53 protein-coding genes and 1 tRNA gene (2 of these 54 running past the window's edge) are annotated in these 57,038 nt (G+C 71.2%); 13 read left to right on the top strand and 41 right to left on the bottom strand.

The annotated features are described in order from the left end of the window. From KZC56_RS15645 to KZC56_RS15635, 3 genes are all read left to right on the top strand, one after another. Window positions 1–1,123, top strand: partial view of an ABC transporter ATP-binding protein gene (locus KZC56_RS15645; RefSeq protein WP_136030533.1) — the 3' portion only. It extends 806 nt beyond the left edge of the window; 1,123 of the gene's 1,929 nt are visible here — the last part of the coding sequence; its start codon lies beyond the left edge, outside the window; it ends in the stop codon at window positions 1,121–1,123. Between the two features lie 130 nt (window positions 1,124–1,253). Next, window positions 1,254–2,969: an ABC transporter family substrate-binding protein gene (locus tag KZC56_RS15640; RefSeq protein ID WP_247638969.1), complete on the top strand. Its 1,716-nt coding sequence runs from the start codon at window positions 1,254–1,256 to the stop codon at window positions 2,967–2,969. A gap of 73 nt (window positions 2,970–3,042) precedes the next feature. After that, window positions 3,043–3,774 carry an alpha/beta fold hydrolase gene (locus KZC56_RS15635; RefSeq protein ID WP_247638968.1) on the top strand — a complete coding sequence of 244 codons (732 nt, stop codon included), beginning with the start codon at window positions 3,043–3,045 and terminating at the stop codon, window positions 3,772–3,774. On the opposite strand, the gene KZC56_RS15630 is transcribed toward KZC56_RS15635, so the two are convergent. Both KZC56_RS15630 and KZC56_RS15625 read right to left on the bottom strand, forming a co-directional pair. After that, a complete protein-coding gene (locus tag KZC56_RS15630) occupies window positions 3,769–5,004 on the bottom strand; it encodes an MFS transporter (protein WP_206251123.1) in 1,236 nt (411 codons plus the stop codon). The genes KZC56_RS15635 and KZC56_RS15630 overlap by 6 nt on opposite strands. Beyond that, window positions 5,001–6,374, bottom strand: coding sequence for a glycoside hydrolase family 1 protein (locus KZC56_RS15625; protein ID WP_247638967.1), 1,374 nt, complete (start codon window positions 6,372–6,374; stop codon window positions 5,001–5,003). Before KZC56_RS15625 ends, KZC56_RS15630 begins: the two co-directional genes overlap by 4 nt. A 221-nt stretch (window positions 6,375–6,595) precedes the next feature. Here KZC56_RS15625 and rpsT point away from each other — a divergent pair, with 221 nt between their 5' ends. Continuing rightward, entirely contained in the window at window positions 6,596–6,856 is a 261-nt protein-coding gene (gene rpsT, locus KZC56_RS15620) for a 30S ribosomal protein S20 (RefSeq protein WP_136030523.1), read from the top strand. A gap of 214 nt (window positions 6,857–7,070) precedes the next feature. Here rpsT and holA read toward each other — a convergent pair whose 3' ends face one another. Genes holA through KZC56_RS15600 form a run of 4 tightly spaced genes read right to left on the bottom strand, consistent with a single transcriptional unit; the run spans window position 7,071 to window position 11,113 of the window. Further along, complete coding sequence (holA, locus tag KZC56_RS15615) at window positions 7,071–8,108, bottom strand: DNA polymerase III subunit delta (protein WP_247638966.1); 1,038 nt, start codon at window positions 8,106–8,108, stop codon at window positions 7,071–7,073. A gap of 9 nt (window positions 8,109–8,117) precedes the next feature. Further along, complete coding sequence (locus tag KZC56_RS15610) at window positions 8,118–9,077, bottom strand: ComEC/Rec2 family competence protein (RefSeq protein WP_247638965.1); 960 nt, start codon at window positions 9,075–9,077, stop codon at window positions 8,118–8,120. Window positions 9,078–9,080: 3 nt separating this feature from the next. Beyond that, entirely contained in the window at window positions 9,081–10,517 is a 1,437-nt protein-coding gene (locus KZC56_RS15605; RefSeq protein ID WP_247638964.1) for a ComEC/Rec2 family competence protein, read from the bottom strand. After that, the gene (locus tag KZC56_RS15600; protein ID WP_247638963.1) at window positions 10,514–11,113 is read right to left on the bottom strand and encodes a helix-hairpin-helix domain-containing protein; all 600 of its coding nucleotides are present in this window, start codon (window positions 11,111–11,113) and stop codon (window positions 10,514–10,516) included. Before KZC56_RS15600 ends, KZC56_RS15605 begins: the two co-directional genes overlap by 4 nt. 214 nt (window positions 11,114–11,327) lie before the next feature. Here KZC56_RS15600 and KZC56_RS15595 point away from each other — a divergent pair, with 214 nt between their 5' ends. After that, window positions 11,328–12,005, top strand: coding sequence for a hypothetical protein (locus tag KZC56_RS15595; RefSeq protein ID WP_247638962.1), 678 nt, complete (start codon window positions 11,328–11,330; stop codon window positions 12,003–12,005). Window positions 12,006–12,030: 25 nt separating this feature from the next. Here the strand turns inward: KZC56_RS15595 and leuS are convergent, their stop codons facing one another. After that, the gene (gene leuS / locus KZC56_RS15590) at window positions 12,031–14,568 is read right to left on the bottom strand and encodes a leucine--tRNA ligase (RefSeq protein WP_136037320.1); all 2,538 of its coding nucleotides are present in this window, start codon (window positions 14,566–14,568) and stop codon (window positions 12,031–12,033) included. A gap of 73 nt (window positions 14,569–14,641) precedes the next feature. Continuing rightward, on the bottom strand, window positions 14,642–15,952 hold the full coding sequence (locus KZC56_RS15585) for an anthranilate synthase component I family protein (RefSeq protein ID WP_136033587.1): 1,311 nt from the start codon (window positions 15,950–15,952) through the stop codon (window positions 14,642–14,644). Between the two features lie 41 nt (window positions 15,953–15,993). Here KZC56_RS15585 and KZC56_RS15580 point away from each other — a divergent pair, with 41 nt between their 5' ends. From KZC56_RS15580 to KZC56_RS15570, 3 genes are read left to right on the top strand one after another with little or no spacing between them, the layout of a single operon-like run. After that, complete coding sequence (locus KZC56_RS15580) at window positions 15,994–16,665, top strand: DedA family protein (RefSeq protein WP_136033589.1); 672 nt, start codon at window positions 15,994–15,996, stop codon at window positions 16,663–16,665. A 4-nt stretch (window positions 16,666–16,669) separates the two neighbouring features. Further along, window positions 16,670–17,695, top strand: coding sequence for an App1 family protein phosphatidate phosphatase (locus KZC56_RS15575; protein WP_247638961.1), 1,026 nt, complete (start codon window positions 16,670–16,672; stop codon window positions 17,693–17,695). Between the two features lies 1 nt (window position 17,696). After that, window positions 17,697–18,560, top strand: coding sequence for a 3-methyladenine DNA glycosylase (locus KZC56_RS15570; RefSeq protein WP_247638960.1), 864 nt, complete (start codon window positions 17,697–17,699; stop codon window positions 18,558–18,560). 15 nt (window positions 18,561–18,575) lie between these two features. On the opposite strand, the gene KZC56_RS15565 is transcribed toward KZC56_RS15570, so the two are convergent. The 5 genes from KZC56_RS15565 to KZC56_RS15545 are packed head-to-tail and all read right to left on the bottom strand — an operon-like array spanning window position 18,576 to window position 22,986. Then, window positions 18,576–19,847 carry a glycoside hydrolase family 3 N-terminal domain-containing protein gene (locus tag KZC56_RS15565; protein WP_247638959.1) on the bottom strand — a complete coding sequence of 424 codons (1,272 nt, stop codon included), beginning with the start codon at window positions 19,845–19,847 and terminating at the stop codon, window positions 18,576–18,578. A gap of 19 nt (window positions 19,848–19,866) precedes the next feature. Next, a complete protein-coding gene (locus KZC56_RS15560) occupies window positions 19,867–20,523 on the bottom strand; it encodes an SDR family oxidoreductase (protein ID WP_136030705.1) in 657 nt (218 codons plus the stop codon). A gap of 28 nt (window positions 20,524–20,551) precedes the next feature. After that, window positions 20,552–21,079: a DUF3592 domain-containing protein gene (locus KZC56_RS15555; protein WP_136030703.1), complete on the bottom strand. Its 528-nt coding sequence runs from the start codon at window positions 21,077–21,079 to the stop codon at window positions 20,552–20,554. Next, a complete protein-coding gene (locus KZC56_RS15550) occupies window positions 21,076–21,867 on the bottom strand; it encodes a hypothetical protein (protein WP_247638958.1) in 792 nt (263 codons plus the stop codon). The genes KZC56_RS15555 and KZC56_RS15550 overlap by 4 nt, the downstream gene beginning before the upstream one ends. 48 nt (window positions 21,868–21,915) lie before the next feature. Next, window positions 21,916–22,986 carry an NAD(P)-binding domain-containing protein gene (locus KZC56_RS15545; protein ID WP_136035914.1) on the bottom strand — a complete coding sequence of 357 codons (1,071 nt, stop codon included), beginning with the start codon at window positions 22,984–22,986 and terminating at the stop codon, window positions 21,916–21,918. Between the two features lie 134 nt (window positions 22,987–23,120). Here KZC56_RS15545 and KZC56_RS15540 point away from each other — a divergent pair. Both KZC56_RS15540 and KZC56_RS15535 read left to right on the top strand, forming a co-directional pair. Further along, window positions 23,121–23,196 (top strand) — tRNA-Ala (locus tag KZC56_RS15540). A gap of 144 nt (window positions 23,197–23,340) precedes the next feature. After that, on the top strand, window positions 23,341–23,526 hold the full coding sequence (locus KZC56_RS15535) for a hypothetical protein (RefSeq protein ID WP_136030696.1): 186 nt from the start codon (window positions 23,341–23,343) through the stop codon (window positions 23,524–23,526). A 64-nt stretch (window positions 23,527–23,590) separates the two neighbouring features. Here the strand turns inward: KZC56_RS15535 and KZC56_RS15530 are convergent, their stop codons facing one another. The 8 genes from KZC56_RS15530 to KZC56_RS15495 all read right to left on the bottom strand — a co-directional run bounded on the left by KZC56_RS15530 (window position 23,591) and on the right by KZC56_RS15495 (window position 31,820). Further along, window positions 23,591–23,875, bottom strand: a complete 285-nt coding sequence (locus KZC56_RS15530; protein ID WP_136030694.1) for a hypothetical protein — start codon at window positions 23,873–23,875, stop codon at window positions 23,591–23,593. A 91-nt stretch (window positions 23,876–23,966) separates the two neighbouring features. Continuing rightward, on the bottom strand, window positions 23,967–24,968 hold the full coding sequence (locus KZC56_RS15525; RefSeq protein WP_240744543.1) for an Lrp/AsnC family transcriptional regulator: 1,002 nt from the start codon (window positions 24,966–24,968) through the stop codon (window positions 23,967–23,969). 23 nt (window positions 24,969–24,991) lie between these two features. After that, a complete protein-coding gene (locus KZC56_RS15520) occupies window positions 24,992–25,891 on the bottom strand; it encodes an alpha/beta fold hydrolase (protein WP_136035915.1) in 900 nt (299 codons plus the stop codon). Between the two features lie 25 nt (window positions 25,892–25,916). Next, window positions 25,917–27,095 carry a M24 family metallopeptidase gene (locus KZC56_RS15515; protein WP_206251110.1) on the bottom strand — a complete coding sequence of 393 codons (1,179 nt, stop codon included), beginning with the start codon at window positions 27,093–27,095 and terminating at the stop codon, window positions 25,917–25,919. A gap of 9 nt (window positions 27,096–27,104) precedes the next feature. Further along, window positions 27,105–28,004 carry an ABC transporter permease gene (locus KZC56_RS15510; RefSeq protein WP_136030686.1) on the bottom strand — a complete coding sequence of 300 codons (900 nt, stop codon included), beginning with the start codon at window positions 28,002–28,004 and terminating at the stop codon, window positions 27,105–27,107. Further along, window positions 28,001–28,963 (bottom strand): ABC transporter permease, encoded by a 963-nt coding sequence (locus tag KZC56_RS15505; protein WP_136035917.1) that lies wholly within the window; start codon window positions 28,961–28,963, stop codon window positions 28,001–28,003. The genes KZC56_RS15510 and KZC56_RS15505 overlap by 4 nt, the downstream gene beginning before the upstream one ends. A gap of 32 nt (window positions 28,964–28,995) precedes the next feature. After that, the gene (locus KZC56_RS15500) at window positions 28,996–30,615 is read right to left on the bottom strand and encodes an ABC transporter substrate-binding protein (protein ID WP_136045768.1); all 1,620 of its coding nucleotides are present in this window, start codon (window positions 30,613–30,615) and stop codon (window positions 28,996–28,998) included. Then, window positions 30,615–31,820, bottom strand: coding sequence for a dipeptidase (locus tag KZC56_RS15495; RefSeq protein ID WP_136030679.1), 1,206 nt, complete (start codon window positions 31,818–31,820; stop codon window positions 30,615–30,617). The genes KZC56_RS15500 and KZC56_RS15495 overlap by 1 nt, the downstream gene beginning before the upstream one ends. A 156-nt stretch (window positions 31,821–31,976) precedes the next feature. On the opposite strand from KZC56_RS15495, the gene KZC56_RS15490 reads away from it, so the two are divergent. Further along, on the top strand, window positions 31,977–33,644 hold the full coding sequence (locus KZC56_RS15490) for a dipeptide ABC transporter ATP-binding protein (protein WP_247638957.1): 1,668 nt from the start codon (window positions 31,977–31,979) through the stop codon (window positions 33,642–33,644). A 10-nt stretch (window positions 33,645–33,654) separates the two neighbouring features. Here KZC56_RS15490 and KZC56_RS15485 read toward each other — a convergent pair whose 3' ends face one another. The 10 genes from KZC56_RS15485 to rplU all read right to left on the bottom strand — a co-directional run bounded on the left by KZC56_RS15485 (window position 33,655) and on the right by rplU (window position 41,007). Next, on the bottom strand, window positions 33,655–34,344 hold the full coding sequence (locus KZC56_RS15485) for an SDR family oxidoreductase (protein ID WP_136030677.1): 690 nt from the start codon (window positions 34,342–34,344) through the stop codon (window positions 33,655–33,657). A gap of 1 nt (window position 34,345) precedes the next feature. Then, complete coding sequence (gene rsfS / locus KZC56_RS15480; protein WP_136030675.1) at window positions 34,346–34,726, bottom strand: ribosome silencing factor; 381 nt, start codon at window positions 34,724–34,726, stop codon at window positions 34,346–34,348. Then, window positions 34,726–35,877, bottom strand: a complete 1,152-nt coding sequence (locus tag KZC56_RS15475) for a hypothetical protein (RefSeq protein WP_247638956.1) — start codon at window positions 35,875–35,877, stop codon at window positions 34,726–34,728. The genes rsfS and KZC56_RS15475 overlap by 1 nt, the downstream gene beginning before the upstream one ends. Then, window positions 35,874–36,476 carry a nicotinate-nucleotide adenylyltransferase gene (gene nadD, locus KZC56_RS15470; protein WP_136035386.1) on the bottom strand — a complete coding sequence of 201 codons (603 nt, stop codon included), beginning with the start codon at window positions 36,474–36,476 and terminating at the stop codon, window positions 35,874–35,876. Before nadD ends, KZC56_RS15475 begins: the two co-directional genes overlap by 4 nt. Before the next feature lie 7 nt (window positions 36,477–36,483). Beyond that, complete coding sequence (locus tag KZC56_RS15465) at window positions 36,484–36,708, bottom strand: hypothetical protein (protein ID WP_136030670.1); 225 nt, start codon at window positions 36,706–36,708, stop codon at window positions 36,484–36,486. A gap of 64 nt (window positions 36,709–36,772) precedes the next feature. Then, on the bottom strand, window positions 36,773–38,026 hold the full coding sequence (locus KZC56_RS15460; RefSeq protein ID WP_247638955.1) for a glutamate-5-semialdehyde dehydrogenase: 1,254 nt from the start codon (window positions 38,024–38,026) through the stop codon (window positions 36,773–36,775). Between the two features lie 9 nt (window positions 38,027–38,035). Beyond that, window positions 38,036–38,821, bottom strand: a complete 786-nt coding sequence (proB, locus tag KZC56_RS15455; protein WP_136030666.1) for a glutamate 5-kinase — start codon at window positions 38,819–38,821, stop codon at window positions 38,036–38,038. After that, on the bottom strand, window positions 38,818–40,320 hold the full coding sequence (obgE, locus tag KZC56_RS15450) for a GTPase ObgE (protein ID WP_136030664.1): 1,503 nt from the start codon (window positions 40,318–40,320) through the stop codon (window positions 38,818–38,820). The genes proB and obgE overlap by 4 nt, the downstream gene beginning before the upstream one ends. A gap of 101 nt (window positions 40,321–40,421) precedes the next feature. After that, on the bottom strand, window positions 40,422–40,679 hold the full coding sequence (gene rpmA, locus KZC56_RS15445) for a 50S ribosomal protein L27 (protein WP_017202370.1): 258 nt from the start codon (window positions 40,677–40,679) through the stop codon (window positions 40,422–40,424). A 19-nt stretch (window positions 40,680–40,698) separates the two neighbouring features. Then, a complete protein-coding gene (rplU, locus tag KZC56_RS15440; protein WP_168387232.1) occupies window positions 40,699–41,007 on the bottom strand; it encodes a 50S ribosomal protein L21 in 309 nt (102 codons plus the stop codon). 213 nt (window positions 41,008–41,220) lie between these two features. Here rplU and KZC56_RS15435 point away from each other — a divergent pair, with 213 nt between their 5' ends. Further along, the gene (locus tag KZC56_RS15435; protein WP_136030663.1) at window positions 41,221–41,490 is read left to right on the top strand and encodes a DUF4031 domain-containing protein; all 270 of its coding nucleotides are present in this window, start codon (window positions 41,221–41,223) and stop codon (window positions 41,488–41,490) included. Here KZC56_RS15435 and KZC56_RS15430 read toward each other — a convergent pair. Beyond that, window positions 41,452–44,127 (bottom strand): Rne/Rng family ribonuclease, encoded by a 2,676-nt coding sequence (locus tag KZC56_RS15430; protein ID WP_247638954.1) that lies wholly within the window; start codon window positions 44,125–44,127, stop codon window positions 41,452–41,454. The two genes, KZC56_RS15435 and KZC56_RS15430, sit on opposite strands and share 39 nt — an antisense overlap. A gap of 280 nt (window positions 44,128–44,407) precedes the next feature. Here KZC56_RS15430 and KZC56_RS15425 point away from each other — a divergent pair, with 280 nt between their 5' ends. Next, window positions 44,408–45,025 (top strand): vitamin K epoxide reductase family protein, encoded by a 618-nt coding sequence (locus KZC56_RS15425; RefSeq protein WP_136034030.1) that lies wholly within the window; start codon window positions 44,408–44,410, stop codon window positions 45,023–45,025. 63 nt (window positions 45,026–45,088) lie between these two features. On the opposite strand, the gene ndk is transcribed toward KZC56_RS15425, so the two are convergent. From ndk to KZC56_RS15380, 9 genes are all read right to left on the bottom strand, one after another. Next, window positions 45,089–45,505: a nucleoside-diphosphate kinase gene (gene ndk / locus KZC56_RS15420; protein WP_136034032.1), complete on the bottom strand. Its 417-nt coding sequence runs from the start codon at window positions 45,503–45,505 to the stop codon at window positions 45,089–45,091. A gap of 1 nt (window position 45,506) precedes the next feature. After that, window positions 45,507–45,938: a DUF4233 domain-containing protein gene (locus tag KZC56_RS15415; RefSeq protein WP_247638953.1), complete on the bottom strand. Its 432-nt coding sequence runs from the start codon at window positions 45,936–45,938 to the stop codon at window positions 45,507–45,509. Then, window positions 45,926–47,278, bottom strand: coding sequence for a bifunctional folylpolyglutamate synthase/dihydrofolate synthase (locus tag KZC56_RS15410; protein WP_247638952.1), 1,353 nt, complete (start codon window positions 47,276–47,278; stop codon window positions 45,926–45,928). The genes KZC56_RS15415 and KZC56_RS15410 overlap by 13 nt, the downstream gene beginning before the upstream one ends. Continuing rightward, window positions 47,275–50,664 carry an isoleucine--tRNA ligase gene (ileS, locus tag KZC56_RS15405; protein ID WP_136034039.1) on the bottom strand — a complete coding sequence of 1,130 codons (3,390 nt, stop codon included), beginning with the start codon at window positions 50,662–50,664 and terminating at the stop codon, window positions 47,275–47,277. The genes KZC56_RS15410 and ileS overlap by 4 nt, the downstream gene beginning before the upstream one ends. Before the next feature lie 252 nt (window positions 50,665–50,916). Next, on the bottom strand, window positions 50,917–52,422 hold the full coding sequence (locus KZC56_RS15400) for a dipeptide ABC transporter ATP-binding protein (RefSeq protein WP_247638951.1): 1,506 nt from the start codon (window positions 52,420–52,422) through the stop codon (window positions 50,917–50,919). Further along, complete coding sequence (locus tag KZC56_RS15395; protein ID WP_136030943.1) at window positions 52,419–53,231, bottom strand: ABC transporter permease; 813 nt, start codon at window positions 53,229–53,231, stop codon at window positions 52,419–52,421. Before KZC56_RS15395 ends, KZC56_RS15400 begins: the two co-directional genes overlap by 4 nt. Beyond that, a complete protein-coding gene (locus KZC56_RS15390; protein WP_136030942.1) occupies window positions 53,228–54,172 on the bottom strand; it encodes an ABC transporter permease in 945 nt (314 codons plus the stop codon). Before KZC56_RS15390 ends, KZC56_RS15395 begins: the two co-directional genes overlap by 4 nt. 40 nt (window positions 54,173–54,212) lie before the next feature. Then, window positions 54,213–55,832: an ABC transporter substrate-binding protein gene (locus tag KZC56_RS15385; protein ID WP_136036477.1), complete on the bottom strand. Its 1,620-nt coding sequence runs from the start codon at window positions 55,830–55,832 to the stop codon at window positions 54,213–54,215. Between the two features lie 94 nt (window positions 55,833–55,926). Beyond that, window positions 55,927–57,038: the 3' portion of a serine hydrolase domain-containing protein gene (locus KZC56_RS15380; protein ID WP_247638950.1), read on the bottom strand. Its footprint extends 412 nt past the window's final position; only the last 1,112 of its 1,524 coding nucleotides appear in the window; its start codon lies off the right edge, out of view; it ends in the stop codon at window positions 55,927–55,929.

The following is a 57,038-nucleotide window of genomic DNA, read 5'->3' as shown; positions in this document are numbered from 1 at the left end:
CCCGATCAAGGGCAACCCGCCGCTGCTGATCGACCTGCCCGACGCGTGCCCCTTCGCCGACCGCTGCCCCATCGTGATGGACGCGTGCCGCGCGAAGGAGCCGGAGCTGCTCCCCGTGGCCACCGGCTCGGGCGACCTGCACCGCGCCGCCTGCATCCGCTCGCACGAGATCGAGGACGGCGGCCTGCTGGGCGGCCTCCCGGTCTACCCCGTGCGCGCGGTGCCGGAGAGCGACCTCACGCGACTCCCGCGCGAGGAGCGCCCGGTCACGCTCGAGGTCAAGAACCTCACGAAGACCTTCCCGCTGCTCAAGGGCGCGTTCCTCAAGCGCAAGGTCGGCGAGGTGCAGGCGATCAAGGGCATCAGCTTCGACGTCCGTGAGGGCGAGACGATGGCCATCGTCGGCGAGTCCGGCTCCGGCAAGACCACGACCCTGCTGCAGATCATGGACATGGTCAAGCAGAGCGAGGGCGACATCGTGATCGCCGGCACCAGCGTCAACGACATCCACAGCCGCAAGGTGGAGCGGGCGCTGCGACGCGACATCCAGATCGTGTTCCAGGACCCGATGGGCGCCCTCGACCCGCGCATGACGGTCGCCGACATCATCTCCGAGCCGCTGTTCGCGATCGGCACGCCCAAGGAGGAGGCGCACCGTCGCGTGGACGAGCTGATGGACCTCGTCGGCCTGAACCCGGCGCACAGCGACCGATTCCCCCAGGCGTTCTCCGGCGGTCAGCGGCAGCGCATCGGCATCGCCCGCGCCCTGTCGACGAACCCGAAGATCGTGGTGCTCGATGAGCCGGTCTCGGCGCTCGACGTGTCGATCCAGGCCGGTGTGATCAACCTGCTCGACGAGCTGAAGGTGAAGCTGGGCCTGTCCTACCTGTTCGTCGCGCACGACCTGTCCGTGGTGCGCCACATCGCCGACCGCGTGGCCGTGATGTACCTCGGCGAGTTCGTGGAGCACGGCGACGTGGACGACGTGTTCGACAACCCGCAGCACCCGTACACGCAGGCGCTGCTGTCGGCCATCCCCGTCCCCGACCCGGATGTGGAGCGCACCCGCCAGCGCGTCGTGTTCGACGCGGCGACCATGTCGACCAAGCCCGCGACGGTCTGATCGCCGCGGTCGCGGGGTTGCTGGTCACCGTCCGATAACGGTTAGGCGCGATTCACTCCGGGGCGGTATGCCGGTCGCGACCGCGAACTATTCTTCCCTTTATGAAACGCCGAAAGGCGAAAGGAGCACCATGAAGAACAAGAAGTTGCTGGGGGCGATCGCGATCAGCGGCGCCCTGGCACTCGCCCTCGCGGGTTGCGCGAGCGGGTCCGGAAACACCGGTGGCGGGGACAACGGCGGCGACAAGGTCGAGACCAAGTCCGCCGACTACAACCCCCAGGACCGCAGCAACCTGCAGGAGGGTGGCGAGGTCAACTTCCCGATCAACGAGATCCCCGAGCAGCTGAACGCCTTCAACGGTGACGGCAGCGCGGACACCGTGCGTCTGTGGTCGTGGTACATGCCGCAGATCCTGCTCGTCTCGCCGGAGGGCGAGGTCACGAAGAACGACGCGTACCTCGACGCCTACGACATCGGCGAGAAGGACGGCAACACCACCATCACGTTCACGTTCACGGACGAGGCCCACTTCAACGACGGCACGGACATGGACTGGACGGCCATCGACGCGACGTGGAAGGCCAACCGCTCCTACGACGAGGGCTTCACCCCCAACGCGACCGACGGCTACAAGCAGATCAAGAGCGTCGAGCAGGGCGACTCCGCCAAGACCGCGGTCGTCACCTTCGACGGCATCTACGCCTGGCCGTCCATGGCGTTCCTGACCGGTGGCGTGCTGCACCCGGCCGTCGCCGACCCGACCGTCTTCAACGAGGGCTTCATCGGCAACATGCACCCCGAGTGGGGCGCCGGACCGTACACGGTCGACACGTTCGACCCGAACGGCGGCTTCGTCTCGTTCAAGCCGAACCCCGAGTGGTGGGGCAACGCACCGCTGCTCGACTCGGTGACCTTCACGGCGATGGAGCCGGACGCCGCGATCAACGCCTTCAAGAACGGCGAGATCGACATGGTGGGCGCCAACACCAACGACCGTCTGAAGCAGCTGCAGGACGTCGACGACACCACGGTGCGTCGCGCGCAGCAGACCGCGAAGACGATCATCATGGTCGACGCCGACAAGCCGCAGTTCGAGGACATCGACGTGCGCAAGGCCTTCTTCATGGGCATCAACATCGACCAGCAGAAGCAGATCGCGTGGAACGGCCTCGGTTACGAGGAGCCGGCCGCCGGTTCGCTGAACCTGTACGCGTTCCAGGACGGCTACTCCGACTCGTTCGCGACTGCCGGTCTGAAGAACGATGTCGACGCCGCCAAGAAGCTGCTCGACGACGCCGGCTGGACCGAGGGCGACGACGGCATCCGCGAGAAGGACGGCGAGAAGCTGTCCATCACCTACCCGGTGTTCGGTGAGGACCCCACGCTTGAGGCCCTCGCGAAGTCGCTCCAGGCGCAGCAGAAGGAGATCGGCATCGACATGCAGATCGACGTCCGCCCGTCGGCCGACTTCTCGAACGACCTGACGTCGAAGAACTGGGACGCGGTGTCGCTCCGCTTCACCGACTCCGACCCGTTCGGCCCGGCCTGGTTCTGCCAGCTCTACTGCTCGGACAGCCAGCTGAACCTGTCGGGCACCGGCACGGCCGAGATCGACAAGCAGATCGCCGACGAGGTCGAGTCGCAGAAGGATGCGGAGTCCTGGACCGCCGCCTCCATGGAGCTCGAGCCGAAGATCATCGAGCAGACGTGGGGCGTCATCCCGCTCTACAACGGCCCGTCGATCTACGTGGTCAAGAACGGCCTGGCGAACCTGACGCCGGAGCCCTACGTGGGCCTCGACCTGTTCGGCGTCACGCCGGTCGAGAACGTCGGCTGGGAGAAGTAACACCCTCTGACACGTCTCGTGTCGAAGCGGGGTCGGTGGTTCGCCACCGGCCCCGCTTCCTTATGCTGAAGACGTGAGCGTCCAGACCGTCCTCGTGCACGGCATCCGCACCTCGGCGACCATGTGGCGCTCCCAGGTGGCCTACCTCGAAGAGCACGGGCATCCCGTGACCGCGCTCGATCTTCCGGGGCACGGCTCCCGCATGGCGGAGGACTTCACGCTGCACGAGGCCCTCCACACGATCGACGCCGCCGTGCGCGCCGCCGCCGAGCGCGGACCGGTGCTCCTCGTCGGCCACTCGATGGGCGGACTACTCTCCCTCGCCTACACCGGCGGCGCCGAGCGTCCTCCGGTCGCCGGGCTCGTCGCGGCCGCCTGCACCTCGCTCCCCCAGGGCGCAGGGCTCCGCGCGTATCGACTGTTCGCACGGGCCGTCGACTCCCTCCCCGACCGCGGCCTGTGGCTCACCCGGCAGCTGCTCGCCGCCACGATCCCCGCCGAGAACCGCGCCGACTTCCAGGCCGGTGGCTACGCGCTCGACATGCAGGACACGGCGCTGCGCAGCCTGGCCGCCCTGGACGTGGCCGCCGCCGTCCCGCGCATCGCCGTGCCCCTGTGGTTCGTCAACGGGCAGTACGACCAGCTGCGCCTGAACGAACCGCTGTTCCGCCGACTCGCACCGCACGCGGAGCTCATCGTGGTCCCCCGCACCACGCACCTGGTCACGGCCATGCGACCGCGGGTGTTCAACGCGGTGCTGGCCCTCGCGATCGCCACCGTCGAGGCACAGGCCGAGGACTCATGAGCGGGCGGGCTGCCGTGCGAACGCCGTGAGCAGACCCCCCACGAGCGACAGCACCGCAGCGGCGAGGAAGACGAGCCAGAAGCCGCCGACCAGCGCCACCAGCCCCGCCCCGAGCACCGGGCCGATCAGCTGACCGAGCGCCGCGGTGACGTTCACGATGCCGAGGTCGCGCGCGTGGTCCTGCTCGTCCGGCAGCAGGTCGGCCGCGAACGCGAGTCCCACCGTAGAGAAGGCGCCGTAGCCGAGCCCCATGAGCGCCGCGGCGACCATCGTCATCTCGAACGTGGGCACCAGCACGATCGCCACCCCGGACGCTGCCTGCACCACGGTCGCGGCGACCGTGAGCGTGCGGCGCCGCCCTGTCCGGTCGGACACGAGGCCTGTGACCACCGATGCGAGCACCACGAACACCGTGTAGACGACGATCAGCAGCAGCAGGTTGTCCTGGGCGGTCGCGTTCTCCTGCCCGAGCCCGTGCAGCAGGAAGAACAGGAACAGGGCGGTGCCGAGCGCGTTGCCGATGTTGGTCACCAGTCGACCGGACAGCATCCAGGCGAAGTCGCGGTCGCGCAGCGAGGCCAGTCGGGGGCGTCCGGCGTCACGGGGACGCAGCGCCTCGGTCGTCGGTGGGTCGGGCAGCAGGAGCGCGGCCACCGACCCCGCGATCGCGATCACCGCGGCCAGGAGCAGGTAGCCCGACACGATGTCGAGTCCGAGCAGCACGACCAGCCCGACGCCGAGCACGATCCCGACCGCCTGAGCAGAACCGACGGCGGCCGAGGCGGCCCCCCGCTGCGTGGTCGGAAGCTGATCCGCGATCAGGGCGGTGAAGGCGGCCGACGACACCGCGACGCCGATCGAGACACCCACCCACCCGGCACCGACCGCCCAGGGTCCGGTCGCGAACCCGGTCAGCACCAGGCACAGGGCTGTGAGCCAGACGCCACCCAGCGCCCACGGGCGTCGGCGGTGCCGTCCGGCGCGCGCGCGATCCGACAGGGCACCGGCGGCCGGACCGGCGACGATGCCCGCGAGCCCGCCCACCCCGAGCACGAGGCCGGAGGACACGACCCCGCGGATCCAGTCGTCCTCCGGGGTATCGAGCTGCAGCGGGAGGAGCAGCTGCACCGGGGTGAGCTGCACGGTCCAGATCGCCAGCCACGCCAGCGTGAACAGCGACATCCACCGCGCGCCGGCCCGGACGCGGTGCGTCGCCGGAGCCGCGGTCATCGCCGGACCGCCGACATCGTGGCACCGGTGCGGACGGAGGCGATCAGGTCGCGGTACCAGTCGTACGAGGCCTTCGGGGTGCACTCCCCCGTGGCGAAATCGACGTGCACCAGCCCGAAGCGCTGGGTGTAGCCGTCGGCCCACTCCCAGTTGTCCAGCAGCGACCACACCGTGTACTCCTCGACCGGCACTCCGGCGTCGATGGCCTCGGCGACCGCGGCGATGTGCCCCGACAGGTAGGAGATCCGGTCGGCGTCGTCCACGCGGGCCGCCGTGTCGGGCTCGGGGAAGGAGGCACCGTTCTCACCGATGATCACGGGCGGCAGCTGCGGGTGCCGGGCGTGCAGGTCGATCAGCAGGTCGCGCAGGGCGGACGGCATGATCGGCCACTCCGGTCCGAAACCCGTCACCGGCACACCGGGGGTCGGCACGATGTCGAACGGGATGGAGCCACCGGCGGGAGCGGCGGTCACAGTCGTGGGGTTGTAGAAGTTGACGCCGTAGAAGTCGATCGAGCCGCCGATCGCCGCCAGGTCGCCCTCCTCGACGGGCAGCGGCGGCAGCCCGAGCGCCTCCAGGTCGGGATACGCGCCGTCGAGCAGCGGGGTGCTGAAGATCCGGTTGTGCAGGAGGTCGTAGACGAACGCCGCCTCGTGGTCCTCTGGCGCATCCTGCAGCGGGAGGACCCAGGTGTGGTTGTTGACCAGTCCCACCGCCGTGGCCCCCCGCGTGCGCAGCGCCGCCGCGGCCCGCGCGTGTGCCAGCAGCTGGTGGTGCGCGGTGGGCAGCGCGTCGAACAGCAGCTGCTTCCCCGGCGCGAGGGCACCCACGGCATAGCCCTGGAGCGTCGTCATCGCCGGCTCGTTGAGGGTGTACCAGTGCGCGACGCGGTCGCCCAGGCGGTCGGCCACGATCGCCGCATACTCGCCGAATCGCTCGGCGGTGTCGCGCGCGAGCCACCCGCCCGTCTCCTCCACGGTGCTCGGCATCTCCCAGTGGAACAGCGTGGGGAACGGCGTGACGCCGCGCTCCAGCAGCAGATCGACGAACCGGGAGTAGTGGTCGAGGGCTGCGGTGTTCCCGCGCCCACGTCCGTCGGGCTGCACCCGCGCCCACGGGATCGAGAAGCGGTAGCGGTCGAGGCCGAGGGCGGAGGCGAGGTCGGCGTCACGCTCGGGATGGCGGTAGCTGTCGCAGGCGGGGTCGGCGGTGGAGCCGTCGACGATCGCGCCGGGAGCTTCGAGGTAGTCGTCCCAGATCGAGCGCCCTCCCCCGTCGGCGGAGCGCGAGCCCTCGATCTGGAGCGCCGAGGTCGCCGCAGACCAGCGGAGCCGGCCGAGCGCGGGGGAAGGAACGGAGGCGGGGGTCATGGGGCTCCTTGACGTCGTTGTCGGGTCAGGATGATTCTGCACCCGGTACCACTCCGAGCGCGACGCAGTTTCGCGGACGCGGCCTCGTTTCGCGCGATGCATCCGGGACTGGTAGAGTTGACTCTTGGCTTGCGTGTGGGTTCTTCCCTCACGACCGTCGTGCAGCAGCCCTCTTCTGCTGCCGGCACTCCGAACAACTCCTGTACAGAAAGCGTCCACACGTGGCAAACATCAAGTCGCAGATCAAGCGCAACAAGACCAACGAGAAGGCTCACGAGCGCAACAAGGCCGTGAAGAGCGAGCTGAAGACTCTCGTCCGCCAGACCCGCGAGGCCGTCGCCGCCGGCGACAAGGCCGCCGCCGAGAAGGTCCTGAAGAAGGCCACGGTCAAGCTCGACAAGGCCGTCAGCAAGGGCGTGCTCCACAAGAACCAGGCGGCCAACCGCAAGTCGGCCATCGCCAAGAAGGTCGCCGCTCTCTGAGCATCTGATCATCCGGAAGGCCCGTCTCCTCGCGAGGCGGGCCTTCTGTCGTTCCCGGAACACGTGGGGTCGACACGGGACAAGCGAGGGGCCGGGAACATGCCCTCCATCGCGGAGGCGGCGTGCAGCGGCACACGCTCGCGCCGGGACTGCGCGCCGGCGACGTGCATCTTCACGGGTGGCGGACCGCTGCCAGGCTGCGGGCGCCGCACGCTCAGCCGCCGAAGGGCTCCCGCGTGGCGATGACGGTGACCATGCGCTCGAGCGCGAAGATCGGGTCGCGGGCGGCACCCTTCACCTCGGCGTCGGCGCGGGCGGTGGCCTGGATCGCCATCCCGAGCGACCGCTCGTTCCAGCCCGCGAGGTCGCGGCGGGCGCGGTCGACCTGCCAGTCCTTCATCCCGAGGCGCTGGGCGAGCTGACGGCTCGGCTCCCGATTCCCGGCGACCCGCGCCATCGTGCGCAGCTTCATGGCGAACGCCGCGACCATGGGCACCGGATCCGCTCCGGAGGCCAGGGCGTGCCGCAGCGACACCAGGGCCTCGCCGTAGCGCCCGGCGATCGCCGTGTCGGCGACGACGAACGCCGACACCTCGACCCGGCCCCCGTAGTACTTGGTGACGACCTCTTCCGTGACGTCGCCCTCGACGTCGCCGATCAGCTGCTGGCAGGCAGCGGCGAGCTCGGTGAGGTCATCGGCGAACGCGGAGACCAGGGCTCGCAGGGCCGGGGGCGCGATGCGCTTCTTGGCGGCCGCGAACTCCCCCGCCGCGAAGTCGACCCTGTCGCCGTCTCGCTTGATCGCCGGGCAGGGGATCTCGATGCCCCCGCCCGTGCCGGCGCGCAGGGCGTCGAGCAGCTTCTTGCCACGAACGCTCGCGCCCGTGTGACGGAGCACGACCGTAGCGCCCTCCTGCGGTTGCTCGAGATAGGACACGGCCTCCTGCAGGAACGCGTCGGAGCACTTCTCGACGCCGGAGACCCGCACCAGGCGCGGCTCACCGAACAGGGAGGGCGACGTGAGGGCCAGGAGCGTGCCCGGCGCGTAGTCGTCGGCGCGGACGTCGCTGACCTCGAGGGCCGGATCCTCGGCGCGCAGATAGTCGCGGACACCGGCGATCGCACGCTCGGCGCAGACCTCTTCCGGACCGGAGACGAGCACGATCGGGGCGGGACGGGGCTCGCGCCACGACAACTGCGGGATCTTCGCGGGCTTCGCGCCACCGCGGGCGGGAGGACGGGACGCTGCCATGACCCCAGCCTACCGGCGGCGTCCGACACCGCGATCGGACGAGCGCTGCCGCTGGTTCGGCGCAGACCTGCACGATGACCCGCTGCCGCGGCGACGACCTCGACGCTCGGGAGTCGTCTCGCTCCACATCGCCAGAGCGCCGTGACGCAGCCCGAGCAGGATGCGTCCGCGCTCGTCGGTCCGATACACCTGGGCCCCCAGCGCGCCCAGCAGGTCGAGCGTCTCGCGGCGCGGGTGCCCGTAGTCGTTGTCGGCGCCCACGCTGATGAGCGCGACCACGGGTGACAGCGCCTGGTAGAGCCCGGGGTCCTGGTCGGCGCTGCCGTGGTGGGCGACCTTCACCACCGCGTACGGGCCGAGGCGCTCCGAACGCTGGAGCAGCCGCTGCGCAGGGGCCGACAGATCGGCGAGGAAGAGCGAGCGAGGCACCCCTCCCCCGCTAAACTCCATCACGACGCCGAGGTCGTTGCCCGCGGGGAACGCCGCCGTATCGCGAACGGGCCACCGCACGCGCCAGGTCGCCCCGCCCAGGGTTCCCCTGAGCCCCGCGGACGCCTGCTCGACCCGTGCTCCCCCGGCCGCGAGCGAGGCGAGGGTCCGCTCGTCGTCCGCGTCGGCGGTCGGCCCGTGCAGCACCGCGGACACCCGGCCCCGCACGGCCTCGACGCCGCCCGCATGGTCCAGATCGAAGTGGGTGAGCACGAGCAGGTCGAGTCGGTCGATGCCGAGCGAGCGCAGGCAGTCGCGAAGAGGTTCCGGCGCCGGACCGGTGTCGATCAGAGCCACGGCGCCCTCGGATCGGACGAGCAGCGCGTCGCCCTGACCCACGTCGCACGCGGCGATCGACCAGCCGTCCGGGGTCGCGGCCGTCGCGAGGGGCCCGCCGAGCAGGGCCTGCGCCCCGGCGAGGGAGCCCGCGACCACGAGCACCGTCACGGCGCCACCGCGCAGCACGGCGCCGCCGCGCACGCGCTACCGCGGACCACGGCTCCCGCCCTCCAGGCACACGACCACGACCGCGGCGCCGAGCCCGGCGACCAGTGCCGCGCTGCCGATCCCTGCGGGCAGCAGGATGGTCGCACCGGGCAGGTCCGCGGTCACCTGGGCGGTCGTCGCGATCCAGGTCGCGGGCAGCCACGCGGTGGCGGCCAGGAGGTCGGCGACCGCGGGCACGGGCCCCGCGAGGCAGGCGAGCAGCCCGACCACGGTCGCGACCGGTGCCGCGGGTTCCGCGATCAGGTTCGCCGCCACGCCGATGAGCGACTGCTGTTCCGCGAACAGCGCGATGATGGGGCCGCACGCGAGCTGCGCCGAGAGCGGGACCGCGATCGCCAGCGCGACCGGGCCCGGCATCCACCGTCGCAACCCGCGTGACAACGGCGGTGCGAGCAGGATGAGTGCGCCCGTCGCGACGGCCGACAGCGCGAAGCCGGGCGTCGCGGCGAGCCACGGATCGGACACCAGGATCATGATCGTCGACAGGGCGAGCACGCCTGCACCGGCGCTCGGTCGTCCCAGGAGCACGGACAGCATCCCCGCGCCCGCCATCACCGCGGCGCGCACCACGCTCGGCTCCGGCGTGACCAGCACCACGAAGCCGGAGAGCGCCGTGGCCGCGAGCACCACCCGCAGCGCCCGGCCGCCACCGCACAGCGCCGTGAGCCCGAAGACCGCCGCCACCACGATCGCGCAGTTCGCCCCGCTCACGGCCGTGAGGTGACTGAGACCGCTCGAACGCATGTCTTCGTCCAGGTCGGAGCCCACCGCCCTGGTGTCCCCCACGGCGAGTCCCGGCAGGAGCGCCCCGCCCGGCTCGGGCAGCCGCAGCGCGCGGTCGACGAAGGCGCGGCGCGCCGTGGCGGCCACGCCGAACACCCCGGACGGAGGCTGCACGACCTCCGTGGTCGTGGCGTAGAGCACCAGCACCGCGCGCTCCCCCGCCTCCGTCGCGGAGGTCTCCCCCACGACGCGGAGCCGGGCGCCGAGGTCGATGCCGTCGGCTGTCGCGGTCCCGATCCGCACCGGCACCGCGACCGGGCGCGCCCGACCCGGCGGACCGAGGCTCTGCGTGGTCGCCTCGACCCAGAGCCGCCCGTCCTGACCGGTGGACGCGGACGACGTGACCTCGACCACCGCTTCGACCACGCGGCCGCCCTGTCCCGCGGCGGCTTCGCGCGACGGAAGGGCGTACCCCACGGACAGCGCCGTGGCCGCGGCCGCCGCGAGCATCAGGAGGACCAGGCCCGCGCCGTGCCTCCCCCGTGCGAGCAGCACCAGCAGGACGACGCCCGCCGCGACGCCGCACACGAGCGCACAGGCCGCCGCGAGACCGGGCTGGAACACGCAGACGAGCGCCGCCGCCCACACCGCGAGGGCGACCGGCACGAGCCGGAGATCGCGGGACTTCACACCCGTACCCCGTCGCGTAATCCCGCGAGCAGCTTCTCCCCGATGCCCGGCACGCCGAGGAGGTCGTCCACCGACTGGAAGCGTCCGTTCTCCTCCCGCCACGCGATGATGCGGGCGGCCAGGGCGGGACCGATCCGCGGCAGCGTCTCCAGCGCGGCCTGGTCGGCCGCGTTGAGGTCGATCCGCGCGTCCGTGGGTGCCGCGGCAGGAGAACCGGCGCCCGACCCACCGACCACGGGCACCAGGATCTGCTCGCCGTCCTCGACCCGGCGGGCGAGGTTGATCGCGGCGAGGTCGGCGTCGACCGTCGTCCCGCCCGCAGCCGCCACGGCATCGACCAGCCGCGCATCACCGCCGACGACGTACAGTCCCGGCCGCTCGACCGCGCCGAGCACGTGCACGTACAGCACGTCGGACGACGGCGCGGCCGTCGCACGGTCGCCCACCGGGTAGGACTCCGCCGGTGCGCCCTGGCCGCGCAGGATGCCCAGACCCACCGCGGCCGACAGCACGACGAGCGCGAGCGCCACCGCGGCGCCGACACCGAGCCGCAGTCGTCGCTGCCGGGGTACGGGTGTCGGTGCGGGAGGAGTCACCCCGTCACGGTAGGTCTCCGCAGACCCCCGCGACCACGGAGAACCGCCGGTCGTGGACAACAGCGGCGCCCGGTCCGCCGTGCAGAGCTGAAGGCGGGGCGATCGGAGCCGGGCTCGCTCCGACGCCGCCAGGCCGGCAGCACGCATGAGCCGGCGCCCGGGCGCGCCGCTCTCTCTTCCGATGCGTGCCCGCCGCGTGGCGCAGACTGGAGCGGTGACCGACATCGTCGACGACCTGCCCCCGGAGGCCTCTCATCGCGACGCTGAGCGCGCTTTCCGCGAGGCGGGCTGGACGCCGAGCGGCGCGGGCGACTGGGCCTTCGCCCTGCGCTCACCCGACGGCGTCGCCGCGGTGCGCATCAGCCCGTTCGATCCGGTCGGACCGTACACGGCCGCACTGTATCGCGAAGCCGCGCACACCGGTCAGGTACCGCGACTGTTCGCGCACCGTCGACTCGCGGGCGGCGGCGATCTGCAGGTGATGGAGTGGCTCCACGCGGTCGACGAGAAGGACGCGGTCGCCTTCCACACCGCCATCGCCGAACGCGCACCGCACGTCGCCGAGCTCGTCGACGTCGTGCGCCGCATCCATGCCAGGGCAGCGTGGGCGCTGCCCTGGTGCGGCCCCCTCGATCAGAACCCGTCCAACATCATGCGCGGCAGCGACGGGCGTCTCGTCGCGTGCGATCTGTACTACGCGGACGGTCCGGCTCTGTATGCGATGGCCGGCTCCGATCCGACCCGGTTCGTGACGCTCCTGCCGGAGTCCGAGCGCCGCTACCTGACCGAGATCCCGCTCGCGGAGTCCGGCCCGTGGGACGAGGCGTCTCGCGCGGCGATGCGCCGGGGCATCGCCGTCGCGGACGCCGCGCGCGCCGACCGGGACGCGTGACCGCGGCTCCGGAGGTCGCGACGGATCAGCCCGCGACGACGATGCTGACGATCTTGGGAGCGCGCACGACGACCTTCACGATCTCGCGGTCGCCGATCGACCGGATCACACGCTCATCCGCGCGAGCGAGCGCTTCCAGCTCGGCCTCGCCGATGCGCGCGGGGACCTCGAGCTGAGCCCGCACCTTGCCGCCCACCTGCACGACGGCCGTGACCGTGTCCTCCACGAGCAGCGCGGGGTCGGCCGAGCGCCACGTGACCAGTCCGACGGACGGTTCGTGCCCGAGCAGCTCCCACATCTCCTCCGCGGTGTGCGGCGCGATCAGGTCGAGCATCACGGCGATCGTCTCGGCGGCCTCGCGCACCGCGGGGTCGCCCGCACCGCCCGCGCCGTCGATGGTCTTGCGGGTGACGTTCACCAGCTCCATCAGCCGGGCGACCAGCACGTTGAACTTGGTCTGCTCGACCAGCGCCGGAGCCTCCGCGAGCAGCTTGTGCGTGGCGCGACGCAGGGCCGCGTCTCCCCCGTCGAACACCACGTCGACCGGGCTCGACACCTCGTGCCCGATGCGCAGCGCACGCGAGAGGAACTTCTGCGCGCCCGTGGTCGACACGTCCGCCCAGTCCTTGTCGTCTTCCACCGGACCGGCGAAGGCGAGGCCCACGCGCAGCGCATCGGCGCCGTGTGCGTCGAGCTCCTCCTGGAACAGCACCAGGTTGCCCTTGCTCTTCGACATCTTCTGCCCGTCGAGCAGCACCATCCCCTGGTTGATCAGGTTCGAGAACGGCTCGGTGAAGTCGATCAGGCCCATGTCGAACAGGACCTTCGTGATGAACCGTGCGTAGAGCAGGTGCAGGATCGCGTGCTCGACGCCGCCGATGTACGAGTCCACCGGGGCCCAGCGCGACGCCTGGGCGGGGTCGAACGCCACGGTGTCGCTGTTCGGCGAGAGGAAGCGCAGGAAGTACCACGAGCTGTCGACGAACGTGTCCATCGTGTCGGGGTCGCGCAGCATGGGGTCGCCGGTCTCCGGGTCGGTCGTGCGCACCCAGCTCTCCGCCCCGCCCAGCGGCGAGGTGCCCTTGGGCTTGAGGTCGAGTCCCTCGACGCTCGGCAGCTTCACGGGCAGCCGGTCCTCGGGCACCGGCACGATGCGGCCGTCGTCGCCGTGCAGCATCGGGATCGGCGTTCCCCAGAAGCGCTGTCGCGAGATCAGCCAGTCGCGCAGACGGTAGTTCTTCGCCGCACGGCCCGTGCCCGACGCCTCCAGCTGCTCGATCGCGCGGGCGATCGCGTTGCGCTTGGACAGCCCGTTCAGCGGACCCGAGTTGATCATGCGACCGTCGCCCGTGAGCGCGACACCGGTCGATGCGGGGTGCTGCTCGTCGAGGGCGGCGCCCGTGTCGATCGGGACGCCCTCCTCGTCGACCTCGATCACCGGCATGGCCCCCGTGATCGGCGCGGTCGTGTCGACCACGACCTTGACCGGCAGGTCGAAGGCGCGGGCGAAGTCGAGGTCGCGCTGGTCGTGCGCGGGAACCGCCATCACGGCGCCGTGGCCGTAGTCGGCCAGCACGTAGTCGGCGGCCCACACCGGCAGCTTCTCGCCGTTCACGGGGTTGATCGCGTAGCGCTCCAGGAACACGCCCGTCTTGGGGCGATCCGTGGACTGCCGATCGATGTCGGACTCCTTCTGCACCTGCTCCAGATAGTCCTGGAACCGCTGGCGCACCTCGACGGGAGCCTCGGCGGCCAGTTCAGCGGCGAGATCGGAGTCGGGCGCCACCACGAAGAACGTCGCACCGTGCAGGGTGTCAGGGCGCGTGGAGAACACCGTCACCGGCTCGTCACGGCCCTCGATGCGGAAGTCCACGTCGGCGCCGACCGAGCGGCCGATCCAGTTGCGCTGCATCTGCAGCACCTTGTGCGGCCAGAAACCCTCGAGCTGGTTCAGGTCGTCGAGCAGCCGATCCGCGTAGTCGGTGATGCGGAAATACCACTGGGTGAGCTTCTTCTTCACGACCTCGTAGCCGCAGCGCTCGCAGCGACCGTCGACGACCTGCTCGTTCGCCAGCACCGTCTGGTCGTTCGGGCACCAGTTGACCGGGCTCTTCTTGCGGTACGCCAGGCCGCGCTCGTACATCTTCAGGAACAGCCACTGGTTCCAGCGGTAGTACTCCGGGTCGGACGTGTGCAGGACGCGGCTCCAGTCGAACGAGACGCCGTACTGCTCGAAGCCGACCTTCTGCTGCGCGATGTTCTGATAGGTCCACTCGCGCGGGTCCGCGCCCTGGCGGATCGCCGCGTTCTCGGCGGGCAGGCCGAACGAGTCCCAGCCGATCGGGTTGAGCACGTTGTGCCCGCGGTGACGCCAGAACCGCGCCACGATGTCGGAGTAGAGGTAGTTCTCCGCGTGCCCCATGTGCAGGTCGCCCGAGGGGTACGGGAACATCGCCAGGACGTAGCGCCGCGGGCGGGTGTCGCCGTCGCCGCCGGTGAGGAACGTCTCGTGCTCCGCCCAGTACTTCTGCCACTTGGCCTGGATGGCGTGCGCCGAGGGCATCTCCTCGTCGACGGGAGCGGTGGACAGGTTCTCGGACAACGAACGCACGACCAATCTGAGGGGAATTGCGGGATCAGTTCAGGATATCGGAACCCCACGGCCAGGGCGGCTCCGCGCCCAGCGCCGCGAGCGGAGCCCTCGCCTTGGTCGCGACCTCGGCGACCTCGGCCGCCGGCACCGAGCCCCACGTGATCCCGCCGCCCGCTCCGACCACGGCCTCGTCCCCCGCGATCACGATGCTGCGGATCACCATCGCGAGGTCGGCCGCGCCGTCCACGCCCACGTAGCCGAAGCAGCCGGCGTACACCCCCCGGGGGCCGCTCTCCAGCTCGTGCAGCCGCGTCATCGCCGACAGCTTCGGCGCCCCGGTCATGCTGCCGGCGGGGAACGCGGCCGCGAGCAGCGCGCCGAGCGTGACGCCGTCCGCCAGGGTGCCGCTCACCGTGCTCACGAGCTGGTGCACGGCCGGGTAGCTCTCCACGACCCACAGCCCGTCGACGCGGATCGTGCCGGGCACGCACACGCGCGACAGGTCGTTGCGCATGAGATCGACGATCATCACGTTCTCCGCGCGCTCCTTCGGGTCGCCGGCGAGCTCGGCGGCGAGCGCGGCATCCGTGTCGGGGTCGGTGCTGCGCGGCCGGGTGCCCTTGATCGGCCGGGTGCGCACGACTCCGCCCGCCGCGTGGAGGAACTGCTCCGGACTGGCGCTCAGCAGCGCGCGCCCGCCGATGCGCACGAAGCCCCCGTGGTGCGCGGGGGTCGCCGCCCGCAGCCGCCGGTACACCTCGACCGGGTCGTGCGTCCCCGGCACGGTGAAGCGCGTGGTGAGGCAGAGCTGATACGCGACGCCCGCGCGGATCAGGGCGCGGCACCGCTCGATGAGCTCGGCGTACTCCGCGGGGGCGTGCCGGGCCACGGTGGTCCCCGGTGTCGGATCCGGCCGCGCGGGAGTGGGGTCGACCGCCGCGACGAGGAGCTCGTCCGCCCAGGGGTCGGCGTCCGGCCCGGCGGGGTCGAGCGCCCACAGGCGATGGCGCGCATGGTCCCAGGCGATCGCGTGGGTCACCCGCATCCAGCCGTCGGGCACCGGGTCGTCCGCGGACACCGGGGCACCGGCGGCCGCGGCACCGCCCTCGTACGTGCACCAGCCGACCCATCCGCCGAGGAACGGGGGGAGCCCGGGCTCGGAGACGCGGCCGTCCAGCCGCACATCGTCGGGTCTCGGCGACGGCACGCCGACCCCCAGCAGACTCCACCCCTCCGCGGCTCCGTCCCCCGCGTCCAGCCAGAACACGTCACCCGCCCTGGCGGCGAGCACGCGGAACAGCCGCTCGGGGTCCGCCCAGGTCGGCAGGGGTCGGGGGCTCAGGTGCGCGCGCACCTTCCCAGCCTAGGTGCGGCGACGCCCGATATTCTCAGGGGGTGGACGACCTCCTGCTCTGGCTCCTCGACACCGTGCAGTCGATCGATCCGGTCACGCGCACACTGGTCGCCGGACTCGCGGTCATGCTGGAGACGAGCATCCTGATCGGGCTGATCGTCCCCGGCGACACGATCGTGATCATCGCCTCCATGGGGATCGCGACCCCCTGGGAGGGTGTAGCGATGGGCGTGACCGTCGTGGTCGGCGCCCTGATCGGCGAGAGCATCGGCTTCGGGCTCGGCCGGTGGCTCGGTCCCCACATCCGCTCGTCGTGGCTGGGTCGCCGCATCGGCGAGCAGAACTGGGTGCGCGCAGAGAACTACCTGGCCCGCCGCGGCGGCATCGCCATCTTCCTCTCCCGCTTCCTTCCGGTGCTGCACTCCCTGGTGCCCCTGACCGTCGGGATGAGCGAGTACCCGTACCGCCGCTTCCTGGCGTGGACGACGCCCGCCTGCATCATCTGGGCCACGGCCTACGTGAGCGTGACCTCGCTCGCGGCGGGAAGCTTCCGCGACCTCGTCGACCGGGTGCACTACGCGAGCTACATCTTCGTCGGCGCCATCGCGCTCTTCCTGCTCCTGGCGTATCTGGGCAAGAAGCTGCTGCAGCGGCTGGAGGCGCGGCATCTGGAGGCGCCGGAGGCGGGCACGGACGCCGACGTGAAAGACTGAGGCAATGGCTTCCCCACCCCCGGCGCCCAGGATCCACTGGTTCGCACGGCTCGAGCATCGCCTCCACGTGTGGCGCGAGGGGCGAGCGCGCCGACGCGGCCGCAGCGCCACGATCCTCCCGTTCCCCGGCTACGGGGGTCCCGGGTGGGTGCGCGTGCTGGGGCGGGTGCTCATCGTGCCGCCGCAGCGCAGCAACCGGGACGGCGAGCCGGCGAGCATCCGCGGCTGGCGCAGCTTCGTCGGCATCCCGGTCGGGTTCGCGTCGGTCAGCGTGCACGTGGGCGACAGCACTCACCAGGTCGTCGCCGACCGCGGTGGTGTGATCGACGCCGTGATCCGCGCCGACCTGGAGCCCGGGTGGCAGACCTTCACGGTCACGGTCGAGGGGCAGGAGCCGATCGAGGCGCGGGCGTTCATCGTCGCGGCGGACAGCCGGTTCGGGGTCGTGTCCGATGTGGACGACACGGTGATGGTCACGGCGCTCCCCCGCCCGTTCATCGCCTTCTGGAACTCCTTCGTCGTGGATGAGCACGCCCGCATCCCGGTCCCGGGCATGGCGGTGCTGCTGGACCAGCTCCTGCGCCAGCACCCCGGCGCGCCCATGGTGTACCTGTCCACGGGCGCCTGGAACGTCGCACCCACGCTCTCCCGGTTCCTCGGGCGGCACCTGTTCCCCGCAGGGTCGCTGCTGCTGACCGACTGGGGCCCGACGCACGACCGCTGGTTCCGCAGCGGCCGCGAGCACAAGCTCACGAACCTGCGCCGCCTGGCCACCGAGTTCCCCGAGGTGAAGTGGCTGCTGATCGGCGACGACGGCCAGCACGACGAGGCCATCTACACGCAGTTCCAGGAAGAGCACCCCGACTCCGTGGCCGGTGTGGCCATCCGGCGCCTCCTTCCCGCCGAGGCCGTACTCGCCGGTGGGCGCGCCGAGATGGAGTCGCACGAGGCGGACGCCGCCCCCTGGGTCAGCGCCGAAGACGGTGCCGGTCTGCGCGACCAGCTCGGCGACGTGGGCATCCTGCACTGACATGGCCCTGACGCGCGAGGAGTGGTTCCCGCGGGAGCAGGCGCATCGGGAGCGTGCCGACGCGCTGACCGCCGACCACCGTGCCCGCCTGTCCCGCGGCGAGAAGCACCCGGTGTGGGACTTCCTCCACACCTATTACGCCTACAAGCCCGCGCAGCTGCGGCGCTGGCACCCCGGTGCGGGGGTCGAGCTGCGTGACGCCGCCGAGCGTGCCGGGTGGCGCTGGTACTCCCCCGGCGCGACCCCCGACGCGGTGGTTCCCGATGCCGACCGGTACGCGGCCGAGAAGCCCGAGCTGGCCGCGCTGGTCGAGCGCATGCTACGTCGCACGGCCTCGCGGCCCGGTCAGTTCGGCTGCTTCGGACTCCACGAGTGGGCGATGGTGTATCGCGCGGACGAGCACCGTCACCCCGTGCCGCTGCGCCTCGGGAAGGACGGCACCGATGCGGTCGTGGAGTCGCACGACCTGCGGTGCACCCACTTCGACGCGTTCCGGTTCTTCACCCCGGAGGCCGTGCCACGCAACCGGACGACGCTCAGCAGGGACGGGCAGCCCCAGGTCGAGCAGCCGGGGTGCCTGCACGCCGGCATGGACCTGTACCGCTGGGCCGTGAAGCTCGGGCCGCTCGTGCCCGGTGAGCTGCTGCTCGACACCTATGAGCTGGCGAGGGACATCCGCCTGCTGGACATGCAGGCCGCTCCCTACGACCTGGCCGCCTGGGACGTGGAGCCCGTGCGCATCGAGACGCCGGAGGGCAAGGCCGAGTACGTGCGACGACAGCGCGGCTTCGCGGAGCGGGGGGCGGTGCTGCGCGCGGCTCTGCTCCGCGCCTGGCTCGGCTCGGACGCACGCGCCGTCGCCTGAGCCGTCGCTTCCGCCTCAGCCGGCCGGGGTGCAGGTGTCGCAGACTCCCCAGGTCGCGGTGGATCCCGCGAGCTGCATCCGCAGGGCCAGTACTCGCGTCGCGGCGTCCGCCAGCCGCTCCGCGGGCAGGGTGCCCGCGTCGACCGCCGCCGCGATGCCCGCGGCCATGCGTCCGGCGGTCTGCGCGTCGGAGCCGGCGACCATGAGCACCAGGTCGTTCCCCGCCGCGACCGCCGCCACCCCGTTCGCCACCGGATCGGCGTAGGCGGGGTCGCCCGACGACAGCAGCATCCCGAGGTCGTCCGTCACCGAGACACCGTCGAAGCCGAGCTCGTCACGGGCGAGCGTGTGCCACGTCGCTGAGAGGGAGGCGGGTAGCGGGTCGACGGCGGTGTAGGCGAGATGCCCGTACATGAGCAGGGAGGCTCCCGCGTCGATGCCCGCGGCGAAGGGCACCGCGTCCGTCGTCTTCCACTCCTCCAGGCTCCGTCCGGTGGTCGGGATCGCGTGGTGCGAGTCGCCCGGAGCCGCACCGTGGCCGGGGAAGTGCTTGAGTGCGGAGGCGACGAACGGCTGCTGCGCCGAGGTGGCCGCCGCGACGCGCTCGGCCGCCCCGGACGGGTCGGTGCCGAGGGCCCGCCCGAAGATGAACGAGCCGCTGTCGGCGGTGACGTCTGCGACCGTGCCGAAGTTCACCGTGATGCCCGCACGGGCCACCAGTGCACCGCGGGCGGCGAACGCGGCCGACGTGTCGGCGGCCGGGCGGTCCTTGAGGGTGGTCGAGGCGGGGAACACGTCCCCGTCGAGCCGGGAGACCAGGCCGCCCTCCTGGTCCACCGCGATCAGCGGAGGCAGCGTCGGGTCCACCGCGAGAGCATCCGTGAGCGCGCGCAGCTCGGCGTCGGTGCCGGGGATGTTCGCCCCCATCAGGATGAACCCGCCGAACCCGGCCTGCATGTAGGCGGCCAGCGCTGCCGGGTCGGTGCCGCCGATGTGTCCCATCACGATGGAGGCCGCCTGCTGCGCCACGGGCAGGTCGGCGACCGCGGCGGCGGCGCGTTCGCGGAGATACGCGGTGTCGGCGGCGTCCACCGTGGCGTCGGCGCTCCCGGCATCGTCGGTGGGCGCGGGAGTCTCCCCCGCGGTGGTCGCGGCAGCGGCAGGCGCGGGAGGGGCGGTCGATGTCGCAGCGGGCAGCGGCGACGCGGCGGCGGGCAGCGCACAGAGGGCGAGCGCCAGCGCGGCGAGCACACCGACCGTGCGCCGTCGCGCGGGCCTCAGGGGCACGTCGGGGCCTCCGCCACGGTCAGCCCGCGAGGGCCTCGGCGATCGGGAGCGAGGAGTCCGCGTCGCCGTTGCCGAAGCGGATCGTGCGGCCGACTGTCGCCGGATTCTGCAGGACCTCGACGATGACGGCCGCGACGTCGGCGCGCGAGACCTCTCCCCGGCCTTCGGGGTCGATCTGGATGCGTCCGGTCGGCTCGTCGAACGTGAGACCGCCCGGTCCGAGGATCGTCCCGGCGAGGTTCGAGCCGCGGAGGTGCTCGTCGGCGGCCCACTTCGCGTCGGCGTACGCGAAGAACGGGTCGTCCTGCGGGATCCCGTGCTCCGCGGTGGAGCCGATCCAGGACACCAGGACGTAGCGCTCGACGCCGGCACGCTCGGCGGCGTCCATCGACCGCTCCGCCGCGTCGCGATCGACAGCGTAGGTGCGCTTCGGGTCACCGCCGCCCGCGCCGGCCGACCACACCACGGCGTCGTGCCCGCGGATGATCTCGGCGAGGGCGTCGACGTCGAGCTGTTCGATATCGGCCACCAGGGCGGTGGCCCCCGTGGCCTCCACGTCGGCGACGTGGTCGGGGTTGCGGATCACGCTGGTGACCTCGTCGCCGCGGGCGACGAGCAGCGGGGCGAGCAGGAGGGCGATGCGGCCATGGCCGCCGAAGACGAGGACGCGCGACATGCTTCCACCCTACGCGCCGGGTCCGACGTCAGCGCGGGGTCTGCGCGCTGTCGATCACGAACGCCTGCGGGTGGTCGGGCAGGTAGCGCACCACGACCGGGGCGCCGCTCGGCAGGTACGCGTCGCGGTCGGGGTAGACCGCCGGGGTGAAGAAGTTGCTCTCCAGCGTGTACTCCACGCCCTCCGCGGTGGTGAACGTGACCCAGTCCCCGTCGATCGTGGCCGTCGTTGGTCGCCCGTTGTCGTAGATGTACGCGCGCGTGACAGGCACGCCGGTCAGGCTCAGGATGCCGATCACGAGCGACCCGAGCATCACGAAGGCGAGCACCCGGAACACGATCCGCACGATCGTCCCGCCGATCCCGGCCCGCGGACGGGTGTCGAGCGGCAGCAGCCCCTCCCGCTCGCGGATGGCCCGCAGCGACCCACCCGGTGTGGCTCCTCTGGCCGACACGGCGAAGAGCCCGAGGATCGAGAAGCCGGCGATGAACACCATGGCGTAGCCGTGCGACGCGGGGAAGTTGACGAGCCACATGAGGGTGTCGAGCGGGTTCATCGCGTCGCCTCTTTCTCGATCGTGACCGCCACCGTGTGCGGATCCTCCCGCCGGTAGTACGCCCAGATCGGCGCGCCCACCTGCAGCCGCGACACCGCCTGGGGATACACGAACACCGTGGTGTCGGCCTCCCAGGTCGCCGCCCCCTCCGGTGCCACCAGCACCTTGAGCGCGAGCTCGCTCTGCCCCTCCCTGCGGCGTCCGGTCGGGCGCACCTCGAGCACCGACGCGGGCACCGCGGTGCCCGTGGTCCTGGCTCGCACCTGGGCGGGGTCGATGAGCCCGCGGTCGATGCGCCACTGCAGCATCGCCTCTCGCACGGTCGGGTCGCTGAGGTCGGCGAGCTGCACCGTGTCGCGGTCGGTCGTGCTGTACCGCACCGGCACGGGCTGCCCGACCTGGAGTCCCGCGGAGTCGGAGGGGTCGATGAGCATCCGCAGCTGTCCGATGAAGTCGTCGCCCTCAGCGGGGCTCACGCGCAGGAACAGGTCGTACTGCGGCACGTCGTTGATCGTGACGCCCGTGCGGGAGAGCTCGACGATCGTGCCGACGCCGATCCGGGTCTCGCCGCGGAGCTTCGTGCGGCGGCCGAACCCCGTCATCGTGCCGCCGAACGTGAGGAGCAGCCCCCAGGCGACGCCGATCAGGATCGGGCCGCCCAGGGTGTCATCGCCCGCGAACGGGAGGATCGAGTGGCGCTGATCGACGCCGAACAGTCCCTCGCCCACCCAGATCGCCAGCCAGGCCGTGAGCAGGAGCCAGACGACCGTGAGGATGATGCGCAGCATGGTCTTCAGCGTATCGAGAAGCCCGGCCGCACTCCGGCTGACGCGCCCTCAGCCGGTCGAGACGGGAACGGCGGCGGCGGCCAGCGCCCGCTGCACGCCCTTCGCGGCCGAGCGCCCCGCACGGTTCGCGCCGATCGTGCTGGCCGAGGGCCCGTACCCCACGAGCTGCACGCGCGGATCGGCGACCGCGGTCGTACCGCGGCCGTGGCGGTCGAGCTGGATGCCGCCCGCGGCGCTGCGGAGGTGCAGCGGCGCCAGGTGCCCGATCGCCGGCCGGAATCCGGTGGCCCAGAGGATCATGTCGACCCGTTCGAACGACCCGTCGGCCCAGCGCACCCCGTCGGGCTCGATGCGTGCGAACAGCGGCCGAGGGTCCGCATAGGCGCCGAGCCGCTCGGCCTCGCGCTCCTGCGGACGCAGCATCAGCCCGGTCACACTGACGACGCTCCGCGGTGGGAGCCCGGCCGCGACGCGCTGCTCGACGAGCGCGACCGCCGCGGCCCCCGCCTCGGGGGTGAAGTCGTCGCTGCGCCAGACGGGCGGTCGCCGCGTGACCCACAGCGTCTCGGTGATCGGGGCGAGGGCGCCGAGGAACTGCACCGCGGACGCGCCCGCGCCCACGACGAGCACTCGGCGGCCTCGGAAGTGCTCCGGTCCCGGGTAGTCGACCGTGTGCAGCTGCTCGCCGAGGAAGGTCTCCATGCCGGGCACGTGCGGCACGAACGGGTGGGTCCAGGTGCCGGTCGCGTTCACGAGCGTACGGGTCGTCCACTCCCCCTCCGGTGCCTGCACCACGAGCAGCCCGTCGTGGTCGTCCACGCGACGCACGTGCACGGGGCGCAGAACGGGGAGGTCGTGCGCGCGCTCGTAGGCCGCGAAGTATTCCGGCACCGCCTGGTTGGCTCGACGTCGGTCGCGCGCGGGCGGGGTGTCGCCCGGCAGCTCGGCGACGCCGTGCACGTCGCTCATGGTCAGCGCGTCCCAGCGGTGCTGCCAGGCGCCGCCCGGCCGCTCGTCGGCGTCGAGCACCACGTGCGGGATCCCGAGCCTGGTCAGGTGGTACGACGCCGAGAGGCCGGCCTGCCCTGCACCGATCACCAGGCTGTCGAGAATGCTCACGCTGTCAGGAACGCCCGGAGAGCCGCGGTTGTTCCACCCCGGCGACGCGCCCGGGCTGCCCGCCCCGATTGGTGCCGGTGTCGCTTCGTGTAGTACGCTGTTCGAGTTGCTCCGGCAGATGAGGAGCGGCTTCTGGGCCTGTGGCGCAGCTGGTAGCGCACCTGCATGGCATGCAGGGGGTCAGGGGTTCGAGTCCCCTCAGGTCCACCAGAGAATCCCGCGAGAGATCGCGGGATTTCTTCGTTTCCGGCACGGTCGCACGGGGCTAGCGCCGCAGCGCGCGAGCGTCAACCGTCTCGCGAAGCCCCCCGCGTCGACGTAGACAGGTCGCATCCGCCGACGAAAGGATGCCCCATGTCCAACCCGACTCCCCCGATCCCGCCCGTCCCGCCGTTCGCCGAGGGTGACGCGGAAGACGTGCCCACGCGCGAGGTCGACGGCGAACGCGTGCTCGACGAGGACGCCGACGACGCACAGATCGACAGCGCCGAGGCCGACCGCGCCGCCACGACGGCGGACGTCGACGGCGACGACGCCTGACCGCCGGACGAGAGAAGGGCACCGCCTCGACCGAGGTGGTGCCCTTCTCTCCGCGCTGCGGCGCTCACGTCGCCAGCAGCGGGGGGCGGTGCGGGATCGCGATCGGGCGCGTGGCCCGGCTCGCCCCCTGCATCCGCTCGACCTCTTCGAGAACCTCGAACGCGGTGCCGTAGCGGATCGCGAGCGGAAGGTCGCGCAGCCACGTCACCTCGACCTCGGTGTCGGCGAGCTCGTAGACGCAGGCGACGACGTGGCGCGGGTCGTTCTGGGGATAGCGCAGGTCGTTGATCACCCACTCGGACGGTGTGATGCGGTGGAGCACGAAACGGGGATCGGGGATGTCGGACATCTGGGGGCCCTCCAGGACTCTCTTATAAGGAGGGTGCGCCCTGCGGGCACGGAAGGGTAGGCCCTTGACACCTGACCGGCGAAGTGCAGGACTAGGTGTCGAGCCCGCCCGCGGAGGCTACCTGCGCCCGCCACCACGGAGTCTCGATGAACCCGCGCTTCATGAACACGAGCTCCATCGCGGCGTTCCATCCGCGCACGCCCTTGAGGTGCGCGATCGTCCCGGTGAGGAAGTCGTGCAGGGTCTCGGTGCTCGGCAGGATGATCTCGCAGTACAGCGAGTTCTCCTCCAGCGCCGCCGCGAGGAACCGCACGGACACGTGCTGCGCGAGCGTCTGTGCCACCGAGGCGATGCGCGACGGCTCGACCCGCAGCATCAGCAGCGTCTCCGCGCTCATGCCCAGCGCCGACGCGGGCACCATCGTCACGGTCGTGAGGCAGCCGGCGCTGCGCATCCGCTCGTACCGGCGCCGCACGCTGCTCTCGTTCATGTCGAGCGCATCGGCGATCGACTGGAACGACGCCCGTCCGTTGTAACGCAGTTCCGCGACGATCGCCCGGTCGGCGTCGTCGAAGTGCGTCGGGTCGCACGTGTTCGGTGCCGGCATGTACGACTTCGGGTCGCTGGCGGCCTCGGCGTGCGAGTCGTACAGCTGACGTCCCCAGTCGAAGCTCACCTTGTAGGTGTGCACGACGAGGTCGCTGCGCCAGCGCTCCACGCCGGGGATGGCCTGCAGATCCGTGAGCACGTGCGCGTAGGTCGCCGAGTCCCCCGGGATGACGACCTCCGCGAACACGTCGAACTTGCCGGTCACCAGGGTCACGAACCGCACGTACGGGGAGCCGATCAGCGCCTGCGCGACGCTCAGCTGCGACCCGGGGGTGCAGTTGATGCGCACGAAGAACGTCTCCACGTGCCCCTCGCTGCCCAGGGTCGGCACGATGCCCACGCTCACCACACCCTCGGCGAGCAGCTGCTGCCCGCGCCGGGTGACCGTCGAGACGGACGCGCCGGCGAACTCGGCGATCGACGTCCAGCTCGCGCGTCCGTCCTGCTGAAGTGCGACGACGATCCTCCGGTCGAGATCGCTCACTTCTCTCGTCAGTGGAACGCTCGTCATCGGGTCGGCGGGTACACCCGGTGCAGGAACGTGCGCACCGCTTCCGTCCACGCCTCTGCCTCCTCGATCTGCGGGGAGTGCCCCGACTTCTCGAACACCACCATCTCGGAGTCCGGGATGAGATCGGCGATCGTCTGGCTACACGATACTGGCGTGATCCAGTCGGTCCGGCCCACGGTGATGAGTGTCGGGACTGCGATCTCGGGCAGCCGCGGCTTCAGGTCGTAGTCCGGCAGGTTCACGGAGAAGGCGTAGTTGTGCGCCCGGTAGCGGTAGGGCGTCGCCTGCACCTTCCGCTCGACCGCCTCGGGGTCGTAGACGAAGTCGTACAGGGGCAGGATCTCCCGCCAGCAGTCCTTGAGGTCCTCGTCGTCGCGCACCTGCCCGAGGTCGATGCGGTCGAACTTCTCCATGTCGATGTCGACCCGGTCGGAGGCGAGGGCGTTCTCGCGCGCCAGGTGCGCGTTGGAGTTGTCCGGGGAGGTGTCGCGCAGCACGAGCGCGGCCACGCGGTCGGGGTAGCGCAGCGCGTACTCCATGGTCATGAAGCCGCCGTAGGAGCCGCCGGCCATGACGATCTTCTCCGCGCCGATCCACTCGCGCAGACCGTCGATGTCGGCCGCCCACTGCTCGTGGCTGTAGGTGCCGTTCCCCTCGCTCTGGCCGCTGCCCCTGGCGTCGAACACGACCACCCGGTACTCGTCGGCGAGCCGGCCGAAGCTCGCGCGCGGCTCGGCACGCGACCCCAGCCCCGGGGCGCCGTGGTGGGTGATGATGACGGGCGCGTTCTCCGGGCCGAGCACCTCGACGGCCAGGTGGTTGCCGTTGATCTCGACCCACTGGTGGTCGCTCGTGGCGGCGGCGAACTCCGGGGAGACGTCGGGGGTGGATGTCATATCGTCCTCTTTCTTCAACAGGCGTTCAGAGCGCGATGGTGCACTCGTCGAGGCTGCGCGGATAGGTGGTCAGGGGTTCGGCGCCGTCGGCGGTCACGAGCATGCTGTCGCTGATGCGATACCCCGCGTGCCCCGGCACGTAGATGCCCGGCTCGTTGGAGACGACCATGCCCGCCTCCAGGAGCGTGGCGTCGCCGTCCTCCAGCCACGGCGCCTCATGCATGCCCAGACCGATGCCGTGCCCCTGGCGATGCCGGATGAACTCGCCCAGCCCGGCGTCGCGGATCACGTCGAGGCACAGCCGGTTCGCCTCGCGGCACTCCAGGCCCGCGCGGATGGTCTCGCGGCCCACGCGCTGGGCGTCGCGGATCGTGTCGTGGTAGCGGCGCTGCTCGGCCGTAGGCTCCCCGAGCACGAACGTGCGCTCGCCCTCGATGAAGCGGCCGCCCACGGCGCAGCCGAGCGAGAGCATGAAGGTGTCCCCCGCCCGGAGCCGGTTGACCGACGGCAGCCCGTGCGGGAACGCGGAGTTCGCGCCGGAGTACACCAGACCGCCCGCGAGCAGCGAGGCCACGACCACGTTGCGGTGCTCGGCATACATGACACGGGTGCCGGCGGAGGTCACGTGCCGCTCCAGCTCGGCCTCGGTGGGCAGCTCTCCGCCCGCCGCGACGGCCTCGCGCACCAGTGCGACCCCGGCCTCCAGCATCAGGTCGGTGATGCGGGCCGCTTCGCGGTGCAGCACCACCTCCTCCGGGAACTTCACGTATCGGGTGCGGGTGAGCAGGTCGGACGGCACGAGCTCGGCGTGCGGCATCGCGGCGCGGGCGGCGGCCAGGCGCTGATACGGCATCGTGGTCGCGAAACCGACCCTGCCGCGCGGCGACACCGCGTCGGCGAGCACCTGGAACGGCGGGACGACCCCCGGGAACTCGAAGAACGCGACCAGCTCGGCGCGCGCGGACTGCGACTGCGCGTACTCGCGTTCCAGCTCGGGCAGCAGCATCACGACGCGCCCTCCCGCCTCGACCCAGATCGCGACCGGCCGCTCGGACGGGTGGTGGAAGAAGCCGGTGAGGTACGCGATGTCTTCGGGGTGGTCGGTCAGGAAGGCGTCGAAGCCCTCCTCCCCCATCCGCTCGCGGACACGCTGCTGCACGGTGTCGAAGAACTCCGGCGCGAGGCGCTGATCGAAGACGGTCATGCGGTGCTCCTAGCGGGACAGGTGGCGCGGGTTGCGCGCGTCGTTGTAGGCGATGGACAGGAGGGTGGCCGACAGCACCAGGATCAGGATCGCGATGGAGGGGAACAGCGTCAGCCACCACGCGCTCACCATGGCGCCCGCCTGCTGTGCCTCGTACAGGATGCGGCCCCACGACCACGTGGTCGGGTCGCCCAGTCCGAGGAACGCCAGCCCCGCGGCCGACAGCACCGCCCGCGACGCGGTCACCACGACCGAGACCACGACCACCGGGGTCACCGCGGGCAGCACGTGCCGCGTGATGATCCACAGCGGAGAGGTCGTCATCAGCCGGGACGCGTCGACGTACGGCAGCCCGACGACCGTGAGCGCCTGGGAACGGACGAGTCGGGTGACCTCGGGCCATGAGAACGCCGCGACCACGAAGATGATCGTCGAGGTGCTCGGCCCCACGAGCGCCGCGATCAGGATCATCAGCGGCAGCACGGGCAGCGACAGGGTCATGTCGACGATCACGCTGATGATGCTGTCGAGCTTGCGGAAGTAGGCCCCGATCACCGCGATGATCGTGCCGAAGACGATCGCGATCACCGAGGCGGCCACGGCGACCAGCACGCTCTGCTGCGTGCCCCAGATGACCTCGGAGAACACGTCGCGGCCGAGCGCGTCGGTGCCGAACCAGTGGTCCCCGCTCGGCGGGCGCAGCACGTCGGGCCCGTAGCTCGCCGGGTACGGGGCGATCAGGGGCGCCGCGAGGGCGACGATCACGAGCAGGATCAGCAGGCCGAGCGAGATCATGCCGAGCGGGTCGCGGCGGAAGGCGCGCCAGGTGTGCGCGCTGGCCCGCTCGCTGCCGGCCGCGGTCGGTTCGCTGGGGACGAGGTTCTCGGTGGAGGGCAGCGGAGCGGTCATGCGGTCTTCACTCTCGGGTCCAGGTAGCCGTAGATGATGTCGGTGACTGTGTTGGCCACGACCACGGTGATGGCGAGCATGAGGAATGCGCCCTGCAGCACCGGGAAGTCGAGCTGCGTGACGGCCTCGTAGATGCCGCGGCCGATGCCCGGGTAGGCGAAGACGGTCTCGGTGAGCACCGCCCCGCCGACGAGGAACCCGAGCTGGAGCCCGATCAGCGTCGTGGTCGGCAGCAGCGCGTTGCGCAGCGCGTGCTTCCACAGGATGCGGCGGCCGCGGAGGCCGTTCGCCTTCGCGAGCAGGATGTAGTCCTCGCCGAGCGTCTCGATGAGGGTGGAGCGCATGGTCAGCACGTAGGAGCCGACCTGGATGAGCATGAGCGACACCGCCGGGAGCACGAGGTGCTGCGCGACGCTGAGGTACCACTCGAAGCCGTAGGTGTTGTTGGTGTAGGCGCCGCCGATGGGGAACCAGCCGAGGTTGAGCCCGAACACGAACAGCAGCAGGATCGCGACGCTCGGCACGAACAGCGACTGCCCGGTCACGCCGAGCACCTGCACGGCCCTGTCGATGAAGCGACCCCGGTGCGACGCGGCCGCGACGCCGAGCGGCACCCCGATCAGGATCGTGAGGACGAGCGCGGTGATGGTCAGCAGCAGCGTCCACGGCAGCCGCTGCAGCAGCACGTCGGTCACCGGGATGGACTGCGTGAAGGAGATGCCGAGGTTGCCCTGCAGCAGCTGCCACATGTACAGGCCGTACTGCACGATCAGCGGCTGATCGAGGCCGTACTGCTCGAGGATGGTCGCCCGGATGTCCTCCGTCATGTTCGGACTCGCCAGCGCAAGGGCCGGATCGCCGGGCAGCAGACGCAGGAGCAGGAACGTCACGGTCACGGCGAACCAGATCGTGAGCAGACCTCGACCTGCGCGACGGAGAATGAACGATGCTCGGGACACCCGGGCGACCTTCCTCGAGAGTGGGGGTTTTCTTACTCGACCGGGTGCGCGCTCGCGAGCGAGAGCGGGTTCACGATCGACAGCAGTTCGCTCGGCTTGGAGATGAAGCCGGACCATTCGTCGCTCGCGGCGAAGAACAGGTTCTGCGTGTACATGATGTTGTCGTAGACCTGCTCGTGCACGATCTTGTTCGCCTTGCGCATGATCTCGATCTTGTCGTCCTCGTCGAACGTGACCATGCCCTCCTCGATCAGCGCGTTCAGCTCGGGGTCGTCGACGTGGGTGTAGTTGATCGCGCCGCCGGGCAGGTACGACAGGGCGAAGTTCGTCACCGGGTCGTCCATGATGGCGAAGTTGCCGGCGTAGATGTCGTAGTCGCCCTCGTTGGTCATGGAGAGGTAGGTGTTGCGCTCCGTGCCCTGCAGCTCGATCGTGATGCCGGCCTCGGCCGCGCTGTCCTTCACCATCTGCGCCCACTGGCTGGTCACGCTGTCCTGCAGCGAGTAGATCAGGCGGAACGAGACGGGGAACATGCCGTCGGCGTTCGCCGTGTACCCGGCGTCTTCCATGAGCTCGCGCGACTTCTCCGGGTCGAACTCGTACTCGGTGACGGAGTCGTCGTAGTACTTCGCGAGCACCGGCATCAGGGCGCTGGATCCCGTGGAGACGGCCTGCCCCTGCAGGACGACCGTGCGGATGGCCTCGTAGTCCACCGCGTGGGCGAGCGCCTGGCGCACCTCGGTCTTCGCGAGGTCGGGCTTCTCCATGTTGTAGACGAGGTGCGCGTAGCCGAGACCGGCGGCCTCGATCACCTGCAGTCCGTCGGTGCCCTTCAGCTGCTCGACCTGTGCGGGCGGGAGGGCATTGGCGATCACGTCGATCTCGCCGCTCTGCAGCGCCAGGATCTCGGTGTTCACGTCGGGGTACACGCGGTACACGACCTCGGCGGGTCCGGGGACGCCGCCGTCGACCAGCGGGTAGTCCTCCACGCGCTCGAGCGTGTAGTGCTGGCCGACCTGGAAGTCGGTCATGATGAACGGGCCCATGCCCACCCAGCCGCCGTCGCTGCCGTCGTTCGCGAACTCCGCGATCGATCCCTTCGGCTCGAACACGTGCTGCGGCACGACGACACCCCAGAAGCCGATCTCGTCGATGATCGACGAGTCGGGCTGCGTGAGCGTCAGCTCGACTCGGGTGTCGCTCACCGCGGTCGCGGTGTCGAGGTTGCCCAGCTGTCCGTAGAACGTGCCGGGCGCCTGGTCGCGCTTGACCGCGTTCAGCGTCCACGCGACGTCCTCCGCCGTGAGCGGCTCGCCGTCGCTCCAGGTCAGGTCGTCGCGGATCTCGTAGAACCCGGTGGTGTCGTCGACGTAGCCCCACTCGGTGGCGACGTGCGCCTCCTTGGTCCCGTCGTCGCTGATGCTCAGCAGGTGCGGGTACATCAGGTTGGTGACCCACGAGTCCGTGCGGCTGTTGCCGAGCACGGGGTTGAAGTTCACGACGTCGGTCGTCGTACCGATGCTGAGCGTCTCATCGCTCGGCCCGGTCGCGGCGGACGACTCCCCCGGCTCGGGTGCCGTGGGGGCGCACGCGGCGAGGCCGACGGCGAGGACCGCGGCCGCACCGAGTGCGAGGAACGTGTTGTGCTTCATCAGACCCAGACCTCCTCGAGGACGCGCATGGTGTTGCCGCCGACGACCGCGCGGATCTCGTCGTCGGAGTAGTCGTGCTTCACGAGCCAGCCGATGATGTTGTAGAAGGCCTCGGCGGGGTTCTCGATGCCGTCGACGTACGGCTGCTTCTCGTAGTCGACGTTGGCGTGCGCCTGACCCAGCGACAGGTTCGAGGAGAACGCGTCGTGCAGGCCCACGTGGTCGCCGAACAGCGTGTCGGGTCCGAAGCTCACGTGCTCCAGGCCGACCAGGTCGACGCAGTACTGGAAGTGGTCCATGACCGACTCCAGCGAGTGCTTCGGGTGCTGGGGCGAGATGGTGGTGTGCGGTGCGGCCTCGATGCCGATGACCCCGCCGCGCTTGGCGCACTCGATGATCGTCTCGTCCGTCTTCATGCGGTTCGTCGGCCACAGTCCGCGGGCGCCCGCGTGGGTGATGAAGACCGGCTTGGTGGAGTGGGCGATCACGTCGAGGCACGTCTGGTCGCCCGAGTGCGAGATGTCGATCGCGATGCCGAGCTTGTTCATCCGCTCCACGGCGCGCTCGCCGAAGTAGGTGAGTCCGCCGTCGCCGCGCTCCTTGAGGCCGCCGCCGAGCATGTTCGCCTCGGAGTAGGCGATGCCCATCTGGCGAACGCCGAAGCCGTACAGGACATCGAGCCGGTCGACCTCGTTCTCGATCATGGTCGCGGCCTCGAGCGCGAAGATGTGCGCGACGCGGCCGGTCTCCGCGGCGTACCGGATGTCCTTGATCGACTCGGCCTTGATCACGAAGTCCTGGTGCGCGAGGTCGGCCATGCGCACGCCGAGGTCGAACAGCACGTCCTGGTACTTCCACCCGGCGTCGCTGGAGATACAGCAGGTGCCGTCCATGCCGTTGTCGAACACCGCGGTCAGACCGGAGCGGGCGAGGCCCTGGTAGCCGGTGGGTTCGCGGCCCTGGCGGATGTGGTCGCGCAGCTCGCCCATGTCTTCGGGGAAGACCTGCACGTGCTCGTGCAGCGAGATCACGGTCTCTTCGCGGAGGAGGCGCTCGGTGCGCTCCTTCTGCGCGTCGCTGAGGCCGAGGTCGTACGCCGGCACGCGGCCGATCTGCTTGGCGTAGCGGAACTCGCGGTAGTCCTTGCCGGCTTCCAGGTAGTCGTACGCGGTGTAGCCGGTGTAGCGGTCTGCTTGTTCGAGCACGGATGCGCTCCTTCGGGTCGATACGGGGGTGGCCTCCCGTTCGTCGAGCGGGAGATTTCCTCGAATCTCGACGATTCCGGCGCGAAAGTCAACTGTTGTGATGATTTTCGGCCGAGATGTTTCCTGTTCGAAACAATTCAGCGCCAGGATGCTGGCATGATGTCATCCATGGAGAACACATCCGTCCCCGAGAACACCGTCGTCCTCGACGTCCGCGGCCTCACCGTGACCCTCGACGGCTCGCGCGGACCCCAGCGCGTGGTCGATGGCATCGACCTCATCGTGCACCGCGGCGAGGTGTTCGCGCTGCTCGGCGAGTCCGGCTCCGGCAAGTCGATGACGGCGCGCGCGATCATGGGCCTCATCGACAACGGCACCGTGGAGGCCGCGACCCTCTCCCTCGGCGACACCGACCTGCTCACCGTCACGCCGGAGCAGCATCGGCGCCTGCGCGGCGTCCGGGTGAGCCTCGTGATGCAGGACGCTCTCTCCGCACTCAACCCCGTGCTGAGCATCGGCGACCAGATCATCGACCTGATCCGCGCGCACACGCCCGTCGGTCGTCGCGAAGCCGAGGCGCGCGCCGTCGAACTGCTCACCCTGGTCGGCATCCCCAGCCCGGAGAAGCGCGTCCGCGACTACCCGCACCAGTTCTCCGGCGGACAGCGGCAGCGCATCCTGATCGCGATGGCCATCGCGCTCGACCCCGACCTGATCATCGCCGACGAGCCGACCACCGCCCTCGACGTCACGGTGCAGGCGCAGATCCTCGACCTGCTGCTGTCGCTGCGCGACCGCCTCGGCATGGGCGTCCTCCTGATCACCCACGACCTCGGCGTCGTGATGGAGGTCGCCGACCGCGTCGCCGTGATGCGCACCGGGCGCATCGTGGAATCCGGCCCGGCGGACGACGTGCTCACCGCACCCCAGCACCCGTACACGCTGCAGCTGCTCGACTCGATGCCGCAGGACGTGAGCGCCGCGGCGGACGACGACGGCTCCGCGCCGATCCTGGAGGGACGAGGACTCGAGCGCACGTTCCGCTCCGGAAGCGGACGACGCGCACACCGCGTCACGGCCGTCGGCGGCGTCGACCTCTCCCTGCGCAGCGGCGAGATCCTCGCGATCGTCGGCGAGTCCGGCAGCGGCAAGTCCACCCTGGCGCGCATGCTCGTCGGCCTCGACTCCCCCGACGCCGGCACACTGCGCTACCGGGACCAGGACGTGACGCGGGGCCGGCTGCGCGACCGCAAGGTGCTGCGCCGCGGCGTGCAGATGGTGTTCCAAGACCCGTACATGTCGCTGAACCCGCGCATGACCGTGCAGCAGATCATCGCCGAGCCGCTCGCCGCCACCCGCACCGGCACCCCGGCGTCACGCCGCGAGCGGGTCTCCGAGCTGCTCGAACTGGTCGGCCTCGACCCCGACATGGCCTCGCGCTTCCCGCACCAGTTCTCCGGCGGACAGCGACAGCGGATCGGCATCGCCCGTGCCCTCGCGCTCGACCCCGATGTCCTGGTGTGCGACGAGCCGGTGTCGGCGCTCGACGTCTCCATCCGCGCGCAGATCATCGACCTGCTGTGCGAGCTGCGCGAGCGTCTGGGCATGTCGATCGTGTTCATCGCGCACGACCTGTCCCTCGTGCGGCACATCGCCGACCGCGTCGCCGTGATGTACCTCGGCGACATGGTCGAGGTCGGCGACACGGAGGAGGTCTACCGGCACCCCGCGCACCCGTACACGCAGGCGCTGCTGTCGGCCATCCCGCCGCAGACGCGCGCCGAGCGGGGCATGCTCCAGCGACGCACGCGGCTGTCGGCCTGAGTGCCGCGGCTCAGCCGGCGGGACGGACGGTCAGGTCGGTGAGGTGGGCGTCGCGCGGAAGGTCGAGCGCCGTGAGGATCGTGGTCGCCACCGCGTCCGGGGTGATGAAGCGCGATGCGTCGTACTCCGCCCCTTCCTGTCGGTGCACCCGCTCCTGCATCGGCGTGGCCGTGCGGCCGGGGTAGATCGAGGTCACGCGCACGCCGTGCTCCGCCTCCTCCGCACGCAGTGCGTCGGCGAGGGCCCGCAGGCCGTGCTTCGATGCCGCATAGGCGGACCACTCCGGGTTCGCCCGGAGCCCGGCCCCGGAGTTGACGAACACCACATGCCCGCGCGACACCCGCAGCACCGGCAGCAGCAGGCGCGTCAGCTCCGCGGGCGCGACCAGGTTGACGGCGAGCTGCTGCTCCCACAGGGCGGGTGTGAGCTCGCCCACGGCACCGAGGTCCACGACACCGGCGGCGTGCACGAGACCGTCGAGGCGGTCGGGCAGGCTCTGCTTCGACAGCGCCCACGAGAGCCGCCCCGGCTGCGCGAGGTCGCCCACGATCGCCGTGGCACCGGGGAGCTCGTCGGAGATCTGCCGCGCCCTCCCCGCGTCGCGCGCCAGCACGACCACGTGGTCGCCGCGCTCGAGGAGGCGACGGGCGAGGACGGCGCCGATACCGGAACCGGCGCCGGTCACCAGATGGGTGGCCACCTCAGCCCGCGTCTGCAGCGGTCTCGACGACGTCGAGCGGGATCACGGGGCAGTCCTTCCACAGGCGCTCGAGCCCGTAGTAGACGCGCTCCTCCTGATGGAAGACGTGCACGATCAGGTCGCCGAAGTCGAGCAGCACCCACCGCGCCTCCGCGCGGCCCTCGCGGCGCACGCGCTTGTGGCCGGACTCGACCAGGCGGTCCTCGATCTCGTCGGCGATCGCGGCGACGTTGCGCTCGCTGTTGCCCGTGACGAGCAGGAAGATGTCGACGAGCGGAAGAGGCTCGGAGACGTTGAGCGCCACCAGGTCTTCCCCGCCCTTCGCGACGGCGGCTTCGGCGGCGATGCGCAGCATCTCTTCGGCGGTTTCAGGTGATTGCATCAGAACACATTCGTGGTGAAGGCGACGACCAGCGCCACACCCAGCGCGAGAGCGAGGCCACCGGCGACGATCGCCAGGATCAGCATCAGCCGATTGCCCTTCTCGGGCGCGGGCGGACGGATGACCTCGCCGGCGGGCTTGATGGTGCTGACAGCCGAGCTGGCAGCGATGGGGGTGGGCGAGGACGCCGGAGGCAGCTCCCCGTCGATGAGGACGGCGTCGACATCCTTGCCGTCGGCGGTGCCGTGTGCGTGGCCCTGCGAGCCGATGCCCTTCGGCAGCTCGTAGGAACCCGTGATGAGGATCTCCCCCGTCGACGCGACGGGCCCGGACAGCGACCCCTCCCCGGGCGACGGCGTGAAGATCAGCGCGTTGGGCGAGCGGTGCGAGCCGCCCGAGTCGTTGGACGTGAGCAGCTCGTCGAAGGACGGCCGGAACGACGCGGGCTTCGCCGGCTCCTCGGCGGCCAGCACGCCCTCGCCGAACGCGGGGCTCACGGTGGGACGCTCGCCGTCGGCGACCTCGCCGCGGTCGTCGTCCTGATCGGCGAGCAGGTCGTCGCGCTCGTCCGTCGACCCGGTCTCGACCTCGTCGGCCTCCGCGGTGTCGGGGACGCCGAGCAGCTCGGCCACGTCGACCGGTTCCGGTTCCGCCGGCTCGGCGAGCGGCACGCTCCCGACGGACTCGACGGCGTCGGCGGCGCTCACCGGCTCGATCGACACCTCGTCGTCGACGTCGTCGTCGTCGACCTCGTCGACCACCGGGGCCGATGGCGAGGAGAAGTCGGGGATGCCCGAGACGATCGACGAGTCGTCGTCCGACTCCTCTGCGCGGGGGGCGGTGTCGCGGTCGTCCTCGGTCGCCTCGGCTCCCACGACCGGCACGGATGCGGTCTTGATCTTCTCCTGCTCACGCGCCTGGCGACGGGTGAGCGGTGCGGCACCGAGGTCGACCGCGGAGTCGGCCACCGGGGCCGGCGCCACGGGGGCGGGCTCGGCCGCGCGGGGAAGCGGGGCCGCCGGCGGAGTCGCGTTCGCCGCCTCCGCAGCGGCCTCGGCCTGCTCCTCCGTGATGACCGGGGTGGATCCAGTCAACCGGATCTCCCGCAGCTGCTTCCGCGTGAGCGGACCTCGCTGATCCGATGTGCTCATTCCTTGCTCCGATACAGATGGTGCTTCGCGATGTACTGGACGACGCCGTCGGGGACGAGGTACCAGACCGGTTGATCGTCGCGGACTCGCTCTCGGCAGTCCGTCGACGAGATCGACAGCGCCGGCACCTCCAGCTGGCTGACGTCGTCGCTCGGGAGGCCGTCGATGCTCAGAACGTGTCCTGGGCGGGAGACCGCGACGAAGTGGGCCAGTTCCCACAGTTCATCATGGTCTCTCCAACTGAGAATTTGCGCCACGGCGTCGGCGCCGCTGATGAAGAACAGCTCCGCGTCGGGCCGCTGAGCCTTGAGATCGCGGAGCGTGTCGATCGTGTAGGTGGGGCCGGCGCGATCGATGTCGACCCGGCTCACCGTGAACCGGGGGTTCGACGCGGTCGCGATGACGGTCATGAGATAGCGGTGCTCACTGGGCGTGACCTCCGCCTTCTGCCACGGCCGTCCGGTGGGAACGAAGACCACCTCGTCGAGATCGAAGGAGTGCGCGACCTCGCTGGCGGCGACCAGGTGGCCGTGATGGATCGGGTCGAAGGTGCCGCCCATCACGCCGATGCGCGGTGCGCGCGTGGTCGCAGTGCTCATGAAAGGCCTAGTGGCCGTGTCCCGCCTCGTGGCCGTCCTTGCCGTGCTTCGCCGCCCAGGCCTCCGCCTTCGCCGAGTGACGGTTCGCCACGTTCTTGTACGACAGCGTGACGAACCCGAGAGCGGCGAACACGATCGCGGCGATGACTCCGAAGATCAGGGTGTCGAGCGCGACGTTGCCGTGGTGCTCGGTCTCTGCGGCGGCCATCGCGATCTGTGCGACGAGGTTCATCCTTGCTCCGTTTCGTGGCGTGCTGTCTCGGGTGTCGGGGATGCAGCGTCCCCCAGTCTAGCCCTCAGCCGCGCGTCTGACCCGCCCCACGCGCGAGCCACTTCGTGCTGGTCAGCTCGGACAGTCCCATCGGCCCGCGGGCGTGCAGCTTCTGCGTCGAGATGCCGACCTCGGCGCCGAATCCGAACTCCCCGCCGTCGGTGAAGCGCGTCGACGCGTTCACCATGACCACCGCGGAGTCCACCTCGGCCAGGAACCGCTCGGCGTTGCGGGTGTCCGTCGTGATGATCGACTCGGTGTGACCCGTGCTGTAGCGGCGGATGTGGTCGAGCGCATCGTCGAGCGAGTCGACCACCTTCATCGCGATGTCCAGGCTCAGGTACTCGGTCGCCCAGTCCTCCTCGGTCGCCGGGATCACGGTGGCGACCATCCCCGCGACGATGTCGTCGCCGTGGATCGCCACACCCTCGCTCATGAGCGCGCTCGCGACGAGGGGGATCAGCCGCGGCGCGGCCTGCCGGTGCACGAGCACGGTCTCCACCGCGTTGCACACGCTCGGACGCTGCACCTTGGCGTTCACCACGATGTCGCGCGCCCAGTCGTCTGGCGCGCTCTCGTCGAGCACGATGTGCACGTTGCCGGCGCCGGTCTCGATCACCGGCACGGTCGACTCCGTCACGACCGTCTCGATCAGGCCGGCACTGCCGCGGGGAACGAGCACGTCGATCAGACCGCGACCGTGCATGAGGGCCTTCGCGCCCTCGCGACCGAAGTCGTCGACCGTCTGGATCGCCTCCGGGGTGACCCCGGCCCCCTCCAGAGCGCCACGCATGACCTCCACCAGCACGGTGTTCGAGTCGCGCGCGGCACTGCCCCCGCGCAGCACCACGGCGTTGCCGGACCGCAGGGCGAGGGCGGCGATGTCGACCGTCACGTTCGGCCGGGCCTCGTAGATCGCACCGACCACGCCGAACGGCACCCGCACCTGCTCCAGCGCGACACCGTTGGGCATGCGGTGACCGCCGACCACGCGACCGACCGGGTCGGGCAGCGCCGCCACCTCGCGCACCGCCGCGGCCAGCGCGGAGACCCGGCGCTCGTCGAGCCGCAGGCGATCGATCAGCGAGTCGCCGATGCCGTCCTCGCGGCCGCGGGCGATGTCGCGCCCGTTCGCCTCGATGATCCGCGGCGCGTTCTCCTCCAGAGCCAGGGCGATCGCCTCGAGAGCGCGCGCCTTGTCGTCGCTGGTGAGGCCGGCCGTGGCGCGGGAGGCCTCCTTCGCGCGCTCCAGGCGCGCCTGGGGGGTCGGGTCGGTCATCCGCCCAGTCTAGGAGGTCGCCGGTTCGAACCAGGTCCCGATGTCGTCGCCCGTGAGGGCCCGGTCGACCAGGTCGGCGCTGGTCACCAGCACGCCGATCCCCGAGGCTGCAGCGAGACGTGCCGCCGAGACCTTGGTGGCGGCTCCCCCGGTACCGACGCTGTTCACGACCGTCGATCCGAACTCCAGTCCGGACAGGTCGGCGTCGGGGGCCACGACGTCGATCGGCTCGGCACCCGGGTCGGTCGGCGGCTTGGTGTAGAGCGACTCGATGTCGCTCAGCAGGATCAGCGCGTCGGCCTCGATCAGCTGTGCCACGAGCGCGCCGAGGCGGTCGTTGTCGCCGAAGCGGATCTCCTGCGTCGCCACGGTGTCGTTCTCGTTCACGATCGGCAGGGTGCGCAGACCCAGCAGCCGCTCCATGGCCCGACGGGCATTCGACCGCGACGTCGGGTTCTCCAGGTCACCCGTGGTGAGCAGCACCTGCCCGGCGACGATGTCGAACGGGCGCAGGGCCTCCTGGTAGCGGTACACGAGGATGTTCTGGCCCACCGCCGCGGCGGCCTGCTGCGTCGCCAGATCGGTCGGGCGGGCGTCGAGCCGGAGGAACGGGATGCCGGAGGCGATCGCGCCGGACGACACCAGGACCACCTCGGCTCCCCTGGCGTGCGCGGCGGCCAGGGCCTCCACGATCACCGGGATGCGCCAGGACGACTCGCCGCTGATGGACGACGAACCGACCTTCACGACGATGCGCGACGCCGACGCGAGGTCGGCGCGCGTGCGTGCGGTCACTCGTCGCCCTCGCGGGCGGTGGCGAGGCGCTCGGCCTCCAGCTCCGCGCGCGCCTGCGCCTTGGCGTCCATCCGCTCGTAGTACTGCTCGCGGCGCTCGGACGTGGTGCGGCGGGAGTTCGGCGCCAGGCGCGGGTCGGTGCCACGCGGCGCGGTCATGAGCTCCGCGGCCGAGCTCATGGTGGGCTCCCAGTCGAACACGATGCTGTCGCCCTCGCCGATCACGACCGTCGAGCCCTGCACGGCACCGAGGCGGAACAGCTCGTCTTCGACACCCAGCTTCTCGAGGCGGTCGGCCAGGTAGCCCACGGCCTCCTCGTTCTGGAAGTCGGTCTGCTGCACCCAGCGCACCGGCTTCTCGCCGAGGATGCGGTACACGTTGCCGTAGGTGCCGCCCTCGACGCGGATCGAGAAGTCCTTCTTCGAGCCCCGCGGCCGGATGACCACGCGCTCACGCGGCTTCTCCGCCGCGATGTTCTCGGCGCGGTGCTTCTCCACCAGCTCGCCCAACGCGAACGTGAGCGGGCGAAGACCCTCGTGCGACACCGTCGAGATCTCGAACACGCGGAAGCCGCGCGCCTCCAGATCGGGGCGCACGAGCTCGGCGAGGTCGCGCGCCTCCGGCACGTCCACCTTGTTGAGCGCGACGAGCTGCGGGCGCTCCAGCAGCGGCGTCTGGCCTTCCGGCACCTCGTAGGCGGCCAGCTCGGCGAGGATGACGTCGAGGTCGGAGATCGGGTCGCGGCCCGGCTCGAGCGTGGCGCAGTCGAGCACGTGCAGCAGGGCCGAGCACCGCTCGACGTGACGCAGGAACTCCAGGCCGAGGCCCTTGCCCTCGCTCGCGCCCTCGATCAGTCCCGGCACGTCGGCGACCGTGAACCGGAAGTCCTCCACCTGCACGACGCCCAGGTTCGGGTGGAGCGTGGTGAAGGGGTAGTCCGCGATCTTCGGGCGTGCGGCCGAGATGGCGCCGATCAGGCTCGACTTGCCGGCGGACGGGTAGCCCACCAGCGCGACGTCGGCGACGGTCTTCAGCTCGAGCACGACGTCGCCCTCATAGCCGGGCGTGCCGAGCAGGGCGAAACCGGGGGCCTTGCGCTTGGGCGTCGCGAGGGCGGCGTTGCCCAGGCCGCCCTGGCCGCCGGCGGCCACGACGAAACGCTCCCCCGGCTCGATCAGATCGATGAGCACCTCGCCGGACGGCGACTTGACCACCGTGCCGACCGGGACCGGAAGCTCCAGGGACTCGCCGTCGAAGCCCGACCGGTGGTCGCCCATGCCCGGCCCGCCGTTGCCCGAGGAGCGGTGCGGCGAGTGGTGGTACGACAGCAGCGTGCCCGTCTGCGGATCGGCGACCAGGACGATGTCGCCACCGTCGCCGCCGTTGCCGCCGTCGGGGCCGCCGAGGGGCTTGAACTTCTCCCGGTGCACCGAGACGCAGCCGTTGCCGCCCTTACCCGCACGGAGGTGCAGCGTGACGGTGTCGACGAACGTGACCATGTGTGCGTGTCCTTCGGGTAGCGGGGGAAGACGGACGGCAGATACGCGGACGGGGCGAGCCGAAGCCCGCCCCGAACCGGATGTCTAGCGTGGTGCTGTGATCACTCAGCAGCAGCGACGATGTTGACGACCTTGCGGCCGCCCTTCGCGCCGAACTCGACCGCACCGGCGGCCAGAGCGAACAGCGTGTCGTCGCCACCACGGCCGACGTTCACGCCGGGGTGGAAGTGCGTGCCGCGCTGGCGGACGATGATCTCGCCGGCGAGGACCTGCTGACCGCCGAAGCGCTTCACACCGAGTCGCTGAGCGTTGGAGTCACGACCGTTGCGGGTGGAGCTTGCGCCCTTTTTGTGTGCCATGTCCTGTGTCTCCTCGGTCTTACTTGATGCCGGTGATCTTGACGCGCGTGAGCTCCTGGCGGTGGCCCTGACGCTTCTTGTAGCCGGTCTTGTTCTTGTACTTCTGGATGACGATCTTCGGGCCGCGGAGGTTGCCCACGACCTCGGCCGTGACCTTGACCTTCGCCAGCGCGTCGGCGTCGGTGGTCACCGTGGCGCCGTCGACGAGCAGCACAGCGGGCAGCTCGATCTTCTCGCCCTGGGCCGCCTGAACACGGTCGAGCTGAACGATGGTGCCGACCTCGACCTTCTCCTGCCGGCCACCGGCGCGCACTACTGCGTAAACCACTTCATACCTGTTTCGTTGGGGAGCACGCGGCTCCGAGAATCTCACGGGAAGACTGTTGCTTGCATGCGTCGCTGGTACGACGGGCGCGAATGCAAGACTCTCCGCATCGGCCGTCGAGGACGACGCGGCATGCGCACCAAGGGACTACTTTACCGGATGCCGGAGCCCCTCGCAAAGTGAGACCGGTCGCGCCTCCGGTCGTAGGCTGGCGAGGTGACCGTACTCGTCGACGACCCCCTCTGGCCGGCCCATGGACGCCTGTGGGCGCACCTGGTCAGCGACACCGACCTCGACGAGCTGCACGACTTCGCCCGCGCGCACGGCATCCCGGCGCGCGCGTTCGACCTGGACCACTACGACGTCCCGGAGGACGCGGTGGCGCGGCTGATCGCCGGCGGCGCCCAGCACGTTCCGGGGAAGGAACTGGTGCGCCGCCTGATCGCGTCAGGCCTCCGGGTCCGCGGCCGCGACCGGCTGCGCTGAGCTCTCCGCCGCCACCGACACCGGCGTGCCGGAGAGCGCGGCCGTGGTCACCCGGCGGCGACCACGCCCCTGCCCCGGTGCCTTCGGCTCGGGAAGCGCGTCCAGCACCGAGTCGAGGAGCTCCTCGGCCGGTGACTTCGGGCCCTTGCGGTCGGCCCCGCGCTTCTTGCGGGCCTTCTTCGGACGCTCGGCGGCGGGCGCGGCGGCCTGCTCGGCCGGTGCGCTCTCGGCGGGGGCGTCGCCCGAGGGGGCGATGGTCGACGCGGCGATCTGGGCGAGCGCCGACTTCGCGCCCTCCGTGATGCTGTGCGTCACCGCGGCCACGACCGGAGCGGTGTTGCCGTTCCCGTTGCCGTTGCCGTTGCCGTTCCCGTTGCCGCGCTGGCGGCGACCGCCGTTTCCTCCGCCTCCGCCGTTGCCGCCGTTGGCGCGGTGCTTGACCACCGGGTCGTGGTGCACGATGACGCCGCGACCCGCGCAGACCTCGCACGCCTCGCTGAAGGTCTCCAGCAGCCCGAGGCCCAGCTTCTTGCGGGTCATCTGCACGAGGCCCAGCGACGTGACCTCGGCCACCTGGTGCTTCGTGCGGTCGCGGCTCAGGCACTCGATCAGACGCCGCAGCACGAGGTCGCGGTTGGACTCCAGCACCATGTCGATGAAGTCGACCACGATGATGCCGCCGATGTCGCGCAGCCGCAGCTGACGGACGATCTCCTCCGCCGCCTCGAGGTTGTTCTTGGTGACGGTCTCCTCGAGGTTGCCGCCCGAGCCGACGAACTTGCCGGTGTTGACGTCGACGACCGTCATCGCCTCGGTGCGGTCGATCACGAGCGAGCCACCGGACGGCAGCCACACCTTGCGGTCGAGCGCCTTCTCGATCTGCTCGGTGATCCGGAACGCGTCGAAGGGGTCGACCTCGTCCTCGTAGGACTCGACGCGCTCGAGCAGGTCGGGCGCGACGCTCTCCAGGTAGGCGCGGATCGTGCGCTGCGCGTCCTCACCCTGGATGAGCATCTTCGTGAAGTCCTCGTTGAAGACATCGCGGACGATCTTGACCAGCAGATCCGGCTCGGCGTGCAGCAGCGCGGGTGCCTGCTGGCTCTCCACCTGCTTCTGGATGTGCTCCCACTGCGACGTGAGCCGCTGGACGTCGCGCGTCAGCTGCTCCTCGGTCGCACCCTCCGCGGCCGTGCGGACGATCACGCCGGAGGACTCGGGCAGCACCTCCTTGAGGATGCGCTTGAGTCGGGCGCGCTCGTTGTCGGGCAGCTTGCGGCTGATGCCGTTCATCGACCCGCCGGGCACGTACACCAGGTAGCGGCCGGGCAGCGAGATCTGGCTCGTGAGGCGGGCGCCCTTGTGGCCGACCGGGTCCTTCGTGACCTGGACGAGCACGCGGTCGCCGGGCTTGAGGGCCAGCTCGATGCGGCGCGGCTGGTTGCCGGTCTCGACGCCGTCCCAGTCCACCTCGCCGGAGTACAGCACGGCGTTGCGACCACGGCCGATGTCGACGAACGCGGCCTCCATGCTGGGGAGCACGTTCTGCACACGGCCGAGGTAGACGTTGCCGATGAGCGACGCGTCCTGGTTGCGGGCGACGTAGTGCTCCACGAGCACGCCGTCCTCCAGCACGCCGATCTGCGTGCGACCGTTCTTGGAGCGCACGACCATCTTGCGGTCGACCGACTCGCGGCGCGCGAGGAACTCCGCCTCGGTGACGACCGGACGACGGCGACCCGCGTCGCGCCCGTCACGGCGGCGCTGCTTCTTGGCCTCCAGGCGCGTCGAGCCCTTGATGGCCTTCGGCTCGGTGATGTACTCCACGACGCGCTGGCGCTGACGCGGCTCGTCGCGCTGCTCGTCGCCGTCGGAACCTCCGCGGCGGCGGCGGCCACGGCGGCCGGAGGACGACTCCTCCTGGTCGCGCTCGGCAGGACGCTCGTCGCGACCGGGGCGTGCCGGCAGCGGGACGACCTCGGGCGCGTAGAAGTGCAGCTGGGTCGACACCTGCGACACGAACACCTCGGGCAGCAGGCCCAGGGAGACGGCGGTCAGGGGCGCCGGGGCCTCGGGCTCCGTCTTCTCGGCGGCGGGAGCGGCCTCGGACGGCGCCTCGGCGGCGGGAGCATCGTCGGACGACGCCTCGGCGGCGGGCTCGCCCTCGGCGGGAGCATCGTCGGACGGCGCATCCGTGACGGGAGCGTCCTCGGCGGGCACATCGGCGGCGGGCGCGGCCTCGGCGGGAGCGTCTCCGGCAGCCTCCCGGCTCGCCGGCGCGTCAGCGGCGGCGTCGGCAGGAGCCTCGGCCGCGCTCTCCTCGTCGGCCGGAACGCCGGACGCCGAGGCGGCGTCGGGCCGGTCGGAGACCGCGTCGGCGGCGTCCTGAGCGGCGGCGGCGTCTTCCACCGCGGCAGCGGCGGCATCGTCGGCGGCGGCGGCCGCGTCTTCCGCGGCGGCGTTGTCGGCGGCGAGCTCGTCTGCGGCGACGTCGGCGGCGATGTCCGCCGTGTCGTCCTCGGCGAGCGGCGCGACGAGCGAGTCGTCGGTCGCGGGAGCCGTGGGCTCCGTCACCGGATCCGCGGCACCAGCCGGGAGATCGAGAGCGGAGGGGTTGTGGTCATTGTTCTCATCGGCCATCTCTGGCGTACTCCCTGCACGGGCACCGGGTGCTCCGTGAAATCTCATGCGGTACCCGCGGGTTCCGCGAACTCAATCGGCGTGCGACCGGCTCTGGGCTCTGGTCGCGTGGGGCATGGGCCCCGAAGTCTGCGTCGATGCGTGTCGCGGCGGCGCCGTTCATCGCATCACAGGTCATTATCGCACCACATGGCCCCGTTCGCGGCATCGGTGATGATGGCGGGTTTTCCCCGGGGCCGTTCTCGCCCCATCCATAGCACTCGCTGAGATAATCCTGAACATGAGCGAGCAGCGCACCCGCCCCGTCGTCTACGCCGTCTGGTTGATCGTCGCGGCCGTCATCGGGTGGTTCGCCGCCTTCCAGCTCACGATGGACAAGTTCATCCAGCTCGCCAACCCCGACGCCGACCTCAGCTGCAACGTGAGCGTCATGATCCAGTGCGGGAAGAACCTCGGCTCGTGGCAGGGCGAGGTGTTCGGCTTCCCGAACCCGATCATCGGCATCGCCGGCTGGATGGCGCCGCTGTTCATGGGCGTCGCCCTGCTCGCCGGCGCCCGCTTCCCCCGCTGGTTCTGGCTCACGTTCGGCGCCGGAATCACCTTCGCCTTCGGGCTCGTCTGCTGGCTGATCTGGCAGAGCCTGTACGCCCCCAACCTCGGCGTGCTCTGCCCCTGGTGCATGCTCACCTGGTCTGTCACGATCCCCACGTTCTTCGCGACCATGCTCCACCTCACCCGCAACGGGAGCTTCACGAGCAACGAGAAGACCCAGGCCCGCGCGAACCGCCTCATGGCGTGGGTGCCGCTCGCGACCGTCCTGGCCTACGCCGTGGTGATCCTGCTCGCGCAGCTGCGCGGGCTCGACCTGCTGGGCGAGGTCATCGGCATGGTCTTCTGAGCCGGCCGCACGCACGACGAAGCCCGTCCGCCTTCTCGGCGGACGGGCTTCGTCGTGTGGTCGTCAGTCGAACCAGATGCCCAGCTCCCGGGCGGCCGACTCCGGGCTGTCCGAACCGTGCACCAGATTCTGCTGCACCTTCAGGCCCCAGTCGCGCCCGAAGTCGCCGCGGATCGTGCCGGGCGCGGCGGTCGTCGGGTCGGTGGTGCCGGCGAGCGAGCGGAACCCCTCGATGACCCTGTTGCCCGCGAGCCGGATCGCGACGGAGGGCCCCGACATCATGAACTCCAGCAGCGGCTCGTAGAACGGCTTGCCCTCGTGCTCGGCGTAGTGCTGCGCGAGCAGGTCCCGGTCGGGCTCGACCAGGCGGATGTCGACGAGCGCGTATCCCTTCGCCTCGATGCGGGCGAGGATCGCGCCGGTGAGGCCGCGGGCGACGCCGTCGGGCTTGACGAGGACGAGGGTTTCTTCGGTGGCCATGTCATTCACTCTCTGTCTGAGTCTCGGTCGAGGGCTGAGCGGGACGTCGTGCGTCGAGCCGAGCCCCCATGATGGTCGCATACGCCCACATGCCGCCGAAAATCAGCACGACGAGCAGCACCGCCGGCACGGCGATCGCCGCCAGGGCCACGATGACCTGCACGATCCAGCCGGCGGCGATCGCACCCGGCTTCGTGATGAGCCCCGCGATGACGATGCACGCGAGGGCCAGCACGGCACCGCCGACGATGCCCCACCACTGCTCGATGCCCGCCGGCAGCGCCTTGAGGCCGAACAGCGTCAGACCCACCAGGAACACCACGATCGCCTCGAAGCCGAGCACGATCGGGGCGAGCTTCTGCACCAGCGTGCGGGGCGGACGCGGTCGGCGCGCGGGGCGCGGCGACGCGGCGTCGGCACTCAAGCGCGCCACCCCGCCTTCCAGTCCTCGTCCTCCGAGAGCGCGATGGCCTCCCCCGCGAGCACGACCGATCCGGCGATGATCACGGCGCGGCGGTCGGAGGCGGCCGCCCACTCGCGCGCCGCGTCGGCGGCGTCGGCCAGAGACGGGTGGACGGTCGCCCGGCGGCCGGTCTGCTCGACGAGGTCGGCGATCATGTCGGCATCGCTCGCGCGATCCGACTCCGGCGCGGTCGCGAACACGTGCGCCGCGGCCGGCGCGAGGGTCGCCACGATGCCCGCCGCGTCCTTGTCGGCCAGGATGCCCAGCACCAGACCCCACTCGTCGAAGTCGAAGCTGTCGTCGAGGGCCTGGGCGAGCGCGGCGGCGCCGTGCGGGTTGTGCGCGCCGTCGACGATCACCGTCGGCGCGATGCCGAGCAGCTGCAGCCGCCCCGGCGAGGTGCTCCCCTGCAGGCCGTCCGAGATGATGCCGCCCGCGATGGCCTGCGAGGCACCGCCGATCAACGACTCCACCGCCGCGACCGCGAGGGCGGCGTTGTGTCCCTGGTGCGCACCGTACAGCGGCAGGTACTCCTCGGCGTACTGCCCGGCCAGGCCGCGGATCGTCAGCAGCTGCCCGCCGACCGCGAGCTTCTGCTCTGCGAGACCGAAGTCCTCGCCCTCGAAGGCGATGGTCGCGTGTCGTTCGGCGGCCACGCGACGCAGCACCTCGGCGGCCTCCGCGGGCTGCTGCGCGGAGACGACCGCTGCGCCCTCCTTGATGATGCCGGCCTTGACCTCCGCGATCTTCGCGATCGTGTCGCCCAGGCGGTCGGCGTGGTCGATGTCGATCGGCGCGAACACCGCCACGTCGCCGTCCGCCGTGTTCGTGGAATCCCACTCGCCGCCCATGCCCACCTCGAGCACCAGCACGTCGACCGGGGCGTCGGCGACCGCGACGAAGGCCAGCACCGTCAGCAGCTCGAAGAACGTGAGGGGTTCCTCGCCCTCGGCCTCCAGCTCGGCGTCGACGATCGCGACGAACGGCTCGATCTCGTCCCAGGCGTCGGCCACGGCCTCATCGGCGATCGGCTCGCCGTCGATCATGATGCGCTCCGTGAAGCGCTCCAGGTGCGGGCTCGTGAACAGGCCCGTGCGCAGGTCGTGCGCGCGCAGCAGGCTCTCGATCATCCGTGCGGTCGAGGTCTTGCCGTTCGTTCCGGTGATGTGGATCACGCGGTACGTGCGCTGCGGGTCGTCCAGGTACTGGAGCACGCGGGCCGTGCGCTCCTTGCGCGGCTGCACCCACCGCTCCCCCGCACGGCTCAGCAGCGTCTCGTAGACGGCGTCCGCCCTGTCCCTCGCGCTCATGCGCCCACCCTCTCCAGGTTCGTGTCGATCGTGACGATCAGGGGCGCCTTGCCCGCCCCGAGGGCCTTCGCCCCACTGCGGTGCACGCCGTCGCCGGGGCTCGTGACCTCGTCGACGAGACGGTCGAGCTCGTCCGTGGACTGCACCGCGAACGCGACGGCGAGGGTCTCCGCGGCGATCAGCTCGGCGTGCGCCTCCAGCGCCGGAGCCTCCGCGGGCGCCGCATTCAGCGCCAGCACGATGCGGTCGCTCACGTCGAGCCCCGCGTTCTTGCGCGCCTCCTGCACCACGCGGATCGCGTCGCGCGCGAGCCCCTCGGCCTCCAGCTCCGGCGTGGTGCGGGTGTCGAGCAGCACGAAGCCGCCCGACGGCACGATCGCCAGGGCCTCGCCCTCGGGCCGGCCCGTCGTCTCCAGCACGAGCTCGTACTCCGCCGGCTCCAGCGCGATGCCGCCGGCGGTGACGACGCCGTCGCTCTCCGACCAGTCGCCCGAGCGCGCGGCCTGGATCGCCTTCTGCACGTCCTTGCCCAGTCGCGGACCGGCCGCCCGCGCGTTCACGCTCAGCCGGTGGCTGATGCCGTACTCCGCCGCGGCGTCCTCCGTGAGGGACACGAGCTCGACGGACTTCACGTTCAGCTCCTCGCGGAGGATGTCCTCGAACTGCCCGAGGTCGCCCGCCAGCGGCGACACGACGGTGAGGCGCGCGAGCGGCAGCCGCACGCGCAGCTTCTCCTTCTTGCGCAGCGCGTTGCCCACGCTCGACAGCTCGCGCACGGCGTCCATCGCGTCGCGGATCTCGTCGGCCGCCGGGAACTGCCCGGCGTCCGGCCAGTCCTGCAGGTGCACGCTGCGGCCGCCGGTGAGGCCCTGCCACACGCGCTCGCTGACCAGCGGCACGAGCGGGGCGGCCACGCGGCACAGCGTCTCCAGCACGGTGTAGAGCGTGTCGAACGCCTCGCGGCTCTGCGGGTCGTCGGTGACGCCCACCCAGAACCGGTCGCGCGACCGGCGGATGTACCAGTTGGTCAGGACCTCGGCGAAGTCGCGCAGGCGGGCCGACGCGGTGGTCGAGTCGAGGCCCTCCAGGTCGGCCCGCACCTCGCGCACCAGATCGCCCAGGCGCGCCAGGATGTAGCGGTCGAGCACGTCGGTGGAGGAGGTGGACCACGACGCCTCGTACCCGCCGTCGCCCGAGGCGTTGGCGTAGGTGGCGAAGAAGTACCACGAGTTCCACAGCGGCAGCAGGAACTCCCGCACGCCGGAGCGGATGCCCTCCTCGGTGACGATCAGGTTGCCGCCGCGCAGCACGGCGCTCGACATGAGGAACCAGCGCATGGCGTCGGAGCCGTCGCGGTCGAGCACCTCGGACACGTCGGGGTAGTTGCGCAGCGACTTCGACATCTTGTAGCCGTCGCTGCCGAGCACGATGCCGTGGCAGCTGACGCCCGTGAACGCCGGACGGTCGAACAGTGCGGTCGACAGCACGTGCATGACGTAGAACCAGCCACGGGTCTGGCCGATGTACTCCACGATGAAGTCCGCCGGGGAGTGCGAGTCGAACCACTCCTGGTTCTCGAACGGGTAGTGCACCTGCGCGTACGGCATCGAGCCGGAGTCGAACCACACGTCGAACACGTCCTCGATGCGGCGCATCGTGCTCTTGCCCGTCGGGTCGTCGGGGTTCGGGCGCGTCAGGTGGTCGATGTACGGCCGGTGCAGGTCGACCTCGCCCTCCGGATTGCGCGGCAGCGTGCCGAAGTCGCGCTCCAGCTCCTCCAGCGACCCGTACGCGTCGACGCGCGGGTACTCGGGGTCGTCGCTCTTCCAGATCGGGATCGGCGAGCCCCAGTAGCGGTTGCGGCTGATGGACCAGTCGCGCGCGCCCTCGAGCCACTTGCCGAACTGTCCGTGCTTGACGTTCTCCGGCACCCAGGTGATCTGCTCGTTGTTCGCGAGCATGTCGTCCTTGATGTCCGTGACGCGGACGAACCAGCTCGACACGGCCTTGTAGATCAGGGGGTTCCGGCACCGCCAGCAGTGCGGGTACGAGTGCTCGTAGCTCTGCAGGCGCACCAGACGCCCGTTGTCGCGGATGATCCGCACGAGAGGGCTGTTGGCGTCCATCCACAGCTCGCCCGCGACATCGGTCACGTTCGGCAGGAAGCGGCCGCCGTCGTCGAGCGACAGGATCGTCGGGATGCCCGCGGCCCCCGCCACGCGCTGGTCGTCCTCACCGTAGGCGGGCGCCTGGTGGACGATGCCGGTGCCGTCGGTCGTGGTGACGTAGTCGTCGACGAGGATGCGCCAGGCGTGCTGGGTGCCGTAGGTCTCCTCGTCGGCGTAGTAGTCGAACAGCCGGTCGTACGTGATGTCGGCCAGCTCCGCGCCGCGCAGCGTCGCGTCGACCGCGGCCGCCGCCTCCTCCGCGCTCTCGTAGCCGAGGTCCTTGGCATAGCCGCCCAGCAGGTCCTTCGCGAGCAGGTAGCGGTGCGCCGACGACTCGACGGCGACCAGGTCGGCCGAGGGCGCGCCGCGCCCCTGGTGCACGTCGGCCGCGCCCGCAGGGCCCGCGGGGAGCACGACGTACTCGATGTCGGGCCCCACGGCGAGCGCGAGGTTGGTCGGCAGCGTCCACGGGGTGGTCGTCCAGGCGAGCGCGCGCACGCCGGTGAGCCCGAGCGCCTCGGCCTTGGCGCCGGTGAGCGGGAAGGTCACGGTCACCGACGGGTCCTGGCGCATCTGGTAGACGTCGTCGTCCATGCGCAGCTCGTGCGCGGAGAGCGGGGTCTCGTCGCGCCAGCAGTACGGCAGCACGCGATAGCCCTCGTAGGCGAGTCCCTTGTCGTACAGGGTCTTGAAGGCCCACAGCACGCTCTCCATGTAGCCGAGGTCGAGCGTCTTGTAGCCGCGCTCGAAGTCGACCCAGCGCGCCTGGCGGGTGACGTAGTCCTGCCACTCGTGCGTGTACTTCAGGACGGACGAACGCGCCTTCTCGTTGAAGACGTCGATGCCCATCTCCTCGATCTCGCGCTTCTCCGTGATGCCGAGCTGCTTCATCGCCTCGAGCTCGGCGGGAAGACCGTGCGTGTCCCATCCGAAGACGCGGTCGACCTTCTTGCCGATCATGGTCTGGAAGCGCGGGAACACGTCCTTGGCGTAGCCGGTCAGGAGGTGGCCGTAGTGGGGCAGCCCGTTGGCGAAGGGAGGGCCGTCGTAGAACACCCACTCGGGGGCGCCCTCGCGCTGCGCGATGGAGGTGCGGAAGGTGTCGTCGGTCTTCCAGAAGTCGAGCACCTCCTCCTCGATCTGCGGGAAGCGGGGGCTCGGCGCCACAGTGGCGGCCTGGTCGGCGGCGGGTCCGAAGGAGGAGCGCGGGTAGGTCATCGTGTCTCGCAGTGGTCGTCGTGGCGGATGCTGCTGCGAGGACGACCCTCGCGGACCGCGGTACCACCTCGCGTGCCGCGCCGTGCGACGCGACCACTCTCACTGCGGCTGTGACGGGCCTGCCCCGCTCGGTTCTACTGAGCCACGGCGCGGGGCCGGGACCGTTCTTCCGAGAGCTCCCCGGTGATGGCCGGATCGATGCTCGTGCTCCCAGTGTACGCGGATGCGGCACCCCCGGACCACGGCATCGGGTCAGGGGCGCGCGGTACCGGCCGCGGCCAGGAGCTCGCGCGTGAACGGGTGTCGCGGCGCGGCGAACACCTCGGCCGTCGTGCCCTGCTCGACGATGCGCCCGTCCTGCATGACCAGCACCTCGTCGGCGACCGCGCCCACCACGTCGAGGTCGTGAGAGACCAGGACCATCGTCAGCCGTCGCTCCCGCTGCAGCCGCGCCAGCAGTCGCAGCACGCGCTCGCGCACCGAGGGGTCGAGCGCGGACACCGGCTCGTCGAGCACCAGCACCTCGGGGTCGGCGGCGAGCGCCCGGGCGATGGCCGCGCGCTGGCGCTGTCCGCCGGAGAGGGCGAGCGGGCGCCGGGCGGCCAGCTCCGGGGCGAGGCCGACCTCGGCGAGCAGCCCCGCGACCCGTGCACGGCGCTCGGACCGGGGCACCCCGCCGGCCTCCAGGGCCTCGCGCAGCGACCGCCCGATCGTCCACCTCGGGTCGAACGCGCCGAGCGGGTTCTGGTGCACGAGCTGCACCCGCGGCGATCCCTGCCAGGCGAGCGACCCGGTGTCCGCCTTCTCGACGCCGACCAGGAGCCGCGCGAGCGTGGTCTTGCCCGACCCGGACTCCCCCACGATCCCGAGCGTGCGCCCCTCCGGCACCGTGAACGACGCGCCGACCACGGCGGCCGTGGCGCCGAACGACTTCGCCACGCCCTCGGCCACGAGGATCGGGGCCGCCTCGCCGGCGGGAGCGTCGCGCGGCTCGTGCAGGGTCGCGGCGATGAGCTCCCGGGTGTACTCGTGCTGCGGACGCTCCAGCACCTCCGCGACCGGACCCGACTCCACCACGACGCCGTCCTTCATCACCAGCACCCGGTCGGCCAGCCGGCGCACGGCCGCGACGTCGTGGCTGATGAACAGCACCGCTGTCCCGCTGTCGGCGATCTCCCGCAGCAGGTCGAGGATGCGCGCCTGCACCGTCGCGTCCAGCGCCGTCGTCGGCTCATCCGCGACCAGCACCGCCGGGGACGCCGCGAGCGCCGAGGCGATCAGCGCCCGCTGGCGGAGTCCCCCGGAGAGCTCGTGCGGGTACTGGCGGGCGCGGCGCTCCGGCTCGGGCAGCCACACGCGCCGCAGCAGCTCCTGCACCCGCTGCGACACGGCGCCGCGGCCGCGCGCGAGGCGGTGCAGGCGCAGGGGCTCGGCGACCTCCGTCCCGATGCGGCGCAGGGGGTCGAGCGAGACCAGCGCGTCCTGCGACACCAGGCCGATCCGCGCGCCGCGGAGCCGCCGCCAGGCGCGCTCGCCGAGGGCGGCGGCATCCGTCCCGTCGATCACGAGCCCCTCCGCGGTCACGGTCGCCGCACGCGGCGTGAGCCCGAGCAGAGCGCGGGCGGTGAGGGTCTTGCCCGCACCGGACTCCCCCACGATCGCGACGCACTCGCCGCGCTCGACCGACAGGGAGACGCCGTCCACGACCGCCGTGTCGTCGAACGCGATCCGCAGACCCCGCAGCTCGAGCGCCCTCATGCCGTCCTCCCGTCCGCCCTGGCCCGCAGGATCCGTCCGACGACCGTCGCGCACACGACCGAGAGCGTGATCGCGATGCCGGGGAAGACCGAGATCCACCACGCCTGTCCGAGCACGTTCCGGCCTCCGGCGAGCATCAGCCCCCACTCCGGGGTCGGCTCGGACGGCCCGAGGCCGAGGAAGCTGAGCCCGGCGGCGGCGAGGATGCTGGATCCGATGCCGATCGTCGCGAGCACGCTGAGCGAGCCCAGCACCCCGGGGGCGACGTGCCGGGTGAAGGCCCGCAGCGGCGGCACCCCGAGGATGCGCGCGGCCTCCACGTGCTCGGCCACGCGCAGCGTCCTGGTCTGCACCCGGGCCAGGCGCACGTACACCGGCACCGCGGCCAGGGTCACCGCGATCGCGATGTTCACCGGTCCCGGGCCCAGCACCGCGACCACCACGAGCGCCACCAGGAACTCGGGGAACGCCATCAGCACGTCGTTGACCCGCATCACGGTGAGGTCCACGCCCCGCGGCGCCATCCCCGCCACCGCGCCGACGAGCAGCCCGACGACGACCGCGATCCCGGTCGCGAGGAGCCCGATGCCCAGCGACCGCCCGGCCCCGTGCACCACGCGCGCGTACACGTCGCGTCCGCTCTGGTCGGTGCCGAACAGGTGCTCGGGGCTGGGCGGCAGCAGGGCCGAACGCACGTCGGTCTGCAGCGGGTCCTGCGGGGCGAGGAGGTCGGGCCACACCGCCGCGACCGCGATCACCGCGAGCACCGCGACCGCCGACCACAGGGCCGCCCGCTGACCGCGGCTCATCGGGCGCCTCCGGCCGCTGCGGCCCGCACCCGGGGGTCGATCAGCGGATGCACGAGCTCGACCACGAGGTTCACCGCCACGAACACGACGGCGCTCAGCAGGATGATGCCGGTGATGACGGGGAGGTCGCGGTCGCTGATCGCCGCGAGGGTCACGCGCCCCAGCCCCGGCCGCGCGAACACCGTCTCCACCAGCACCGCGCCGCCCAGCACCGAGCCCGTGAGGTAGGCGGCCAGCGTGATGCCCGAGGCCGCGCCGTGACGGAGTCCGTGCCGCAGCGTGAACCACGACGGGCTCGCCCCCCGCGCGCGGACCGTCTCGGCGAACGGCATCCGCTCGGCCTGCACGAGCGCGTCGCGCAGCACCTGGCTCAGCAGGGCCGCCACCGGCAGTGCGAGCGTGACCGCGGGGAGCACGAGGGTCGCAGGGTTGCGGGCGCCCGACACCGGGAACCACCCCAGACCGAACGCGAAGACGCTCAGCAGCACGAGCCCGATCCAGAACACCGGCGAGGACAGCACGACCAGCTCGACCGCCGCGGCCACCGCGCGCGCCGTCCGTCCGCGCACCAGCACGGTCACGGCGAGCGCGAGCACCACGGCGATCGCCAGGGCCAGCGCGGACAGCTGCAGGGTCGCCCCGAGCTGACGGCCGATCACCTCGGTCACCGGCAGCCGCAGCTGATACGACTCGCCCAGGTCGCCCCGGGCGAGCTGCCCGATGAACGACGCGTACTGCTCCAGGACGGGCCGGTCGAGCCCGAGCTCGGCGCGGATGCCGTCCTTCACCTCATCGCTCACCTGCGCCTGCGGGCCGAGCATCACCGAGACCGGGTCGCCGGGGATGAGCCGGAAGGCGAGGAACGCGAGGGTGGCGGCGCCCCACAGCACCACCACCACGGTCGCGAGGAGGCCGGCGATCCGCGGCAGGGCAGCCTTCACCGTTGCGTCCTGCTTCCCTCGTCCCGGCGGCTGAGCGGACTCAGCCGAGGGTCACATCGTAGAACAGCGGCCGGCCGTACAGGTCGTACTGCAGGCCGTTCACGCGCTCGCCGACCGCCGTGATCGCGGACGGGCTGTAGAGCGGCACGATCGCGGTGTACGTGGCGTTCCACTCCTGCAGCTGCGCGTACAGGGCGTTGCGGGTGTCCTGGTCGCTCGAGGAGACCGCCTGCTCCAGCAGCGCGTCGATCTGGGGGTCGGTGACCTGCGAGGCGTTCTGGAAGCCCTCGCTGTGCAGGTGGTTGCGCAGGAAGTCGGCGTCCACGCCCGAGAAGCCCCAGTCCGTGAGGTCGAACGTCTTCGGCTCGTACTGCGCGTTGTAGGCGCCCGGCTCCAGCACCTCGCGCTGCACCTCGAAGCCGATCGCCTTGAGGTCGGACTGGATGGCGTTCGCGAGCGCGGCCTGGTCGTCGGGCACCGGGGTCCACGCGATCCAGCGCACCGAGAGGCGCGCGCCGTCCTTCATGCGGATGCCGTCGGCGTCGCGCTCGGTCCACCCGGCCTCGTCGAGGAGCGCGTTCGCGGCGTCCTGGTCGTACGGCCACGTGCCCTCCAGCGCCGCGTCGTACCCGGGCGTCGTCGAGCCGAGGATGCTCCACGCCCGCGGGAACTGGCCGAAGTAGATCTCCTCCACGGCGGCGTCGATGTCGATGCCCCGCGCGAACGCCTGGCGCACCTTCTCGTCGGCGAACACGCCGTACTTCTCGTTCAGGTACAGCGAGTAGGGCAGGCCGGGGTACTCGACCGAGTCGACCGTGACACCGTCGCCGAGCTCCTCGACCAGGTTCGGCGGGATGTCGCTGGCGAGGTCGGCCTCGCTGCTGCGCACGACGCCGCTGCGCACGGCGGCCTCGGGCTGGATCTCCACGCGCAGCGTCTGGAACGACGGCGCCTTCTCCCCGTGCGGCCCCCAGGCGTAGTCGTCGTTGCGCGTGTACACGAGCTCCTGATCGGGCGTGTACTCGGTGAGCTCGAAGGGACCGGTGCCCACGGTGACGCCCGGGCCCCCGGCCTTCAGCTTCGCCGCGGACTCCTTCAGCACCGCGGGCGAGTAGAAGCCGAGCTGCGGCGTGCTGGCGGCCTGCAGGAACGGGGCGTACGGCTGCGTGAACGTGACCTTCACGGTGTGCTCGTCGACGACCTCCGTGCCCTCGTAGAAGTCGGCGCCCATCATGCTGGCCGCCTGCGCGGACTTGGTCTTCGGGTCGACGATGCGGTCGAAGTTCGCCTTCACGGCCTCGGCGTCGAACGGCTCGCCGTCGGTGAAGGTCACGTCGTCGCGAAGCGTGAAGGTGTACTCGGTGCTGTCGTCCGACACCTCCCACTCCGTCGCCAGCCACGGGCTGAAGCTGCCGTCCTCCTCCTGGAACACGAGCGAGTCGAGCACGGCGCGCTGCACCATGCCGGAGACGTCGAGCTGGCTGACCTGCGGATCCATGTGCCCCGCGGAGAGGTTCGCGCCCTCGATCGACCAGACGAGCTCATCGCCCACCTCCCCGTCGGCATCGGTGGAGGGACCGGCGCACGCGGCGAGCACCAGGGCGGTGACGGCGGCGAGCGCGGCGGCGGGCAGGAGACGACGCACGGGGGTGGCGGGCATGACGGTCCTCAGAACGATCGGGTGGGATGGATCCATCCTAGAACCGATTTTTGGACGGGGTCGATGTGTGACCGCGGCCCTCGTGCGCCGGAGGTCAGAGCGCGGGGAGCACGAGGCGGTGGCGGTCGGCCGGGCCCGGCTGCTCCCCCTCGGCGCGCGACTCGCCCGTCGGCACGACCACGACCGACAGCCCCTGTATCCGCGGCTCGGGCAGCCCGATCATCCGCACCTCGACGCGCAGATCGGCCCGCACTCCCGCGATCCGCCAGCGCAGCTCGGCCTCGCTCCCGGCGGCGACCACACGCTCGGCGAACGGCGCCTGCTCCGGCACGAGTCCGCCGATCTCCTCGAGCTGGGCGCCCAGCCGCGCATCCCGCACATCCGCGGGCACGTCGGCCAGCACGTGATCCGCGAGGACGGGATACGCGGAGGCGGACCGGCCGTCACGGATCGCCGCATCGATGGCCTGCGCCGCCGCCACGGTCTCCCGCCACGGTCGCACCACGGCCGACGGCGCCCCCGTGCCCGCGAGGAGCTCGTCCAGTGCGACGCCGGCCACGCGCCGCGCCGCGAAGTCATCCGAGTTGCCGAAGGCGACCACGCCGAGCCCGGTCGCGGCGTGCCACCGCATGTGCGACGAGAACCCGGGCAGCCCGCCCGAATGCTGCACGATCCGCCCGAACCGTCGATCCTCCTCGACGACCAGCCCGTAGCCGTAGCCGGCGGCGGCGAGCTCGTGTCCGGGGAAGGCCCCTGGCGGCCCGGGGATGGGCGTGCGCGGCTGCTGCAGCTCCCTGCGTGACGCGGGTGAGAGCACCTCCGGCGCCACAGGCTCATCCGTGAACGCCGAGCCGAGGAACCACATCCACGTCGCGATGTCGTCCACCGTGCTGACCATGCTGCCGATGCACCCGAGCGCCCCCGCCCCCACGAACGGCTCGGGGCGGAAGGTCTCCCCGCCGTCGAACGTGCGGAAACCGTGCGCCCGCTCGTCGTCGGGGAACGCGTCGGGGGTGTGCGCGGTGCGGTGCAGCCCGAGCGGCTCCAGGAGCACCTCGCGCACCACGTCCTCCACCGCTCTCCCGGTCACGGCCTCGACCGCCCGCCCGAGCAGCGACTGCCCGAGGTTGGAGTACTGATACACGGTGCCGGGGACCGCGGCGAGCGGCAGGCCCGACGCGAACAGCGCCGCGAGCTCCTCCCGGC

Origin of the sequence: Microbacterium sufflavum (assembly GCF_023091155.1) — a bacterium.
GTDB classification, from domain to species: domain Bacteria; phylum Actinomycetota; class Actinomycetes; order Actinomycetales; family Microbacteriaceae; genus Microbacterium; species Microbacterium sufflavum.
Note: the sequence above shows the minus strand (reverse complement) of the source record. Positions and strands in the feature narration are given on the sequence as shown.

Coding starts and splice junctions, on each gene's coding strand:
- KZC56_RS15560 (WP_136030705.1), bottom strand. CDS start 20,523: ATGTCGCGCGTCCTCGTCTTCGGCGGCCATGGCCGCATCGCCCTCCTG.
- KZC56_RS15490 (WP_247638957.1), top strand. CDS start 31,977: ATGATGTCATCCATGGAGAACACATCCGTCCCCGAGAACACCGTCGTC.
- KZC56_RS15570 (WP_247638960.1), top strand. CDS start 17,697: ATGGCCCTGACGCGCGAGGAGTGGTTCCCGCGGGAGCAGGCGCATCGG.
- KZC56_RS15475 (WP_247638956.1), bottom strand. CDS start 35,877: ATGAGCACATCGGATCAGCGAGGTCCGCTCACGCGGAAGCAGCTGCGG.
- KZC56_RS15640 (WP_247638969.1), top strand. CDS start 1,254: ATGAAGAACAAGAAGTTGCTGGGGGCGATCGCGATCAGCGGCGCCCTG.
- holA (WP_247638966.1), bottom strand. CDS start 8,108: ATGGCAGCGTCCCGTCCTCCCGCCCGCGGTGGCGCGAAGCCCGCGAAG.
- KZC56_RS15395 (WP_136030943.1), bottom strand. CDS start 53,231: ATGAGCCGCGGTCAGCGGGCGGCCCTGTGGTCGGCGGTCGCGGTGCTC.
- KZC56_RS15550 (WP_247638958.1), bottom strand. CDS start 21,867: ATGCTGCGCATCATCCTCACGGTCGTCTGGCTCCTGCTCACGGCCTGG.
- KZC56_RS15535 (WP_136030696.1), top strand. CDS start 23,341: ATGTCCAACCCGACTCCCCCGATCCCGCCCGTCCCGCCGTTCGCCGAG.
- KZC56_RS15520 (WP_136035915.1), bottom strand. CDS start 25,891: ATGACATCCACCCCCGACGTCTCCCCGGAGTTCGCCGCCGCCACGAGC.
- KZC56_RS15400 (WP_247638951.1), bottom strand. CDS start 52,422: ATGAGGGCGCTCGAGCTGCGGGGTCTGCGGATCGCGTTCGACGACACG.
- obgE (WP_136030664.1), bottom strand. CDS start 40,320: ATGGTCACGTTCGTCGACACCGTCACGCTGCACCTCCGTGCGGGTAAG.
- KZC56_RS15530 (WP_136030694.1), bottom strand. CDS start 23,875: ATGTCCGACATCCCCGATCCCCGTTTCGTGCTCCACCGCATCACACCG.
- KZC56_RS15625 (WP_247638967.1), bottom strand. CDS start 6,374: ATGACCCCCGCCTCCGTTCCTTCCCCCGCGCTCGGCCGGCTCCGCTGG.
- KZC56_RS15510 (WP_136030686.1), bottom strand. CDS start 28,004: ATGACCGCTCCGCTGCCCTCCACCGAGAACCTCGTCCCCAGCGAACCG.
- ileS (WP_136034039.1), bottom strand. CDS start 50,664: ATGACCTACCCGCGCTCCTCCTTCGGACCCGCCGCCGACCAGGCCGCC.
- KZC56_RS15410 (WP_247638952.1), bottom strand. CDS start 47,278: ATGAGCGCGAGGGACAGGGCGGACGCCGTCTACGAGACGCTGCTGAGC.
- KZC56_RS15515 (WP_206251110.1), bottom strand. CDS start 27,095: ATGACCGTCTTCGATCAGCGCCTCGCGCCGGAGTTCTTCGACACCGTG.
- KZC56_RS15460 (WP_247638955.1), bottom strand. CDS start 38,026: ATGACCGACCCGACCCCCCAGGCGCGCCTGGAGCGCGCGAAGGAGGCC.
- KZC56_RS15465 (WP_136030670.1), bottom strand. CDS start 36,708: ATGAACCTCGTCGCACAGATCGCGATGGCCGCCGCAGAGACCGAGCAC.
- KZC56_RS15425 (WP_136034030.1), top strand. CDS start 44,408: ATGAGCGAGCAGCGCACCCGCCCCGTCGTCTACGCCGTCTGGTTGATC.
- ndk (WP_136034032.1), bottom strand. CDS start 45,505: ATGGCCACCGAAGAAACCCTCGTCCTCGTCAAGCCCGACGGCGTCGCC.
- KZC56_RS15630 (WP_206251123.1), bottom strand. CDS start 5,004: ATGACCGCGGCTCCGGCGACGCACCGCGTCCGGGCCGGCGCGCGGTGG.
- rpmA (WP_017202370.1), bottom strand. CDS start 40,679: ATGGCACACAAAAAGGGCGCAAGCTCCACCCGCAACGGTCGTGACTCC.
- leuS (WP_136037320.1), bottom strand. CDS start 14,568: ATGCCCTCGGCGCACGCCATCCAGGCCAAGTGGCAGAAGTACTGGGCG.
- nadD (WP_136035386.1), bottom strand. CDS start 36,476: ATGAGCACTGCGACCACGCGCGCACCGCGCATCGGCGTGATGGGCGGC.
- KZC56_RS15555 (WP_136030703.1), bottom strand. CDS start 21,079: ATGAACCCGCTCGACACCCTCATGTGGCTCGTCAACTTCCCCGCGTCG.
- KZC56_RS15500 (WP_136045768.1), bottom strand. CDS start 30,615: ATGAAGCACAACACGTTCCTCGCACTCGGTGCGGCCGCGGTCCTCGCC.
- KZC56_RS15430 (WP_247638954.1), bottom strand. CDS start 44,127: ATGGCCGATGAGAACAATGACCACAACCCCTCCGCTCTCGATCTCCCG.
- rsfS (WP_136030675.1), bottom strand. CDS start 34,726: ATGCAATCACCTGAAACCGCCGAAGAGATGCTGCGCATCGCCGCCGAA.
- KZC56_RS15575 (WP_247638961.1), top strand. CDS start 16,670: ATGGCTTCCCCACCCCCGGCGCCCAGGATCCACTGGTTCGCACGGCTC.
- KZC56_RS15385 (WP_136036477.1), bottom strand. CDS start 55,832: ATGCCCGCCACCCCCGTGCGTCGTCTCCTGCCCGCCGCCGCGCTCGCC.